Source organism: Pseudomonas sp. FH1 (assembly GCF_000510895.2).
Lineage (GTDB): Bacteria > Pseudomonadota > Gammaproteobacteria > Pseudomonadales > Pseudomonadaceae > Aquipseudomonas > Aquipseudomonas azotoformans_A.
Window position 1 is genome coordinate 1 of record NZ_AOHM01000142.1, and the last position, 57,671, is coordinate 57,671.

The 57,671-nt window shown below is 61.3% G+C and carries 50 protein-coding genes (1 of these 50 running past the window's edge); 19 read left to right on the top strand and 31 right to left on the bottom strand.

The features are described from left to right. The 5 genes from vgrG to H096_RS31215 form a co-directional block, all read left to right on the top strand. A partial coding sequence (gene vgrG, locus H096_RS31195) for a type VI secretion system Vgr family protein (RefSeq protein ID WP_033903061.1) occupies positions 1-1,357 on the top strand: 1,357 nt, incomplete at its 5' end. Next, positions 1,354-3,159: an alpha/beta hydrolase gene (locus H096_RS31200; RefSeq protein ID WP_033903062.1), complete on the top strand. Its 1,806-nt coding sequence runs from the start codon at positions 1,354-1,356 to the stop codon at positions 3,157-3,159. The genes vgrG and H096_RS31200, both read left to right, overlap by 4 nt. Continuing rightward, a complete protein-coding gene (locus H096_RS31205) occupies positions 3,147-4,382 on the top strand; it encodes a T6SS immunity protein Tli4 family protein (protein ID WP_033903063.1) in 1,236 nt (411 codons plus the stop codon). The genes H096_RS31200 and H096_RS31205 overlap by 13 nt, the downstream gene beginning before the upstream one ends. A gap of 85 nt (positions 4,383-4,467) precedes the next feature. Continuing rightward, the gene (gene tssM, locus H096_RS31210) at positions 4,468-8,079 is read left to right on the top strand and encodes a type VI secretion system membrane subunit TssM (protein ID WP_033903064.1); all 3,612 of its coding nucleotides are present in this window, start codon (positions 4,468-4,470) and stop codon (positions 8,077-8,079) included. 74 nt (positions 8,080-8,153) lie between these two features. Beyond that, entirely contained in the window at positions 8,154-9,491 is a 1,338-nt protein-coding gene (locus tag H096_RS31215) for a hypothetical protein (protein WP_033903065.1), read from the top strand. A gap of 46 nt (positions 9,492-9,537) precedes the next feature. On the opposite strand, the gene H096_RS31220 is transcribed toward H096_RS31215, so the two are convergent. Next, positions 9,538-10,449, bottom strand: coding sequence for a LysR family transcriptional regulator (locus tag H096_RS31220; protein ID WP_033903066.1), 912 nt, complete (start codon positions 10,447-10,449; stop codon positions 9,538-9,540). Positions 10,450-10,561: 112 nt separating this feature from the next. On the opposite strand from H096_RS31220, the gene H096_RS31225 reads away from it, so the two are divergent. From H096_RS31225 to dctA, 5 genes are read left to right on the top strand one after another with little or no spacing between them, the layout of a single operon-like run. Continuing rightward, positions 10,562-11,752, top strand: coding sequence for a CoA transferase (locus H096_RS31225; protein WP_033903067.1), 1,191 nt, complete (start codon positions 10,562-10,564; stop codon positions 11,750-11,752). Between the two features lie 16 nt (positions 11,753-11,768). Further along, positions 11,769-12,719 (top strand): hydroxymethylglutaryl-CoA lyase, encoded by a 951-nt coding sequence (locus H096_RS31230; protein WP_033903068.1) that lies wholly within the window; start codon positions 11,769-11,771, stop codon positions 12,717-12,719. Beyond that, positions 12,712-13,095, top strand: a complete 384-nt coding sequence (locus H096_RS31235; protein WP_033903069.1) for a VOC family protein — start codon at positions 12,712-12,714, stop codon at positions 13,093-13,095. Before H096_RS31230 ends, H096_RS31235 begins: the two co-directional genes overlap by 8 nt. Then, positions 13,092-14,033: a D-2-hydroxyacid dehydrogenase gene (locus tag H096_RS31240; RefSeq protein WP_033903070.1), complete on the top strand. Its 942-nt coding sequence runs from the start codon at positions 13,092-13,094 to the stop codon at positions 14,031-14,033. The genes H096_RS31235 and H096_RS31240 overlap by 4 nt, the downstream gene beginning before the upstream one ends. A 40-nt stretch (positions 14,034-14,073) precedes the next feature. Continuing rightward, positions 14,074-15,360 (top strand): C4-dicarboxylate transporter DctA, encoded by a 1,287-nt coding sequence (dctA, locus tag H096_RS31245; protein ID WP_033903071.1) that lies wholly within the window; start codon positions 14,074-14,076, stop codon positions 15,358-15,360. Positions 15,361-15,427: 67 nt separating this feature from the next. On the opposite strand, the gene H096_RS31250 is transcribed toward dctA, so the two are convergent. Continuing rightward, positions 15,428-16,204, bottom strand: a complete 777-nt coding sequence (locus tag H096_RS31250) for a hypothetical protein (protein ID WP_033903073.1) — start codon at positions 16,202-16,204, stop codon at positions 15,428-15,430. 140 nt (positions 16,205-16,344) lie between these two features. On the opposite strand from H096_RS31250, the gene H096_RS31255 reads away from it, so the two are divergent. Continuing rightward, positions 16,345-17,016, top strand: coding sequence for a TetR/AcrR family transcriptional regulator (locus tag H096_RS31255; RefSeq protein ID WP_033903074.1), 672 nt, complete (start codon positions 16,345-16,347; stop codon positions 17,014-17,016). Here the strand turns inward: H096_RS31255 and H096_RS31260 are convergent. Continuing rightward, complete coding sequence (locus tag H096_RS31260; protein ID WP_033903075.1) at positions 17,013-19,049, bottom strand: NADH:flavin oxidoreductase; 2,037 nt, start codon at positions 19,047-19,049, stop codon at positions 17,013-17,015. The genes H096_RS31255 and H096_RS31260 overlap by 4 nt on opposite strands. Positions 19,050-19,205: 156 nt before the next feature. Here H096_RS31260 and H096_RS31265 point away from each other — a divergent pair, with 156 nt between their 5' ends. Beyond that, on the top strand, positions 19,206-20,105 hold the full coding sequence (locus tag H096_RS31265; protein ID WP_033903077.1) for a glycine betaine ABC transporter substrate-binding protein: 900 nt from the start codon (positions 19,206-19,208) through the stop codon (positions 20,103-20,105). Here H096_RS31265 and H096_RS31270 read toward each other — a convergent pair. From H096_RS31270 to H096_RS31295, 6 genes are all read right to left on the bottom strand, one after another. Further along, complete coding sequence (locus tag H096_RS31270; protein WP_033903078.1) at positions 20,074-20,388, bottom strand: hypothetical protein; 315 nt, start codon at positions 20,386-20,388, stop codon at positions 20,074-20,076. The genes H096_RS31265 and H096_RS31270 overlap by 32 nt on opposite strands. Before the next feature lie 220 nt (positions 20,389-20,608). Beyond that, the gene (locus tag H096_RS31275; protein WP_033903079.1) at positions 20,609-21,670 is read right to left on the bottom strand and encodes an ATP-binding protein; all 1,062 of its coding nucleotides are present in this window, start codon (positions 21,668-21,670) and stop codon (positions 20,609-20,611) included. Continuing rightward, on the bottom strand, positions 21,667-22,416 hold the full coding sequence (locus H096_RS31280; protein ID WP_033903080.1) for a response regulator: 750 nt from the start codon (positions 22,414-22,416) through the stop codon (positions 21,667-21,669). Before H096_RS31280 ends, H096_RS31275 begins: the two co-directional genes overlap by 4 nt. A 196-nt stretch (positions 22,417-22,612) precedes the next feature. Further along, positions 22,613-23,065, bottom strand: a complete 453-nt coding sequence (locus H096_RS31285) for a GNAT family N-acetyltransferase (RefSeq protein ID WP_051422262.1) — start codon at positions 23,063-23,065, stop codon at positions 22,613-22,615. Between the two features lie 10 nt (positions 23,066-23,075). Beyond that, the gene (locus H096_RS31290) at positions 23,076-23,444 is read right to left on the bottom strand and encodes a BrnA antitoxin family protein (protein WP_033903082.1); all 369 of its coding nucleotides are present in this window, start codon (positions 23,442-23,444) and stop codon (positions 23,076-23,078) included. 3 nt (positions 23,445-23,447) lie between these two features. Then, positions 23,448-23,729, bottom strand: a complete 282-nt coding sequence (locus tag H096_RS31295) for a BrnT family toxin (protein ID WP_033903083.1) — start codon at positions 23,727-23,729, stop codon at positions 23,448-23,450. Between the two features lie 351 nt (positions 23,730-24,080). Between H096_RS31295 and gabP the strand changes: the two genes are divergently transcribed. Both gabP and H096_RS31305 read left to right on the top strand, forming a co-directional pair. Beyond that, positions 24,081-25,490, top strand: a complete 1,410-nt coding sequence (gene gabP / locus H096_RS31300; protein ID WP_033903086.1) for a GABA permease — start codon at positions 24,081-24,083, stop codon at positions 25,488-25,490. Continuing rightward, complete coding sequence (locus H096_RS31305; RefSeq protein WP_033903088.1) at positions 25,487-26,563, top strand: GlxA family transcriptional regulator; 1,077 nt, start codon at positions 25,487-25,489, stop codon at positions 26,561-26,563. Before gabP ends, H096_RS31305 begins: the two co-directional genes overlap by 4 nt. A gap of 2 nt (positions 26,564-26,565) precedes the next feature. Here the strand turns inward: H096_RS31305 and H096_RS31310 are convergent, their stop codons facing one another. The 11 genes from H096_RS31310 to H096_RS31360 all read right to left on the bottom strand — a co-directional run bounded on the left by H096_RS31310 (position 26,566) and on the right by H096_RS31360 (position 39,645). Continuing rightward, positions 26,566-27,909, bottom strand: coding sequence for a cytochrome c (locus H096_RS31310; RefSeq protein WP_033903089.1), 1,344 nt, complete (start codon positions 27,907-27,909; stop codon positions 26,566-26,568). A gap of 16 nt (positions 27,910-27,925) precedes the next feature. Then, positions 27,926-30,145, bottom strand: coding sequence for a xanthine dehydrogenase family protein molybdopterin-binding subunit (locus tag H096_RS31315; protein ID WP_033903090.1), 2,220 nt, complete (start codon positions 30,143-30,145; stop codon positions 27,926-27,928). Continuing rightward, the gene (locus H096_RS31320) at positions 30,145-30,600 is read right to left on the bottom strand and encodes a (2Fe-2S)-binding protein (RefSeq protein WP_033903091.1); all 456 of its coding nucleotides are present in this window, start codon (positions 30,598-30,600) and stop codon (positions 30,145-30,147) included. Before H096_RS31320 ends, H096_RS31315 begins: the two co-directional genes overlap by 1 nt. Positions 30,601-30,931: 331 nt before the next feature. Further along, positions 30,932-31,228, bottom strand: coding sequence for a hypothetical protein (locus H096_RS31325; protein ID WP_016978361.1), 297 nt, complete (start codon positions 31,226-31,228; stop codon positions 30,932-30,934). A gap of 338 nt (positions 31,229-31,566) precedes the next feature. After that, positions 31,567-32,322 (bottom strand): ABC transporter ATP-binding protein, encoded by a 756-nt coding sequence (locus H096_RS31330; RefSeq protein WP_033903092.1) that lies wholly within the window; start codon positions 32,320-32,322, stop codon positions 31,567-31,569. Next, positions 32,316-33,344 (bottom strand): iron ABC transporter permease, encoded by a 1,029-nt coding sequence (locus H096_RS31335; RefSeq protein ID WP_033903093.1) that lies wholly within the window; start codon positions 33,342-33,344, stop codon positions 32,316-32,318. Before H096_RS31335 ends, H096_RS31330 begins: the two co-directional genes overlap by 7 nt. Then, positions 33,341-34,474: an ABC transporter substrate-binding protein gene (locus tag H096_RS31340; protein ID WP_033903188.1), complete on the bottom strand. Its 1,134-nt coding sequence runs from the start codon at positions 34,472-34,474 to the stop codon at positions 33,341-33,343. The genes H096_RS31335 and H096_RS31340 overlap by 4 nt, the downstream gene beginning before the upstream one ends. A gap of 20 nt (positions 34,475-34,494) precedes the next feature. Next, a complete protein-coding gene (locus H096_RS31345) occupies positions 34,495-36,849 on the bottom strand; it encodes a TonB-dependent receptor (RefSeq protein ID WP_033903189.1) in 2,355 nt (784 codons plus the stop codon). Positions 36,850-36,951: 102 nt separating this feature from the next. Next, positions 36,952-37,920 carry a FecR domain-containing protein gene (locus tag H096_RS31350; protein ID WP_033903094.1) on the bottom strand — a complete coding sequence of 323 codons (969 nt, stop codon included), beginning with the start codon at positions 37,918-37,920 and terminating at the stop codon, positions 36,952-36,954. Then, positions 37,921-38,436 carry a sigma-70 family RNA polymerase sigma factor gene (locus tag H096_RS31355; RefSeq protein ID WP_033903095.1) on the bottom strand — a complete coding sequence of 172 codons (516 nt, stop codon included), beginning with the start codon at positions 38,434-38,436 and terminating at the stop codon, positions 37,921-37,923. A 36-nt stretch (positions 38,437-38,472) separates the two neighbouring features. Beyond that, positions 38,473-39,645: an MFS transporter gene (locus H096_RS31360; RefSeq protein ID WP_033903096.1), complete on the bottom strand. Its 1,173-nt coding sequence runs from the start codon at positions 39,643-39,645 to the stop codon at positions 38,473-38,475. Positions 39,646-39,749: 104 nt separating this feature from the next. On the opposite strand from H096_RS31360, the gene H096_RS31365 reads away from it, so the two are divergent. Next, positions 39,750-41,915 carry a TonB-dependent siderophore receptor gene (locus H096_RS31365; protein WP_033903097.1) on the top strand — a complete coding sequence of 722 codons (2,166 nt, stop codon included), beginning with the start codon at positions 39,750-39,752 and terminating at the stop codon, positions 41,913-41,915. 4 nt (positions 41,916-41,919) lie between these two features. On the opposite strand, the gene H096_RS31370 is transcribed toward H096_RS31365, so the two are convergent. Next, entirely contained in the window at positions 41,920-43,602 is a 1,683-nt protein-coding gene (locus H096_RS31370) for an AMP-binding protein (RefSeq protein WP_033903098.1), read from the bottom strand. 260 nt (positions 43,603-43,862) lie between these two features. On the opposite strand from H096_RS31370, the gene H096_RS31375 reads away from it, so the two are divergent. After that, positions 43,863-44,639, top strand: coding sequence for an ABC transporter substrate-binding protein (locus tag H096_RS31375; protein WP_033903099.1), 777 nt, complete (start codon positions 43,863-43,865; stop codon positions 44,637-44,639). A gap of 54 nt (positions 44,640-44,693) precedes the next feature. On the opposite strand, the gene H096_RS31380 is transcribed toward H096_RS31375, so the two are convergent. The 5 genes from H096_RS31380 to H096_RS31400 all read right to left on the bottom strand — a co-directional run bounded on the left by H096_RS31380 (position 44,694) and on the right by H096_RS31400 (position 48,817). Next, a complete protein-coding gene (locus tag H096_RS31380) occupies positions 44,694-45,320 on the bottom strand; it encodes a PAS domain-containing protein (RefSeq protein WP_033903100.1) in 627 nt (208 codons plus the stop codon). Further along, complete coding sequence (locus tag H096_RS31385) at positions 45,320-46,453, bottom strand: FAD-binding oxidoreductase (protein ID WP_033903101.1); 1,134 nt, start codon at positions 46,451-46,453, stop codon at positions 45,320-45,322. Before H096_RS31385 ends, H096_RS31380 begins: the two co-directional genes overlap by 1 nt. Then, the gene (locus tag H096_RS31390; RefSeq protein ID WP_033903102.1) at positions 46,450-47,394 is read right to left on the bottom strand and encodes an ornithine cyclodeaminase family protein; all 945 of its coding nucleotides are present in this window, start codon (positions 47,392-47,394) and stop codon (positions 46,450-46,452) included. Before H096_RS31390 ends, H096_RS31385 begins: the two co-directional genes overlap by 4 nt. Before the next feature lie 84 nt (positions 47,395-47,478). Beyond that, positions 47,479-47,742, bottom strand: coding sequence for a hypothetical protein (locus H096_RS31395; protein ID WP_218174485.1), 264 nt, complete (start codon positions 47,740-47,742; stop codon positions 47,479-47,481). Positions 47,743-47,875: 133 nt separating this feature from the next. Further along, positions 47,876-48,817 carry a LysR family transcriptional regulator gene (locus H096_RS31400; protein ID WP_033903104.1) on the bottom strand — a complete coding sequence of 314 codons (942 nt, stop codon included), beginning with the start codon at positions 48,815-48,817 and terminating at the stop codon, positions 47,876-47,878. 109 nt (positions 48,818-48,926) lie between these two features. On the opposite strand from H096_RS31400, the gene H096_RS31405 reads away from it, so the two are divergent. Then, positions 48,927-50,426 (top strand): CoA-acylating methylmalonate-semialdehyde dehydrogenase, encoded by a 1,500-nt coding sequence (locus H096_RS31405; protein ID WP_033903105.1) that lies wholly within the window; start codon positions 48,927-48,929, stop codon positions 50,424-50,426. A gap of 246 nt (positions 50,427-50,672) precedes the next feature. Further along, positions 50,673-50,993, top strand: a complete 321-nt coding sequence (locus H096_RS31410; RefSeq protein ID WP_051422265.1) for a hypothetical protein — start codon at positions 50,673-50,675, stop codon at positions 50,991-50,993. Between the two features lie 24 nt (positions 50,994-51,017). Here H096_RS31410 and H096_RS31415 read toward each other — a convergent pair whose 3' ends face one another. Continuing rightward, complete coding sequence (locus H096_RS31415; protein ID WP_033903106.1) at positions 51,018-52,433, bottom strand: MFS transporter; 1,416 nt, start codon at positions 52,431-52,433, stop codon at positions 51,018-51,020. 88 nt (positions 52,434-52,521) lie between these two features. Between H096_RS31415 and soxR the strand changes: the two genes are divergently transcribed. Beyond that, positions 52,522-52,974, top strand: a complete 453-nt coding sequence (gene soxR, locus H096_RS31420) for a redox-sensitive transcriptional activator SoxR (RefSeq protein WP_033903107.1) — start codon at positions 52,522-52,524, stop codon at positions 52,972-52,974. Between the two features lie 5 nt (positions 52,975-52,979). Here the strand turns inward: soxR and H096_RS31425 are convergent, their stop codons facing one another. The 4 genes in view from H096_RS31425 to xylA are tightly spaced (at most 47 nt apart) and all read right to left on the bottom strand, a layout consistent with a single transcriptional unit that may run on beyond the window. Further along, positions 52,980-54,116: a sugar ABC transporter permease gene (locus tag H096_RS31425; protein ID WP_033903108.1), complete on the bottom strand. Its 1,137-nt coding sequence runs from the start codon at positions 54,114-54,116 to the stop codon at positions 52,980-52,982. After that, positions 54,117-55,664, bottom strand: coding sequence for a D-xylose ABC transporter ATP-binding protein (xylG, locus tag H096_RS31430; RefSeq protein ID WP_191983033.1), 1,548 nt, complete (start codon positions 55,662-55,664; stop codon positions 54,117-54,119). Positions 55,665-55,669: 5 nt separating this feature from the next. Then, a complete protein-coding gene (gene xylF, locus H096_RS31435) occupies positions 55,670-56,662 on the bottom strand; it encodes a D-xylose ABC transporter substrate-binding protein (protein ID WP_033903110.1) in 993 nt (330 codons plus the stop codon). A 47-nt stretch (positions 56,663-56,709) separates the two neighbouring features. Further along, positions 56,710-57,671: the 3' portion of a xylose isomerase gene (gene xylA, locus H096_RS31440; protein ID WP_033903111.1), read on the bottom strand. It continues 355 nt past the right edge of the window; the window shows 962 of its 1,317 coding nt (coding positions 356-1,317); its start codon lies off the right edge, out of view; it ends in the stop codon at positions 56,710-56,712.

Consider the following 57,671-nt stretch of genomic DNA (forward strand, 5'->3'; position numbering starts at 1 on the left):
CGATGAATGGGGCCGGGTCAAGGTGCAGTTCCCGTGGGACCGCTCGGACAAAAACAACGATCACAGCTCGTGCTGGATTCGCGTCACCCAAGGCTGGGCCGGCGCGACTTGGGGCTCCATGGCCATCCCGCGTGTGGGTCAAGAGCTAGTGATCAGCTATCTGGACGGGGATCCTGACCAGCCAATTGCCATTGGACGAGCGTACCGGCAGACCAATTTGCCGCCCTACGAACTGCCCAAGCTGAAGGCGCTGGCAACCACCAAAAGCCGCGAGTTCGGGGGAACACGGGCCAACGAGTTGCGTATCGACGACACCACCGCGCAGATCAGCGCGGCGCTGATGAGTGACCACGAGCATAGCGCGCTGCACCTCGGTTACCTCACCCATCCACGCCACCATGGTGGCGGCAAACCCAGGGGCGAGGGGTTTGAGTTGCGCACCGATGGTCACGGTGCGTTGCGCGCAGCGAAAGGTTTATTGCTGACCGCTGAAGCTCAACTCAAGGCCGGGGCGGGCCAGTTGGAGCGCCAGCAGGTGATCGATGTGTTGCAAGCTGCCCTGACGTTGGCCAGGCAGTTGGGCGCTTCTGCCGAAAATGCCCAGGGAGTTGCCCAGGACTCACAACCGCAACAGGCGCTGACTCAGGCAGTGAATGCACTGGGCCATGGTGCCAATGATCAACCCCATGGCACCGGCAATGGCACGCACCCCATCATCGCGCTCAGTGGGCCAGCCGGCATCGCTGCCGCGACGTCCCGAAGTATCGCCCTGGGCGCAGGCGAGCATATTGACAGCGTCGCACAACACAACCAGCAACTCACCGCGGGTAAAAAAGTGGTGATCAATGCGGGCGACGAAATCGGCCTGTTCGCCCAGGGCGGTGACATGCGGCACATCGCACATAACGGTCAGCTTTTGCTGCAAGCCCAACACAACAGCATCCAGGTCCAAGCCGATCAAAGCGTCGAAATCAGCGCCAGCCAACAGCACGTGCTGGTAGCGGCGGACAAGCACATCACTCTGTTGTGCGGCGGAGCCTATATCAAGATGCAGGGCGGCAATATCGAGCTGGGCATGCCCGGTGATTTCACGGTGAAGGCCGCGAACAAATACTTCATTGATCCAAGCAATGCCGCAGCCGAGCTCAATAGTTGGCCTGCCACCTCCTTCAACGAACGCTTCCAAACGCGCTTCACCAACGGTGACCCCATCCGCGACCGCGCCTACGCCTTGATTCGCAAAGACGGCGCACGTTTCGAGGGCCGAACCGACGGGGAAGGCTACGTCACCTTGCAACAGGGCATGACGCTCGAAGGGCTGGTACTGGAATGGCTTGATAACGGAGAACCCGCATGACCGAAAGCCCATCGGCGCCGCGTATTGCGCCCATGACCTACAACGCCCGGGGCAACCCCGTGCATACCTGGACCCTGACACCCAGCCATATCACCGACCCGGTGCAGTGCATATTGCCGCCGGATGGGATTTTGCCGGTGATTTTTGTGCCGGGGATTATGGGGTCGAATTTGAAGAGTAAGGCTGAGGAACAGGAGGGCGGGGAGCCTGGTGAGGAGGCCGTTCCCGTCTGGCGCCTGGACGCGGGGTTCATGGGCAAGAATATGTGGCTTGCCTTGAATTGGATCAATAAAAAAGCCGGTATCCGGCAAAAGCTGTTGCACCCGGATAGGGTGGAAGTCGACAACCAAGGCGCGGTGCCTAAGCGTGCTGCCGGTACAGTATTGGCGCAGCCTGGGCTGGACAGGAAAAAGACCATCCTCGCGCTGAGCAAACGTTATGAAGAGCGCGGTTGGGGCGAGGTCAGTGAGACCAGCTATCACGCTTTCCTGCTTTGGTTGGAGGAGGCGCTCAATAGCGAATTCCTGCCCCATCGATGGCCTCAATTCGACATCCAGCCGGAGCATTTGCATACCGTCGCGGTCGAGCCTGGGCCGACGCACATCACCCGGTTGAAGCCCGAAACCCCCATCGCCATGCCAGGGTTGGGCGCCAACTTGGCCAGCCAGTTGCCGTCGATTCTGTCGGACGAGCTGGTGGCGCGAGGTGGCTATCGAATGCCGGTGCATGCGTGTGGGTATAACTGGTTGGATTCCAACGAGTACGCCGCGATAAGGCTGGCTGAGCGCATTGACGAACTGATGCACCAGTACGGTCGCAATTGTCAGCAGGTCATTCTGGTGACGCACTCCATGGGTGGGTTGGTGGCGCGCCGTTGTGCGCAGTTGCCCGGTATGGCCGCCAAAATTGCCGGTGTGGTACATGGGGTAATGCCTGCCACGGGTGCACCGGTTGCTTATCGCCGTTGCAAGGTCGGCATGAGCGACGAAGACCCCATTGCCGGCGCAGTGATTGGCCCAACCGGCCAGGAAGTGACCGCCGTTTTTGCACAGGCGCCTGGTGCCTTGCAATTGTTGCCCACACAAGATTACACCCCGGGCTGGCTGAGACTGATCGACAATCAAGGCGTATCGGCGATGCCGCGCCAGCCTGTAAAAGACCCTTATGAAGAGATTTATCTACGCCGTGATCGTTGGTGGGGATTGCTGCGCGAAGAATGGTTGGCGCCGAAGGATGGGGATCCGATCACATGGAAGGTGTTTGCAGATAACATCGGGAGCGCAAAAGAGTTTCACCAGGATATTGCTGGCTCCTACCACCTTCAAACCTACGTCTACTACGGCAGCGAAGACAAACACCCCAGCTTCGAGTCCATCACTTGGGAAATGAGCCGTGGGTCTCGCCTAAATGGCCCCCACGGTTCGCACCCCGATCGCTTCACGGTTTCAAATCTCGAGATGCATGAGGTAAGGGATGATGGCCGCAGTCCTGTGTATGTCGGAGGGCAAAATCAACCTATCCCTCCCATGCGTGGCGACCCCGACGCGCCAGTCAAAACCGTGCAAACCAGTTACTGGGAATTGCATTGCCGAATGCAGGACGGGTCTGGCGACGGCACTGTTCCCGTGAGCTCGGGCAGCGCGCCGATAAAGCATGCACGCAACGGCGAGGTTCGCCAGCAAATCAAGGCCCCCGGCTTTGATCATGAAGCCTCCTATGCCAACCCGTTGGCACAGCATTTCACCCTCTATTCCCTTATCAAAGTCGCGGCTAAAGCCAAGAGGCCCTTATGCGTCAGCTGACTCTCTTTTTTGCGTGTCTGGTGCTGGGTTTCTTCACCGGATGTGCCGTCTTCAAACAGCCCAGCGAACAGGAGAAAAACAACGTGAGCGAAATGACTACCCAAATGCGTACCTGGGCGCTGGGACGAGGCCTGATCGATCTACCCGTCAATTGGAGTGGCGGCGGTGATGTGAAGCTCTATTACGGTTTGGGCGCCGATCATTCGTCGGTTGAAGTGCGTGTGCTGGGGGAGGGCGTGACGCAGGAGCGGTTTGATGCGGCGTTGAGCGAGCGGGCGCATCGAATTGCGGCGGTCAAAAACTATAAGCAGTCGGATGTGCCCATGTTGGTTTCGGCGGTGCGGGTCTCACAGCAAAGTGTGACGCTGCAGTACTACAAGCAAGCATCACGCCGCCAAACCTTCGTCCATGAATTCCACCTGCTGGTTGGGGACGCGTACGTCATGCTGCGAGCCGAATCGTACGATGGTGAAACCGCCCCAGTTGAGGCGCGCCTTTTAAAACTGTCCAAAGAAATCTTCAAGGTGACTGCCCCACAGAACGCAGGCGCAGGCTTCGCTTTGGGCCCCATCGTCATCAGAAGCCATCACGATCAGGAAATCGCCAGCTTCTACTTTCGCCCCCCAGCTTCGGATGTGGCGCTAAATGTCTACATCAACGCCTTATCCCGGGATGATGAAGATCGGCTGCATGTTCGCACTAAAAAAGACGCGCAAATATTTCTAGCTGGCGACTATGAAAACTTGCGGGCTGGAGAAATCACCTTGGCCGACATGCAAGCCGAAGAGTCCCTGATCGGCTTCAGTGACGACACTCACCGTCAACTGCTCTTCGTGAGCGAAAACTATCGCGACAACCCCTCACTGAATCGCCCAGCCATGAGTTTTCGCCTGTCGGCAGGCGGAAAAAAACGCTCCGCCATTGATCCGAGCAAACCCAAAGACCTGGTGCGCTGGACGCTCCCCCAATTTGCCAGCAAAGGCTACCAACGCCCGCTCTGGCAACTTCCTGCGCCGAAAGAACCCGTCAACCCGTCTCTAACCGACTACGAAGCCATGGCCGTCTGGGACGCGATCCTCAAGTCCGTGCGCATCCGCTACGGCGCGGTCGCACCCAAGCCGGACCCTTGGTTCAACCCCCGCGGGCCTACGCCCGAAGATGCAGCCGAAAGCAAACGCATCCTGGATGAGTTCATCGCCAGCTTTGAGGCGCGCAAGCCATGACGATGGGTGGGGTTTTAGCGAGAGCGAGGGGCATATTCATCCTGTCCATGGGCAACGAACACAACAAATACGCTAGGAGCGATTCATGAAAACGGTCTGGAGTTACCTCAAACGCTGTGGCCTGCCGGTACTGCGTCAGCTCAACCAGGCGGTGCCCGTACTGGTGCTGCTGGGCGTGGTGTTTTTGTTGATCGCCATCTGGTGGTTGGGCCCGCAGTGGACCTGGCGTGAGCGTCAGCCGCTGAGTGAATTGTCGATGCGTATCTCGGCCAGTGTCGTGGTTTTGGTGGTGCCGTTGCTGATCTGGGCATGGCGGGTGCGTAATCGTTATCAGCGCCTGCAGCTTGAACGCCAACATGAGGCTGCGGTGCAGGCCGACCCGTGCCTGCCCTATGTCGAGGCGCAGGAACGGGCGCTGGACCGCAGCTTGGGCAATTTATTGAACAACATGGAGCGCCGCCGTTCGCTTTATCAACTGCCGTGGTATCTGGTGCTGGGCGAGGAAAATGCCGGCAAAACCAGCCTGATCACGCGCTCAAATCAGAGTTTTTCTTTGTCCCATGTGACCAAGGTCGGTGTCAGGGCGCACCAAGAGGAGCAGCTCGCCTATCCGGTGGATTGGTGGATCGGTGACGAGGCGGTATTGATCGACCCACCCGGTGAGTTCCTCAGCCAGCCAGATTCACCCGCTGAAAACGTCGAGCAGCAGGGCAAGGTCAAACCGGTATTGCCCGCTGGTACCCATCCACGCCTATGGCTGCACCTGCTCGATTGGCTGGCGCGCAACCGCAGTCGTCGGGCGCTGAATGGGGTGGTATTGGTGATCGATGTGCAGGCCTTGTTGGCGCAACGTCCCGAACAGCGCAAGGCCCACGCCAACCTGTTGCGCACCCGGTTGTTTGAGCTGACGCGGCAGTTGGGAACGCGCCTGCCGGTGTACGTGACGTTGAGCAAGTTTGATCTACTGGAAGGCTTCGAAGAGTTCTTCGCCGGGTTGTCGCGCAGTGGGCGTGAAGACCTGCTGGGTTTCACCTTCAGCCTGGAGGCAGTGGATGACTTTGATGCCTGGTTGTCGGAGTTGACGCGCCAGTACCAAGCCTTTGTCACCTGTCTGAGCGAACAGGTTTTCGACAGCACCCGGGATTCGCACACGTTGACAGAGCGCGATCGGTTACAGGCGCTGGTGCACCAGATGGCGGGCCTACGCCCGGCGCTGTTCGGCTTCTTGAGTGAAATGCTCGGCAGCGATCGTTTCACCACTCCGGCGCTGGTGCGTGGTCTGTATTTTTCCTCGGTCTTGCAGCAAGGCACCCTGAGCAATGCCTTCATCAAAGAAGCAGGGCAAGCCTATCAACTGCCGCCCCCGCCCCCCGAGGTCAAGCCTGCCGGTGGCACGGCGATCTACTTTGCCCAGCAACTGTTCCAACGCGTGATCTACCCGGAAGCGGGCTTGGCGGGCGACAACATCAAGGTAGCGCGCAATAAGCGGCGGCTGCTGATCGCTGGGTTCGGCGTCGCGTCCCTGGGTTGTTTCGTAGTCATCGCAACCTGGCAGTTTTACTTCAATATCAACCGCGACAAGGCTGCCAACGTCCTGGCCAAGAGCCAGGATTTCAGTGGCCGGGACATCGACGCCAGGGTCGACACCACCGGTCGCAACCTGCTGGTGCCTCTGGACCAGATTCGTGATGCGGTGCTGGTGTACGGCGACTACCGCGAGGCGTGGCCGTTGCTGTCGGATATGGGGCTGTACCAGGGGAGGGCGATTGGCCCGACAGTGGACGAGGCCTATCTGAATTTGCTGTCCAAACGTTTCCTGCCGGCGATTGCGGGTGGCGTGCTGGAGGCGATCAATACGGCACCTGCCGGTAGCAATCAGCAATTGGCGGCCTTGCGCGTCTACCGCATGCTCGAAGAGCGTCAAAACCGCCGCCCGGCCATCGTCGAAGAGTGGGTCGCCAAACAGTGGCAGCGCGCCTATCCGGGGCAGGGGCAATTGCAGGCCGATCTGATGGGGCACCTGGGCTACGCGCTGAAATACGCCGACGCCGATCTGCCGCACTACCGGGAGCGCATTGCCCAGGTGCAACAGCAATTGCGTCAGTTGCCCATGGCCGAGCGGGTCTACATGAGCCTTAAACAGGATGCCCTGGAACGGTTGCATCGTCCTCTCGACCTGCGCAACGAGGTCGGTCCGGCGTTCGATATCGTCTACCGTCCGCTTAACACCGATCAAGGAGGCAGCGGCCTGCTGTTGGCGCCACTGCTCACCGCCAAAGGCTTCAAGGACTACTTCGAGCCTGGCACCGAGGGCATTATCGAACTGGCCATGATCGACCAGTGGGTGCTCGGCGAACGCCAACGCCTGGACTACTCCGACGAAGACCGCAAGGTGTTGACCCAACGGATCCGCGCCCTGTACAGCGCCGATTACGTCGACAGCTGGCGCCGCGCACTGAATCAATTTGCGGTCACCGACTTCGATGATCTCAGCCACGGCGTGGCGGTACTGGAACAAGTCACCGGCCCGGCCGCGCCGCTGCGGCGCCTGCTGGAAACCCTGCGCGACAACAGCGTGATCTACCCGTCGGTGCCCCTGACCGAAGGACAGGCACCGCTCTCGCTGGACAAGGTCTCGGACGGCCAGCAACAAGCCGCCGGTATCCGGCGTGCGTTCTCCAGCCTGGCCGAGCTGATCACCGCGCGAGGCGAGCAGCCGTCCTATTACGAAGAAACCCTGCGTTCGGTCAGTGCCGTCTACGACTACGCCAAAGCCGTGCACGACAATCCAGATCCCGGCAAAGCGGCGCTGAAAACCGTACTCAACCGTTTCTCCCTCGGTGGTGCAGACCCTATCGCCAACCTGCAACGCGTCGCGGTGGGCCTGCCCGAGCCACTGAACCAGCAGGTCAAAAAACTTGCCGACCAGACCTCGCAGGTACTGGTTATTGCCGCCCTGCGTGAGCTGGAAAAACGCTGGGACAGTGAAATCTACAGCTTCTACCGCGACCGCCTGGCAGGCCGCTACCCGTTCAAGGCCAGTGGTGAGGACGCTTCGCTGGAAGACTTCGAAGCCTTCTTCGGCCCGCAGGGGCGCTTGCAGCAGTTTCACGATCAATACCTGAACGTGTTTCTCAAGGACAACCTCGATGCCCTGTACTCCGACAGCCTCGGTGGCTACCTGGTGCGTAGCGACGTGCTGGAGCAGTTGAAAAAGGTCGAGCGTATCCGCGACACTTTTTTCAACCATCGCGGTCACCTGGCCGTGCAACTCACCATCGAACCCCTGGCCCTCAGTGCCACCCGCCTGAGCAGCATGCTCAGCGTCGACGGCCAATTGATCCCTTACCAGCACGGCGCGCCGCAACGCACCGGGCTGGTGTGGCCCAACAGCCTGGGCAACACCAATGGCAGCCAACTGACGCTGGTACACAGCACGGGCAACACCGCCAGCCTGAGCTATCGCGGGCCGTGGTCACTGTTTCGGCTGCTCAGTCGCGGGCACCTTAATGGCCGCACCGACACCAGTGTGGACCTGACCTTTGCCATTGCCGATGGGCTGATGCGTTATCGCATTGGTGCAGAGAAGGCCAACAACCCGATTACCCAGCGAAGTTTCGACGGGTTTGTGTTGCCAAGGACGTTGCTGGAAGAGCGGCGGGGGAAAAAGATCACAGACAACGTTACGCAGCGGTGAGAACCCGATGGGTGACGAGTGAGAATTCAGCCAGTGCTGAGATGAGTTAACAACGTGCGCAATAGGACCCTTGCATGCCAATCAGGTTACAACTACTGACCGAAGACCCAAAAGAAGTCGAGTTGATCGAGCGTTACTGGGCGATGGATGAATCAGGGCAATTCCTTGAAAAAGTGAGTGCGCTGAGCGATGTCTTGGAAATGGGCCAGGGCGTTACCCTTGCTGGCTTCATACGCCAACGCTGTAGGGCGTTTGATGAAAACCAAGTCTGTCCTCAATGTGGCGAATTGATTGAAGTTCGAAGCCGATCTGAGGCCAGGAAGATGCCGCTGCGCTCCACCCGGCTCTGCACTCGCTGTCAGGATGAGCGAGATGCAATCACGCTGAAGGCTGAAAAAGACAAGGTGGCAAAGCTTGAAACTTTTCTTGCTGAGTATGTCCGTGGGCAGGCCTCTAGAGTTGTCGATTACGACTCGGTTTCGGACGCGCAGGTGCTACTGCTGCTGGCGCTGGATAGGGCGGTTTCGCCAAGGCTGACTCAGGGTGGTTTTACGCTCGGCGATTGTCGGGGATTGGCGCCTCTGTATATCAGCGGCTTTCTGAAAACGTTGAATGACGCTGGTTTGTTCCTTGAAGATCCCTCAAAGGCAAAGCCTGGTACGTATTACTGGAAGGGTGATGACGTTTGGCAGGTGAGTGCCCAAGTTGTATATCTTCTGATGCCAAACACTCCCTATGCGGAAGGCGAAGAAGTGATCCGTCGCCTATCGGAGAGGACATATACCGACGCTGAGGGGATTTTCAATCTATGGCTTGATTACTCCGTTGCCGATGTTATGTGCTACCTGCAGACTCAATGCGAGCTCTACAATCATGAGCTGACCGAGCAAGCGTGGGACGAAATAAAAAGCACGCTACGCTGCGCGTTAGAAACCTACAGCGTTTCTCAACTGTGGTCGGTGGCATGGAAAGTAGTCAGAGACGCTGCCAGTTTGGCCAATCGCGAGTACTACACCCGCCAAAAAGCGGCAGCAACTGTGGCCGGCAAGGTCCGACGGTATCTGGAGAGGGTTGAACGAGAGTCGCTTGAACTCAAGTCTTGGAGTCGCCCCGAGCAGCAACCGGTGGGAACCTTGGGGATGTTGCTTGGCGAGATGTTTGGCGTTGACGAACATACGAGCGGTATTGCCGCGATGTCCCGCATTCGCATGCTGACCGGAGAGGGCAACTCAAGTATGGAAGCCGAACTGGGCGCACCCATACGAGAGTTGATGACCAACGCGCTGGCGATGGATATCGCAGCCTCCGTTATGCTTCGCTTTGCGGAGTTGATCCGTGCCGGCCATGATGTGAGTTTCGCGGTCGAGGAGATTGTCGGTTCTCTGAGTGCGCGAATGACCAGGCCTTGTTGATAAACGCTTCACCATTCAACTCTGTAGTCACCGCCAATGAAGCTTTCTACTCAGGTGCAACCTCCAGATTGCTCAAATAGCGATACAGGTTAGCCGCCTCCGGCGACAGGCGCGTCGCATCGGCCACGCCGACATACAAGGTCCGCGACGCCCATTCTCCCTCAAGCGGTATCGCCCGCAGCTTGGACGCCAGCAACTCGGGATGCACCGATCCCAACGGCAGTATGCCGATCCCCAGTCCCGCTTCGATCATCCGGCAAATACCATCAAAACTGCTCACCTGGATACGCACCTTGAGGTGCTTGCCGGTGCCGGCAGCGGCATCGTTGATGCGGCGCAGCAGCGAGCTGCCTTGGTTCAAGGCGACATAATCGAAGTCCAGTGTGTCGGCCAGCGTCACGCTTGAACGCTGCGCCAACGCATGGGTTTGCGGTACCAGCACCACCAACCGGTCACGTCGATAGGGCTGCATGTGCAAGCCGGGAGCGGGCACGTTGTCGGCAAAGATGCCGATCTCGGCCTCGCCGTTTTCCACCGCGTGAATGGTGCGATCGCTGAGGGCTTCTTCCAACTCGATGCGCACATGCGGGTTGGCGGCCAGGAAACTCGCCAGGTCCGCCGGCAGGAACTGGATCACCGCCGAGGTATTGGCAAACAACCGCACGTGGCCGCGCACACCCTTGGCGTAGTCGTTGGCGTCATGGGCCATTTGCTGGGCCACGTCGAGCAGGGTGCGCGCATGCTCGGCCAGGCCGCGTCCGGCCGGGGTCAGTTGCAGGCCACGGGGCACGCGGGTGAACAGGGTGCAGTGGGTGACGCGTTCGAGTTCGGCCAGCCGTTTGCTTGCGGCGGAAACGGTCATATGGGCGCTGTTGGCGGCCTGGGTGAGATTTTCTGTTTTGGCGGCCAGCACCAGCAGGCGCAGGGAGGCCAGGTCCAGTTGCAGCAGGTTGATCATTTCCACCTCCGTGTTTCCAGTCAGGAAAGAGTAGTGGAAATCTTTGACATTCTCACGGCCTGTTTTTGAGGGGATTATCCGGCCATCACCTCCAACAAGAACGGACAACGTCATGAGCCTACCCCTGGAAGGCATCAAGGTGGTCGAAATGGGCCAGCTGATTGCCGGGCCTTTCGCCGCCAAGATCCTCGCCGAGTTCGGCGCCGAAGTGATCAAGATCGAACCACCGGTCACCGGCGATCCCCTGCGTAAATGGCGCTTGCTGCACGACGGGACGTCAGTGTGGTGGGCTGCACAGTCGCGTAACAAACAGTCTGTCACCCTCGACCTGCGCCAGGTCGAAGCCCGTGACGTGGTCAAGCGGCTGGTCAAGGGCGCCGATATCCTAATCGAGAATTTCCGCCCTGGAACCCTGGAAAAATGGGGCCTTGGCTGGGATGAGCTGTCATCGATCAACCCTGGGCTGGTGATGCTGCGGGTCTCCGGCTACGGCCAGACCGGTCCTTATCGCGACTTGCCAGGCTTTGGAGTGATCGGGGAGGCCATGGGCGGCCTGCGCCATCTCTCCGGCGAGCCGGGCCGTACGCCGGTGCGGGTAGGGGTGTCGATCGGCGACTCGCTTTCCGCGTTGCACGGCGTGATCGGTGTGCTGCTTGCCTTGCGCCATCGCGAGCAGAATCGCGGTGCTGGTCAGCAGGTGGATGTGGCTTTGTACGAGTCGGTTTTCAACATGATGGAAAGCCTGATTCCCGAGTATTCGGTGTTCGGCAGCGTGCGCGAACCGGCCGGCAGCAGCCTGCCAGGTATCGCGCCGACCAATGCCTACCGTTGCAAGGATGGAAAGTATGCCTTGATCGCGGGTAATGGCGACAGCATCTACCGGCGCCTGATGGAAAAGATCGAACGCCTGGACCTGGCCGACGACCCGGAACTGGCGCAGAACGACGGCCGCGTGCGCCATGTGGCGCGCATTGATGCGGCGATTTCCGCCTGGACGGCCGAGAGAAATCTCGATGCGGTGCTGGTCGCGCTCAAGGACGCCAACATCCCCTCCGGCAAGATCTACGACGCCGCCGACATCGCCGCCGACCCCCATTACCAGGCCCGCGACATGCTGCTCGCCAGCCAGTTGGACGACGGCACCGCCGTCACCTTGCCCGGCATCGTGCCCAAGTTGACGGCCACCCCCGGCCGCGTGCACTCGCGCGCACCCACGCTTGGGCAACACACCGATGCGGTACTCGACGGCATCGGTATCGATGCACCGACCCGCGAAGCCTGGCGCGCTCGCGGCCTGATCTGAATCAAGGAGTAGCTCCATGAAACGCCTGTACCTGCAGGAAGTCGCGACCCGTGACGGCTTCCAGAACGAAAAGATCTTTATCGACACCGAACAGAAAATCGCCTTGCTCGACGAACTGAGCCAGTGCGGCTACGCGAAGATCGAAGTGACCTCGTTTACCTCACCCAAGGCTATTCCCGCGTTGCGCGATGCGGAGGCCGTGATGGCCGGGATCCGTCGTCAAAAGGGCGTGGAGTACACGGTGCTCGTACCCAACGTGCGCGGTGCCGAACGGGCGCTGGGTTGTGGCATCGACGAGGCCAACCTGGTGATGTCGGTGAGCGAGCCGCATAACCGCTCCAACCTGCGCATGACCCGTGATCAATCATTTGCCCAGTTGAGGGATGTCGTGGGGGTGATTGGACATGGGCCGGTGGCCGTCAATGTGTCGTTGTCCACGGTGTTTGGCTGCCCGATGCAGGGCGATGTGCCGGCGGACGATGTGTTGGGATGGGTCGGGCGTTTTGTCGAGTTGGGCGTGCGCGGCGTCACGCTGTGCGACACCACCGGCATGGCCTATCCCACACAGGTGGAAGCCTTGTCGCGGCAAGTGCGCGAGCGCTTTCCCGAGCTGCAACTGACCCTGCATTTCCACAACACCCGTGGCATGGCCCTGGCCAATACCCTGGCGGCGTTGCAGGCCGGGATCGACCGTTTCGACGCTTCGCTGGGCGGCCTTGGCGGGTGCCCCTATGCACCCGGCGCCAGCGGCAACGTGTGCATGGAAGACCTGGTGCACATGCTCGATCTGATGGGCTATGACACCGGCCTGCAGCTGGACCGCGTACTGGCCGCATCTGCCCGCTTACCCGGTCTGATCGGCCACGCCACGCCCAGCCAGATCCTCAAGGCCGGCAAGCGCCTGGACCTGCATCCCATTCCCGAACACGTCCACACCCTGACCCAACAGGTAGCCCATCATGATTGATCATCTCGACCATCTGGTCCTCACGACTATTGACCTGACCGCCTGCAAAGACTTCTACACCCGCGTCATGGGCATGCGCCTTGAGACCTTTGGCAACGGCCGCGTCGCGTTCCGTTTTGGCAACCAGAAAATCAATGTGCATGAGCGTGGGCATGAATTCGAGCCCAAGGCCCATCTGCCGGTGCCTGGCGCGCTGGACCTGTGCTTTATCGCCAGTATTCCCCTGGAAGCAGTGATTGCCCATTTGAAGGCTGAAACCTGGCCGATCATCGAAGGTCCGGTGCTGCGTACCGGCGCAACCGGCCCGATTCGCTCGGTGTATGTGCGCGACCCCGACCTGAACCTCATCGAAATTTCCGAGCAGGTGCCCGCATGAATATCGTGTTTCTCGACGGTGCGAGCTTGCCGTCTCCGTTGACACGTCCCGTCCAAGCCAGCCACTGGACCGTGCGTGAGCACACCCGTCCCGATCATGTAGTCGAAGCCCTGGCCGACGCTGACGTGGCGATCACCAACAAGGTACGCCTGGACCGCGTCACTCTGGAGCAATTGCCGCGCCTGAAGCTGATCTGCGTGGCAGCGACCGGCTACGACTGCGTGGATCTCGCCGCCTGCCGTGATCAGGGCGTGACGGTGTGCAATGTGCCGGCCTACAGCGCGGTCAGCGTGGCCGAATCGGTGATCGCTTCGCTGTTTGCGTTGCGCCGTCACTTGCTGGCGTACCGCGCTGCCTCGGCGCACTTGTGGCCACAGTCATCGCATTTTTGCGTGCACGGCGCGCCGATCCAGGACCTGCAAGGCTCGACCCTGGGCATCGTCGGTCGCGGCGATATCGGCAGCCGTGTCGCGCGCCTGGCCAAGGCTTTGGACATCACCGTGCTGTTTGCCGAACACCGTGGCGCGCCGCAGGTGAGGGCGGGCTACGTGGCGTTCGACGAGGTGTTGGCCAAGGCTGATGCGCTGACTCTGCATTGCCCGCTGACGCCCCAGACCCGTTACCTGATCGGCACCGCCGAAATCGCGCGGATGAAACCCGGCGCCTTGCTGATCAATACCGCTCGCGGTGCATTGGTGGACGAAAACGCCGTCCTGGCCGCTCTCGCCAGTGGTCAATTGGGCGGCGCTGCACTGGATGTGCTGCACGTGGAGCCGCCGCAGGCTGACCACCCGTTGCTGCACTGTGAACACCCTAATTTGCTGATTACGCCTCACGTTGCCTGGGCCAGCCAAAGCAGTGTCGCGCGCCTCAAGGCGGTACTGCTGGCCAACATCGAGGCATTCGCCGCCAACAAACCGATCAACGTGGTGACCTGAAACCCCAGCGAAGTCCCTCATAAACCCTATAGGCAGAGCCATGACAAAAATAATCAGCTCGTCGATCCAAGCGCTGCCACAGCGCACACCGTTCTACCAGCACCTGTATGTGCAAGTGCTCGCAGCCATTGTGCTGGGGGTGATCCTCGGCCATTTCAGCCCAAGTTTGGGCGAACAGATGAAGCCCTTGGGCGACACCTTCATCAAGTTGATCAAGATGCTGATCGCGCCGATCATCTTCTGCACGGTGGTCAGCGGCATTGCCGGCATGCAGGACCTCAAGCGCATCGGCCGCATCGGCTTCAAATCCCTGATCTACTTTGAAGTACTGACCACCATCGCCCTGGTGATCGGCCTGATCGGTGTCAACCTGCTCAAACCGGGCGCGGGCATGCACATCGACCCGGCCAGCCTGGATGCATCGGCTATCGCCGGTTACACCAAGGCGGCCCACGATCAGAGCGTGGTCGGCTTCCTCACGCATATCGTGCCCAGTACGGTGTTTGGCGCGTTTACCGACGGCGACATCCTCCAGGTGCTGTTCATTTCGGTGTTGTTTGCGTTTGGCCTGCAGTTGTTGGGCGATACCGGCAAACCCTTGCTGAACACCATCGACCTGGTGGCCAAGGCATTTTTCCGCATGCTGAAGATCGTCATGTACCTGGCGCCGCTCGGGGCTTTTGGTGGCATGGCGTTCACCGTCGGCAAATACGGCGTGCAATCGCTGGGGGCCTACGTGAACCTGTTGGTGTGCTACTACCTTACCGGGTTGGTGTTTGTGTTCGTGGTGTTGAACCTGGTTGCACGATTGGCCGGTTTCAGCCTGTGGAAGTTCCTCAAGTACATTCGTGAAGAATTGGTGTTGGTGCTGGGCACCTCGTCCTCGGAATCCGCCTTGCCGCGCCTGATGGGCAAGCTGGAAAAGCTCGGCTGTGAGAAGTCCACCGTCGGCCTGGTGGTGCCATCCGGTTATTGTTTCAACCTCGACGGCAGCTGCATCAACATGACGGTGCTGGCGATCTTTATTGCCCAGGCGCTGGACATCGATGTGTCGCTGTATCACCAGGTGACCTTGTTGTTGATCCTGCTGCTGACCTCCAAAGGCGCGGCGAGCGTGACCGGCGGCGCATTCATTACTCTGGCCGCCACCCTCGGCTCCATCGATGTGATACCGGCTGCGGGGTTGGTGCTGGTGCTCGGCGTGTACCGATTTATCTCGGAAGGCGGTGCGCTGATCAACGTGATCGGCAACGGTGTGGCCACGTTGTTCATTGCCCGCTGGGATGGGGCGTTGGATCGCGAGCAACTCAAGCGTGAGTTAGGGTAGGGCGCGCGGTTCGAGAGCAAGTTTGCTGGCTCTCGAACCGCGTTGGAGTGCGACATGGCCTCTAACATCAAGCCGCAGGCCTGACCCGAAAAGCCAGGAACACCGGGCCCCCTGGAAAGGTGCTGACCTCCAGTTCATCCAGCGGGTTGAGCGTGCGTGTGCGGTTTCCCGCATTGCTGTACAGCGTGTGGCTGCTCGATGCGGCGATGTTGATCTTGCCAGCTGCCGCCTGGATCAACGTGGCCCTGAAGCCTTCAGTCACATCGTCGCCGATTGTCAGCGTGACGTCCGTATTGCTGATGACCAGGATCGACTTGCCGGAGTCCGCCATGCTCAGGGCTCTGCTGCCGGTGATCGAGATATTGGTGTGCACATGGCCCCCTGCGTGATAACTGACCATCCGAGGGTCGGCAAAGACGCGGGCGAACGCCCCGACATAGTTGACGCTGGCGCGCATGTCATCGAACTGTTCCACCACGTAGGTGCCAATGCTGCCGGTGTCCGCTGCGTCGGCATCCAGCGCCCATTTGCGGCCTACCATCAGTCCGATCTGGGTGTTGGCGCGTACGCCGGCGCGCACCTCTTCGAGAAACAGCGTGCCGACCTGGCCACCGCCGTTGCCTTGGGCATAGGTCAGCCGTGCGATGGAGTGGCTGTCACCGGTCGGGCTGCCTTGGGCGGTATTGACGCGATAGTCGACACAATCCGCCGAGACGATGGTGGTGGTCGTGTTGGCGTCAGGCGTCCAAGTGAAATCGAGGGCTCTGCCGGTTTTGGCCTGCTCGAATGTGGTGGTGGGTTGGGAGGTGGTGGTAGAACCTGACTGCTTCAAATTGTCGTTCATGATGCTCATCCTTAAGTTATTTAACTGTACATAAATACAGTAGTCCGGATTTTTTCTCCGTGCGGTTTTACCGACGAACTGCACTCATGGATGAGGGGGTGTAGAGTGACCGGCAATTCCCCGGCAAAGGTGACCCAAGGATGTCGCAACCCGCAAAACCGCGAGGCAAGAACCAGGACACAGGCTGGCGCGGCTCGGTCGATGTGTGGCTGGACGCCGCCTACGCGGCCCTCAAAGAATCCGGTATCGACACCGTGCGTGTGATGCCCCTGGCCAAGCAGCTGGGCCTGTCACGCACCAGTTTCTATTGGTTTTTCGAGGACCGTGAGCAACTGCTTTCCGCCTTGCTGACCCGTTGGCGCGACAAAAACACCGGTAACCTGGTGTACCAGTGCGAGCGCTATGCCGAAAGTATTTCCGAGGCCATTCTCAACGTCTTCGAATGCTGGTTGAACCCGGAGCTGTTCGACTCGCAATTCGAATTCGCCGTGCGCAGTTGGGCGATGCAGTCGGTGGAAGTCGCGGCAGAAATCGCGCAGGCCGATGACACCCGTATCAACGCCTTGACCGGCATGTTCCGGCGTTTTGGTTACGACGACGAGGCCGCCGATGTGCGTGCCCGGACCATCTACCTGACGCAGATCGGCTATATCTCGATGAACACCACCGAAGAGGTGGTGGTGCGGTTCCGGCGTATTCCCCAATATGTCAGCGTGTTTACTGGCAAGGCCCTGAAGCGGCGTGAACTGGACCGCTTCTATGGGGCGTTTGGCTATGCCGAAACCACACCGGGGGTGTTTGAGCGTTTTTAAAGGTCCTTGACCAACCGCAACGCATCGTAGATCGCCGCATGGGTATTGCGTGCGGCCACCGCATCGCCGATCCGGAACAGCTGGAAGCGACCTTCAGGGTTCGTCACGATGTTCTGCGCGTTCCCTGCGATCAAGTCCTGCTGCTCGACCGCGCCGCCATTGCTGGAGTGCGCGCGCAACTCGAAGTACAGGTCATCCAGGGGAAGCGTGCCATGGTTGACCACCACCTGGTCGACCACCCGCTGCTTGTGCACCGTGCCGTAGTCACTGCCAAAACGGGCGAGCAGCCGACCGTCGCGTTTCTCTACCGTCTCGACCCGATAGGTCACGGTAAAGGTCACGTCCAGGTCCTGCAGGCTGCGCATGTAGGGCACCAGGTTCATGGCCATGACTTCCGGGGCGAACGCGCGGTCCGGGGTGACGATTTCGACGCTGGCGCCACTCTGCGCAATCACCTCGGCGGCTTGCAGCGCGGCGTGGTCGCCGGCATCGTCGAAGATCAACACATGGCGCCCCGGTTTGACGTCGCCGGAAATGATGTCCCAGGTCGACACCACCAACTCATTGCCCGCGGCCAGCACGTCGGTGTGCGGCATGCCGCCGGTGGCGACGATCACCACGTCCGGCTCATGGGCCAACACCGTCTCGGTTTCGGCCCAGGTGTTGAAGTGGAATTTCACGCCCAGGCGTTCGCACTGGGCCATGCGCCAGTCGATGATGCCGATCATCTCGCGACGCCGCTCACTCAGGGCGGTCAGGCGGATTTGCCCGCCGGGCCGGTCTGCCGCTTCCAGTACGGTCACATCATGCCCGCGCTCACCGGCGACGCGTGCCGCTTCCAGCCCGGCTGGGCCCGTGCCGATGATCAGCACCTTGCGTTTCACCGCGGCCTTGGGAATCTCATGGGGCATGCTGGTTTCACGCCCAGTCGCCGCGTTGTGGATGCAGTAGGCGGCGCCGCCCTGGTAGATGCGGTCCAGGCAGTAGTTGGCGCCGACGCAGGGGCGGATGTCTTCTTCACGCCGCTCGATGATCTTGCGCACGATATGCGGGTCGGTCATATGGGCGCGGGTCATGCCGACCATGTCCACCTTGCCCGACGCAATGGCGTAGCGCGCGGTGGCCACGTCTGGGATTTTCGCCGCGTGGAAGGTGGGGAAGCCGGTGGACGCGCGGATCTCGCCGGCAAAATCCAGGTGCGGCGAGTTGCGCATGCCCTGGATCGGAATCACGTCGGTCAGCCCCGCGTCGGTATCGATATGCCCACGTACCACGTTGAGGAAGTCCACCAGCCCGCTGTCCTTGAGCATGTGCGACACCTGCAGGCCCTCGTTGGCGGTGAATCCGCCCGGCAGCGCCTCGTCACCGGTGTAGCGCACGCCCAGAAGAAAGTCCTCACCGACGCGCTGGCGAATGCCGCGCAGGACGTCGAAGGTAAAGCGCATGCGGTTTTCCAGGGAACCGCCGTAAGGGCCATCCAGTTCGTTGGTCAGCGGTGACCAGAACTGGTCCATCAAATGGCCGTAGGCTTGCAGCTCCAGGCCATCCAAGCCGGCGGCCTGCATGCGCTCGGCGGCATCGACGTAGTCCTTGATGATCCGCTCGATATCCCAATCTTCCATCTTCTTCGGGAAGGAGCGGTGTGACGCCTCGCGACGGTGCGATGGCGAGACCACCGGCAGCCAGTCGGCCTTGTCCCAGCGTGTGCGCCGGCCCAGGTGCGTCAGCTGGATCATCACCGCCGCGCCGTGTTCGTGGCACTCATCGGTCAGGTCCTTCAGCCAGCCGACCACTTCATCTTTGTAGGCCAGCACATTGTTGAACACCGGCGGGCTGTCCCGTGACACGGCAGCGGAGCCTGCGGTCATGGTCAAGGCCACGCCGGCCTTGGCGCGTTCGACGTGATAGGCGCGGTACAACGCCTGCGGCATGCCGTCCACCGGGTAGGCCGGTTCGTGGGCCGTGGTCATGATCCGATTGCGCAGGGTCAGGTGCTTGATTTTGTAGGGCTGCAGCAGGGGATCGCTGGACATTATTCTGTGCTCCGTAGTGGGCATCATCAGGCTCGGCGATCTGAAATTAGGATAAATGTACATAGGTGTCAATAATAATAGACATGGCTGTACATTTTTATTGCGGTGCACTGAAGTCGTCGCTAAGATCGGCCTCACCCCTTAGGAGGACGTCTGATGAATGCTCATGTGCACTATCGGAAAAAAGCCTGTGCCTACCTGCTCGGCCTTGCGCTGGGCGCCAGTGCGGCGATGACCCACGCCGAGGAAAAACCCCCGGTGCGCATCGGTTGGGTGAATTGGTCCGACACGGAAATCACCGTCAAGCTCGCTAGCACGGCGTTGCAGGAACATCTCAAGCAACCGGTCAAGTTGGTGATGGCCGACATCGGCATCCAGTTCCAGGCGCTGGCCAACGGCAACATCGACCTGATCCCGATGGTCTGGCTGCCCAGCACCCACAAGGCGTTCTACGACAAGTACAAAGACCGCCTCGAAGACCTCGGCGTGCTGTATGAAGGGCGAATCGGCATGGCTGTGCCCACGTCGGTGCCGGTCGCGGAAGTCTCCAGCGTGGAAGACCTGAACAAGCCCGGGATCCGCGAGAAGTTCGACGGCAAGATCTTTACCTCCGAAGTCGGCAACGGCCAGTACAAGCTCACCGTCAAGGCGATCGAGGACTACAAGCTGGCGGGCTACAAACTGGTGGGTTCTTCGGAAAGCGGCATGCTCAACGAGCTGGACCGCAACCTCAAGCGCGACAAGTGGTCGTTGGTCAACGCCTGGAGCCCGCACTGGATGTTCTCCAAATGGTCGCTGCGCTACCTGGATGATCCCAAGCAGATTTTCGGCGGCGCTGAGCAGATCCACGCCATGGCCCGCAAAGGCTTCAGCCAGGAGCATCCCGAAGTGGCGTACTTCTTTGCGCATTTCTCCATCCCCCAGGCCGACCTCGAAGCGTTGATGATGCAGGCGCGGGAGAGCACGGCAGACAAGGCGGTGGCGGCGTATTACGCGGCGAACAGGGCGCGCTTTGAGGGGATGTTCAATCCGGGATTGGTTTCCCGGTTGCCATAATCGCTCTCAACGAATCGCGAACGGCATCGGTGCGCAACTGAAGTGTCATCTGCGCCTCGTCGATCACGATTTCCGCGACGATCAACACGCAGATCAGCGGCGCGGTCACGAACCAATGGCACCAGCATTGCGTCGCCAGCGACACGAAGACGCCGATGATCCACAGCGCCAGTACCCACTTCGGTGCGCGCTGTTGCAGCGGCACCCAGAACCGTTGCAGGCGTTTCAGGCGAGCCGTGTGCTGTCGTAGCGACTCTTCAAGGAGTGATAGGGAAGGGCTCATGTTCACACTCGCTCAGTTAACCGGGCACGGCTGGGGAGGGGATTGCCCAGCCACGACAGGTTGATGTGTTCAACTTCTATCCAGTGCCCGTGTTGAGGCATTGCGGCGCAGCTTTTGAACGCAATGCAAACAAGCCCGGTGTCCAACAAGACAAAATAACGATAGCGCTGGGTGGTTCTAAACAGCCTGGAAAAGATGCGCATGGCGGGGCCTGGCTTACTCAAAGGTTCCAGCTGAGTTCGAACAGCGTTCCGCCGTTTTCCATTTTTCGACAGGTCACAGCGCCGCCATGGGCAATGGCAATCGCGCGCACCACCGCCAGGCCCAGGCCGCTGCCGCCCTGGGCGCGTGAGCGAGAGTTTTCGCCGCGCTGGAAAGGTTCGAACAGGTGCGTCGCAAAGTCCTCATCAATACCGGGACCATCGTCGCGCACCCTTAGGTAGTGCACGCCATCACGCGTGCTCAGGTGCACGTTGACGTTGCCGGGTGTCGCATGCCGACGCACGTTGTCCAGCAGGGCCAGCAACGCCTGGCGGATGCGTGCGGGGTCGCAGCGCAGGATGCGGCGTTGCAGGTCCAGTTGCAGGGTAAAACCAGCAGCGGCCAGGCTCGGTTCGAACAGTCGCACATCCTCCTCAACCCCTGCGGCCAGGTCGGCGTCTTGCACGTTGATTTCAAGGTAGCCGCTGTCACCCAGGCCGACCACGCGCAGGTCCTCGATCATCCGCGTCAGCCCTTCGACCTGCCCGAGCAGGCTGTAGAACTGCGCCGTGTCCGGCTCGAACACACCCTCGGCCAAACCTTGCAGGCGTCCGCGCAAGATGGTCAGCGGCGTGCGCAGTTCGTGGGCGATCGCCGCGTTCCAGAACGCCTGTTCCTGCGCCATGCGTTTCAAGCGTTGGGCCATGCTGTTGAAGTCATTCACCAAAATAGCCGCCTCACCGATGGACTGATCGCCAGCCACGGCCTGCACATCGAGGTCGCCGTCCGCCAGTTTGCGCAGGTTCTCGGCCACCGAATTCAATGGCATCAGGATGCGCCGCGACAACTTGGTCGCCACGAATGCACCGACCGCCAGGCTGACGCAGGTGGTCAAGCCCATCCACGCCCATTCGGCATTAGCGGGCATCCACTCATCGACCTGCTCGTCCGGAAGCGGCCAGTAGGTCCAAAGCAGGGCGTAGAACACATAGGAGCCGATCACCGCCAGGGCGATCACGCACAGCACCACGACCGACATGGACAGGATGATCTGGCGGCTCAAGCCATTGAATAGTTTCACGCGCCACTCCCGAAGCGGTAACCCACCCCGCGAATGCTTGCCGGCACACCTTGCAGCCCGAGGTCCTCGATCTTGCGGCGCAACTTGCTGATATGGCTGTCGACCGTGCGTTCCAGGCTGTCGCTTTCCGGCGAGCACAGCGCCAACAGTTCCGCGCGGCTGAACACACGTTTCGGCGCTCGGGCCAATTGGGCCAGCAATTTGAATTCGGTGACGGTCAGCAGCAGCGGCAGGGCGTTGCCTTCGATATTCACCGTCACCTGATGGCTTTCGATATCGATTTCAAACCCATCCACCCGCAGCACACTGGCGCTGACACCGGATTTGTAGTTGACGGAGCGCCGCAGCACCGCCTGGGTACGCGCCACCACCTCGGCTGGGTTGAACGGCTTGACGATATAGTCGTCGGCACCGATACGCAGGCCCATCAACTTGTCCATGTCCTGGTCCTGCGCGGTCAGCATGATCACTGGCGTGTTGCCGCGATGGCGCACTTCGGCCAGCACCTGCCAGCCATCGACGTGGGGCATCAGCACATCCAGCAGCATCAGATCCGGCTTGAGGCTCAGGTGCAGTTCCAGCGCCTGCCGGCCATCAAGGGCGTGGGCGGTGCGAAAGCCGCTGCGCTTGAGATAGGCGATCAGGATATCCGCAATCTCGGGCTCGTCTTCGGCGATCAGCACCAAGGCCTGGTTCTCCCGGATGCTGCTGGGCTGGGGAGTCGATGTGACGGGGTAATCGTTCATAGTCTGCTCGGTGAATAGGCCTTGTCGTGGTTGCCGCTCCATGGCCCACGCTGTCAGGTATTGATCATAGCGCTCAACATCGAACCCGATTATGCGCAACCAACGTGCGCATTCATGGGAGGTTTTGTGGAGGAATGATGGAGAGGGGAAATTTTCTACAAGGGTTTGCCCCGAGTACATGCCGTGCCTGGGCAGGTTAGCGCACGGTTGGAGTGATGAATTTCACATAGATCCACTCAGGATCGTGATCGTCCAGGTTGTCGATCTGCCCGCTCGGCACGAATCCGGCCTTTGCAAACAGCGCCTGGGAGGCGGTGTTTGACGCATTGGTTGACGTAAACAGCTTGGGCGTCTTGCACGCCGCCTCTGCCGCCGCCAGCAACCGCTGCGCAATGCCCTGACGCTGATGAGCGGGTGAGACGACCACCAGCGCCACAAAACCATACTCGAAAAAGTCATGGGTCAGAACGAGGTAACCGGCGCAACGGCCAGCAGTGTCGACGGCCACCAGGCATTCTTGACGAACCACGGCATCATGGATGAACACACGGCGATGGGTATGGGCCGTTGCGTAGGTGTCCAGTTCGATCAGGGCGTGCACGTCGTCGGATGTGGCCCGGCGGATAATGTTTAGAGGGTGTGTAGACAAAGTAATACCTTCATAAAGTGGACTTGGCCTTTGACTTGGTGAGTCTGGGAGAAGCCAACACTCGATTTAACTCGCCAGCGAGTGCGATCAGCTGTTGTTCCAGCGCTTCGACCTCGCAGACGCTAATGCCATCTTTGATAACGTGCAGGGTTTTGGTTTTTTTCACCGACGGAGGTGCCAGGTTATGTGTTTCTTGGGAAAGCAGCGCCTGACGTAGCAGGTTATTGATCACGGTCTGATAGCCTGTACCAGCATTTTCCGCGCGTGCACGTGCCGCCTCGATCACCGAGTCGTCCAGCATGATAGTGATGCGGGTCTTGCCCTTGTTACTGGCGACTGCACCGCGTTTACCGGAGCTGAAGTCGTATTCGTCTTTCATGTCTCAAGCCTCTAGGTATTGGCGCCTTTCATTCTTCGATGCGAGTCGCGCACTGATGACTCGCACAAAATTTGGATCGCGGTAGGTGTAAGCCACGACTAACACGCGTCCCCTCGCGTCCGAGCCAACGATCACCCAGCGTTCTTCATCATGACGATGATCTTGGATTGTCAGAGCTGCCTCGTCGTAGAACACCGGTTCCGCCTCGACAAGGCTAATGCCATTGTGCTTCTGCTGATTTGCGGTGTTTTTCGTCTCGTCATATTGAATCCTGAATGTTCTCATTATGCATACTTTATATGTATATAAAAGCGATTCAAGAAAGTGACAGTCAGGAGGCTGGTTTACTTCCGCGCATTACATTCTGGATACGCCTTATCCCTGCTTATCAATGAGGGTTTGATTGTGCTGAGGCCACCTAGGTATGTCCGTGGGCACCCGGTGCTTTTTTAAGTAGTCGGATTCTGATTCATCTGACAGATGCGAACCCATGTCGATATCAGACCAATCCCCGCCGCTCCCAGGCTATTTTTTATGAACTCAGGCCGCGTAAGGTGACCCATCATTAAGAAATGATGATCGCCTGACTCTTCAGTCAGTACACCTTGACGTCGATCACCGAGAACAACAAAAACAATGAATAGCCTGAATTCCAACGATTCCAACGGCCAGTTGGCGCAAGGCTTCAAGCCGCGTCATGTGACCATGCTTTCCATTGCGGGCATTATCGGGGCGGGGTTGTTTGTCGGTTCCGGGCATGCGATTGCGGCGGCGGGGCCGGCGGTGCTGCTGGCTTATCTGTTCTCCGGCACGCTGGTGGTGCTGGTGATGCGCATGCTCGGGGAGATGGCGGTGGCCAACCCCGATACCGGGTCTTTCTCCACTTATGCCGACCAGGCCATTGGCCGCTGGGCCGGGTTTACCATCGGTTGGTTGTACTGGTGGTTCTGGGTGCTAGTGATCCCCATCGAGGCCCTGGCCGCCGGGCATATCCTCAACCAATGGTTCCCACAGATCGACGCTTGGCTGTTTGCCTTGTTGTCGATCTTTTTGTTGGTGGTCACCAATCTGTTCAGCGTGTCCAAGTACGGCGAGTTCGAGTTCTGGTTCGCCATGGCCAAGGTCGTCGCGATCATCGGTTTTATCGGCCTGGGCTTTGCGGTGCTGATGGGCTGGATTCCCGAGCGCGAGGTCAGTGGGTTGAGCCGGTTGATGGAGGAACACGGCGGTTTCGCGCCCAACGGGCTGTCGGCGGTGGTGGGGGCCTTCATCACCATCATGTTCAGTTTTATCGGCACCGAGGCGGTCACCATCGCGGCGGCCGAGTCCAGTAACCCGGCGCAGAACATCGCCCGGGCCACGCGCTCGGTGATGTGGCGCATTGGCGTGTTCTACCTGTTGTCGATCTTCGTGGTGATTTCCGTGGTGCCGTGGAACGACCCGTTGCTGGCCTCGGTAGGCTCTTATCAGCGCGCCCTGGAGCTGATGAATATTCCCAACGCCAAGCTGCTGGTTGATGTTGTGGTGTTGATCGCCGTGGCCAGTTGCATGAATTCCTCCATCTACATTGCCTCGCGCATGCTGTTTTCCCTGGGCAAGCGTGGGGATGCTCCCACGTTGATGAAGAAAACCTCGGCGGCCAGCGTGCCGAGGGCAGCGGTGATTGCCAGCACCATCCTGGGCGCGGGTGTGACCCTGTTCAGTTACTTCGCGCCGGCCGGGTTGTTCCAGTTCCTGCTGGCCAGTTCGGGCGCCATCGCCTTGCTGGTGTACCTGGTGATCGCGGTGTCGCAGTTGCGCATGCGCAAGATCCTGCGACAGCGCAACGTCACGTTGACCTTCCAGATGTGGCTGTTTCCCTGGCTGACTTGGCTGGTCATCGCATTCATCTGTGCCGCTTTGACGGTGATGCTGGTCACGCCGGAACACCGTTTTGAGGTGTCATCCACCATCGGCCTGGCCCTGATGATTTCCCTGGTCGGCTTGCTCACCGCGCGGCAGCCCGAACGCACGCAAAAAACCGTGGCCGCAGCCTCACCGCCATGAGTGGCCGCCCCGTAAGCAGCATCGTGTTCGTGCTGCTGGACCAGTTCACCCTGATGTCACTGGCGTCGGCGGTCGAACCCCTGCGCATGGCCAACCAACTGTCGGGCCAGGAACTCTACAAGTGGCACACCGCGAGCCCGGACGGTAACCCCGTGTGGGCCAGTGACGGCGTGCCCATCACGCCGGACGGGTCGATTCTCAGCGTGCCGTCCGCCGATATTGTGATTGTCTGCGGCGGCATCGGCATCCAGGGCACCGTGACCGGCGAGTTGGTCAAGTGGCTGCGCAGCCAGGCGCGTTACGCCAAGCGATTGGGCGGTATCTGTACCGGTAGCTTTGTGTTGGCGCGGGCCGGTTTGCTGGATGGCTATGAATGCAGCGTGCATTGGGAATGGTTGGCGGCCATGCAGGAGGCGTTTCCACGGGTGACGGTCAGTTCCAGCCTGTTTACCCTCGACCGCGACCGTCTCACCAGCTCGGGCGGCACGGCGCCCCTGGACATGATGCTGCACCTGATTGGCCGTGATCACGGGCATGAGCTGTCGGCGGCCATCTCCGACATGTTTGTGTACGAGCGCATCCGCAACGAGCAGGACCATCAGCGCGTGCCCCTCAAGCACATGCTCGGCACCCAGCAGCCCAAGCTGCAGGAAATCGTCGCGTTGATGGAGGCCAACCTGGAGGAACCGATCAACCTGGATGAGCTGGCGGCCTATGTCGCGTTGTCCCGCCGTCAGCTGGAGCGCATGTTCCAGAAATACCTGCACTGTTCGCCGTCGCGCTACTACCTGCGGCTGCGGCTGATCCGGGCACGGCAGTTACTCAAGCAGACGCCCATTTCCATCGTCGAGCTGGCGGTGCTCTGCGGCTTTGTGTCCACGCCGCATTTCTCCAAGTGCTACCGCGAATACTTCGGCGTGCCGCCCAGCGACGAGCGCTCGGTAACCGACAGCGAGCGCTCCATCGTGCTCAAGCCGGTGATGCATGCGTTGCCTACGCCCGCGCCCATGAACGTGTTGGAGCAGGCGCGGGGCGAGGCAACGTTTGCCAGCGTGAAAAACCTGAAGCCCTGACCTCAGCGCATGTGCAGGATAATCGGGCTGCTGCTCGCCGGGTCAGTGTGCCCGCGCAACTTGCCCACTGCTTTGGCATCCACCGCACCGCCATTGTTGCCCCAGGTGCCGCGCACGTAGCTGAGTACCTCGGCGATTTGCGCGTCGGACAATTGCTCACGAAACGCTGGCATGCGGTAGGCGTCCGGCACGCCGGCCGCGACCACGCGTTGCGAGCCGTTGAGGGTGATGTTGATCGCTGACGCGCTTTCCTTCGCCAGTGCCGACGTGGCGCCGGCCAGGGGCGGCATCCACTCGGGCTGGCCCTTGCCGTCGAGACCATGGCAAGAGGCGCAGCGGGTGGCATAGGTGTGGGCGCCGGGGGCGTCTTGAACCGCCGCCACCGCCTGATACTGCCAGGGTGCGCCGTCGCGCTGCGGGTCGCCGGGCAATGACTTGAGATAGCGAGCGATGGCCGCCAGGTCGTCGTCCTGCATGAACTGCGTGGAGTTGTTGAAGGCCTCGGTCATCGAACCGTAGACCACCGCATGGGCGTTGCGCCCGGTCTTGAGGAACTGCACGATCTGCGGCTCCGTCCAGCGGCCCAGCCCGGTGTTGGGGTCCTGGCGCAGGCTCGGCGCATACCAGCCGTCGAGCAAGGCACCGGCGAGGAACGGCGCGCCGGATTCATCCAGGGCTTTTTCGTTAAAGGCCAGGCCGCGTGGCGTGTGGCAACTGCCGCAGTGGCCGGGGCCTTGGACGATATAAGCGCCACGGTTCCACAGTGCGTCCTGGTTGGGCTTGACCGCGTAAGTCGCAGTGGGCGAGAACACGCCGTTCCACAGGGCGATGGGCCAGCGCATATTCAGCGGCCAGGGAATATCACTGGGGATATTCGGTTGGTTGGCCGGTTGTATGCCCTGCATGAAAAACGCGTACAGCGCTTTGATGTCGTCATCGCTGAGTTTTACGTAGGACGGGTAGGGCATGGCCGGGTACAGCCGACGGCCACCCGGCGCTACGCCATGGCGCACCGCACGGTCGAAATCGGCCAGGCTGTAAGTGCCGATGCCGGTTTGCTTGTCTGGCGTGATGTTGGTGGCGTGGATCGCCCCCAACGGCGTGGCCATTTCCAGGCCACCGGCAAACGGCGCCTTGCCCGCCAGGCTGTGGCAGGCCACGCAATCGCTGAGGCGGGCGACATACTCGCCACGGCTGATCAAGGCGGGATCGAAGGTGGCTTTCGCCTGTTCCTGTTCGAACGGCGTAGCCGGTTCACGGGTGACGTACCAAGCCAGCAGGCCTGCGGCGACCAGGCAGGGCAGCGCCAGCCAGCCTGCGGTTCTTGCGAATCGACGGTTGTTCATGGGCGTTTCCTGAAGGTCAGCTGAAAGTGTGTCGGCTCAAGGGCAGGCTGCGCACGCGCTGGCCGGTCAACTGCGCCACCGCATTGGCCACGGCCGGAGCCACGGCAGGCAACGGCGGCTCGCCGATACCGCCCATCTTTTCGCCACTCTCGACTATCCGTACATGCACCCGTGCCATCTGCGCGGGCGCCAGGATCGGGTACAAGTCGTAGTTGCGCGCCCGTGGCTTGCCGTCCACATACACTGCTTCTTCCAGCAAGGTCTGGGACAAGCCCAACGCCACCGCGCCATTGACCTGGGCCTCGACAATCGCCGGGTTGACGATGCTGCCGGGGTCGATGGCTTGCCAGATATCGTGCACCCTGACCTTGCCGTTCTCGATGGACACCTCAGCGATCGCTGCCGTATGCGAGCCAAACGGCGAGGCCATGGCCACGCCGCGAGCGCGTCGAGTGCCGTCCTCGGCGGTGAAGGGGCCGCGCTTCCAGCCACCGGACAGTTCACCCGCCGCTTGCAGCAACGTGGTCAGCCGTGGGTTGTCGCGCAGCAGGTGCAGGCGCAGCTCATAGGGATCCTGCCCGCCCTTGTCCGCGAGTTCGTCGAGGAACGACTCGTAGAAAAAGTCGTTGAGCGAATTGCCCACCGAACGCCAGTAACCGAGCATGGGCGCGCCTTTGACGTAGATCTGCGCGATGCGTTTGTTGGGGATAGCGTAGGACTTGCCCGATAACCCTTCAACCGCCGTGGGGTCGATTTTATCGCCCTGTTTGCCGGCGAGGGCTTCGGTCGGGCCTTCGGTCGCACTGACGGCTTCGATGGCGACCGGCAAGCCTTTGTCATCCAGCGCGGCGCGGAACTTGACCACTGCCACTGGGCGCAGCACATCGCGCAAGAACTCTTCTTCGCGACTCCAGATCAGCTTGACCGGACGGCCCACTGCCTTGGCCAACGCAATGGCCTGCGGATAAGGGTTGGCCGAGTCATACAGGAAGTGTCGGCCGAAGAAGCCACCGAGCAACGGCGAGTGCAGGTTGATTTGCGCAGGGTCGAGGCCGGTGCGCTTGGCGATGTCGGCGCGGAACATGTCCGGCGCCTGGTTGGGCAGCCAGATGTCCAGCGTGCCATCCGGGTTGAAGCGCGCCAGGGCTGACGGCGGCTCCAGCTGGCCGTGGTTGAGGTATTGGTTGTGATACGTCGCCTCGAGCTGGGTCTTGCCACCTTTCAACGCGGCGGCGACGTCACCTTCGTTCTCGTCATCACGGGCCGGGCCTTGCTGGGCCGCGAGGAACTCGAAGTGCTTGTCGCTGGAGAAGTCCGCCGGCATGACGCGCAACGTCGAGTCGGCGGCGGCTTCCTGCCAGTCGACCTGGATCGCTTCTACCGCACGCTTGGCGTGCCACCAACGTTCAGCCACCACCGCCACCGCGCCGGGCAGCACGTGCACCGAATGCACGCCTTTCATGCCTTCGACCTGAGGCTGGTTGCGCAGGGTGCCGACGGTCATGCCCAGGCGTGGCGCATGTTGTACCGCCGCGTGGAGCATGTTATCGACTTTCAGGTCGATGCTGTAGAGCGCCTTGCCGGTGGATTTGTCGTAAGCATCCAGGCGCTTGACCGGCTTGCCGATCCAGCGGAATTGGCTCGGGTCGCGCAGGGTGATGCTGGATGGATCGGGCACAGGCATGTCGAGGGCGCTGCTGGCCAGCTCGCCATACCCCAATGAACGACCGGACGCCGCATGCACCACGCGGCCGGGCTGGGTGGTCAGTTCGCCAACCGGCACGCCCAATTGTTTAGCGCCAGCTTGCAGCAACATCGCGCGGGCCAGGGCGCCGAGGCGGCGCATGGTCGGGTAGCTCATGCGCACCGACATGCTGCCGCCGGTGATGCGCAGACCGTTTTCCATCACCACATAGGCTTCGCCGGGCGGGGCGGCTTCGACGATAAAGGTGGCGGGGTCGGCATCCAGTTCTTCGCCGACGATCTGCGCCATGGCGGTGTGGGTGCCTTGTCCGCCTTCCATGAACGGGCTGAGCAGGCGCACTGTGCCGTCCGGGCGAATCTCCAGGAACGCCGGCACCTGGGTGCCGCGTTCAGCAGGGGTGGCGGCTTGCACCCGGCCCGAGCCCAGTGGCAGGCCAAAACCAATCACCAGTGCGCCCACCGCCGTACTCGCCAGAAAGCGGCGACGCGACAGGTTGACCGGTGCATCAAGCAGTTCGTCGAGGATACTCATCAAGCGCCCTCCTGCTTGGCCAGGGCGTCGACCGCCGCATGGATGGCGTTATAGGTGCCGCAGCGGCACAGGTTGATCATCGCCGCGTCGATCTGCGCCTTGCTTGGCGCGGGGGTGTGCTTGAGCAGCGCAGTGGCGGCCATCACCTGCCCGGACTGGCAATACCCGCATTGCGCCACCTGATGCTCGACCCAGGTCGCGACCACACGCTTGCCCACTTCATCGGTCTCAATCGCCTCGATGGTGGTGATTTCACGCCCGACCAAGGCGGCCACCGGCGTGACGCAGGAGCGCACCACATTGCCGTCCACCAGCACCGAACAGGCGCCGCACTGGGCCAGGCCACAGCCGTACTTGGTGCCGGTCAGGCCCAGGTCATCGCGGATCACCCACAACAAGGGCGTGTCCGCGTCGGCATCGACCTGATAGGCCTTTTGGTTGATTCGTAATTCCATGGCTCACCTGCTGATCAACGGTAGGTGCGGCCTTTTTAGTGATGAACGCAGTGGCCGCTTATTGTCGAACTCTAGACCAGAGTGCAAGGGCGCAGATACCCGGTGGTCGACAAATCGGAGGATCGGGCAAGGATTCAACAGGATCGGGTGAAAGCGCTGTAGACAAGGCTATACGGCGGTTTTGCATCAGGCGGAGCTTGCTCCCGTTGGACTGCGCAGCAGTCCCATTTTTGGGGCCGCTTCGCGACCCAACGGGAGCAAGCTCCCTCGCCACAGATAAAGTGTTCGCCTTTAACTGACTGGCATTAGGGCTGGCCCGCTCCCATCTGTTTTAGTTGTGTTTCAGGCATTCGATAGAGCGGTCCACCGTGGTCTTGGCGATTTCCAGCAAATGCCACACCGCCAGGATCTTCGCCCGTTCGGGGCTTGCCAATTGCTCACCACAATCGAGTGCGGTGGCCGACGCGCTGTCGAGCAGGCTGGCGGTGTAGAGCAGGGCGTCTTCGAAGCTGAGGTCTTCGTTGACCGAGTGGAAACCTTGGGTAGGCAGGTAATGGTCGATGGCGCGGTTGAAAGCGGCGCGGTCTTTTGCGGGGTCGATGGGTGGATCGGGTAGGACTTTATTCATGGTGTAGTTCCTCGTGTAAATAGGAGCCAACACCTGTCGCGACTAAACGAAGGGTGGCGGCTGTACGCAGGTTAGTCGACCGGCCACAAGGAAATCCGGCGCACCCGAAGGTGCCCTGCGCACAGCCACCATAAAACTACATGTGACCGTGCGCCTTGTGTCATTCCGGGCGACTAAACCCGATCACTGAATAGGCAGTGACGGGCTGCAGACTAGCCACCGATTCCAGCAGGCACAAGGCGGCAGGGATTGTCTAGGAAACGTCCTGCAATTAAAAGCGATGCGCCTTGCTGGCCCTTTACAAACCATGACGAAACGCCACCCTACGGACTCAAGCCTTACACAATATCGTCGATCAAAATATGCGGCTGCCCCCGACTGCACCGCTCGATCCGCGCCTGGACCTTGTACACCGCGCGCAGCATCGCCTCATTGATCACCTCATGGCTCGGCCCGCTGCCCTGGGCGGTGCCGTCGGCGATCACCAGCACCTGGTCGGCAAAACGCAGCGCCTGGTTCAGGTCGTGCAGGGCGATGAACACAATCACCTCCCGTTTGCGCGCCAGGGCCTGCATGAAGTTCAGCACCTGCACCTGGCGATGCATGTCGAGGGCGCTGGTGGGTTCGTCCATCAGCAACACGTCGGGTTCGCGCACCAAGGTCTGGGCGATGGACACCAGTTGTTGCTGGCCTCCGCTGAGTTCACCGAGGTTGCGAAAGGACAGCTCGGTGATGCCCAGGGCGGTGAGGATTTCATCGACCAACTTCAGCTCGTCATCATGCACCGTCCAGCCGGGTGCTAGTTGCTTGCGTGCCAGCAAGACGGATTCATACACCGTCAAGCGGGCGCTGGCGTTCAGGCCTTGGGGCATGTAGCTGATGCCTTGGAGGCCTTTTGCCGAGTCCTGCAGGATCACCTGGCCCGGTCCGTCGATCAGCCCGGCCATGCGCTTGAACAAGGTGGACTTGCCGGCCGCATTGGGACCGACCACCGCCACCACTTGGCCGCCGACAAAACGGGCGGTGGTCACGCCGCGGATGATGCTGCGTTGCCCATAAGTGGCGCCGAGGTCTTGCAACTGAATGCTTACCATGGGGTTTTCTTCCCGCTCAGGATCAGGGAGATAAAAAACGGTACGCCGATCAGTGAGGTGACCACGCCAATCGGGAAAATCGCACCGGGGATCAGGGTTTTGCTGACCACCGAACTGGCCGACAGAATCAACGCGCCGGTGAGCAGCGAGGCGGGCAGGAAGAAGCGTTGGTCTTCGCCAATCAGCATGCGGGCGATGTGCGGGCCGACCAAGCCGATAAAGCCGATGGTGCCGACAAAGGCCACCGGGAACGAGGCGAGCAGGCTGACCATGATTAGCGTCTGGAAGCGCAGGCTGCGCACGTTGATGCCGAAACTGGCGGCCTTGTCGTCGCCCAGGCGCAGGGCGGTCAGGGCCCAGGCGCGTTTGGCGAAGATCGGCAGGGTGATCAGGATCACCAGGCAGATCACGCCCAACTTGGGCCAGGTGGCCTTGGTCAGGCTGCCCATGGTCCAGAACACCACGGCTGCCACGGCTTGCTCGGTGGCGAAAAACTGCACCAGCGCCAACAGCGCATTGAAGGTAAAAACCAGGGCAATGCCGAGCAGCACGATGGTTTCGGCGGTGACGCCACGACGCAGGCTCAGGAAGTGGATCAGCAGTGCGCACAGCATCGCCATGATGAACGCGTTGACCGGCACCATGTACTGCGCCGCCAACGGAAACAGCGCCACGCCGAAGGCCAGTCCCATGGCCGCGCCAAAGCTGGCGGCAGCGGAAAGCCCGAGGGTGAACGGGCTGGCCAACGGGTTGTTGAGGATCGTCTGCATCTGTGCCCCGGCCAGGGATAACGCCGCGCCGACCGCCACCGCCATCAGCGCGACCGGCAGGCGGATATCCCACATCACCACGCGTACCTGGGACGCTGCGCTGTCTGGCGACAGCAGCGCGCCGAGCACTTCACTGAGGCTGTAGCGCGCCGGGCCGAGGGCCAAATCCAGCAACACACTGCACAGCAACAGCAGGGTCAGGATGACCAGGATCAGGCGTTTGCGCAGCACCAATTGACGGTAGGCAGTCATGGCTTGAGGCTCACGAAGTAGCCAGGCGCGTAGGGCACCGGCAGGAATCGTTCATGCAACTCGCGAAATGCGGCTTCCGGGTCGAGGTCGGCAAACAGCGTCGGATGAAACCATTTGGCCAATTGCTGGATCGCCACGAACTGATACGGGCTGTTGTAGAACTGATGCCAGATAGCGTGGAAGGCCTGGGTCTGCTGGGCCTTGATCCCGGCGTAGGCAGGACGTTGGGTGTACCACGCCAGCTTGTGCCGGGCTTGGTCCCTGTCTGCGCCAGGGCCGACGCCGACCCAATGGCCACCCGGCGCGAAAGCCTCCCAGTTGGCGCTGGTGACGACCACCTGGTCCGGGTTGGCCACGATCACCTGCTCGGGATTCAGTTGCCCGAAAGTGCTGGGGATGATGCCTTTGGCGACGTTATTGCCGCCGGCCATTTCGACAAAAAGCCCGAAGTTTTCATCGCCGAAACTCAGGCAGCAATCGTCGGTGTAGCCGCCGATGCGCTCGATGAACACGGCGGGGCGCTTGGGCTGCTGCGCGGCAATCACCTCGGTCACACGGCGGATCTGCTGGTTGCGGAACGTGATAAACGCCTCGGCCCGCTCTTCTTTGCCGAACAACTGGCCGAACAGGCGCATGGTCGGTTCGGTGTTAGTCATGGGCTGGTTGCGAAAGTCCACATACACCACCGGAATGCCCAGGGCGTCGAGCTTCTCGATGTAGCGCGCGTCCTCGGTGGCGTGTTGCGCCTCGATATTGAGGATGATCACGTCGGGCCGCTGGGAAATCGCTTGTTCGATGTCGAAGGTGCCGTCTTCAAAACCGCCGAAGGTGGGGATGTTGGCGATCTCGGGGAATTGACGCCGATAGGCGTTGTAGGTGTCCGGGTCGGACTGGATCAGGTCCTTGCGCCAGCCGACGATGCGCTCGATGGGGTTTTGCGTATCCAGCGCCGCCACCAGGTACAGCTGGCGGCCTTCACCCAGAATCACCCGCTGCACCGGCAGGTTGACCTTGACCTGGCGCCCGAGCAGATCGGTAACGGTGGTGGGCGCCGCCAGCGCAGGCATGCCCAGCAACCCGGTGAACAACAGTGCCGCCAAAACGTGGCCGCATCGAACAATCGAACGCATCATGTGAGCCCTTGCAGGTATCAGAAGTCGACCGTGGCCGACAGGAGGAGGGTGCGTGGCGAACCCTGGGAAAACGCGCCGTAGGAGGCCACGCCGGACCAGTATTCGCGGTCGAACAGGTTCTGCACGGTGGCGCGGAAGGTGGTCGGACGCTCGGCGATGCGCGTGCTGTAGCGCGCGCCGACATCGAAGCGGGTCCAGGCGTCCAGCTGTTGGGTGTTGGCCTGGTTGACGTACTGGCTGGCGGTATAGATCGCGCCGCTGGTCAACGTCAGCCCTTCGACCCACGGGGTGTCCCATTCGGCCCAGAGGTTGGCTTGCACTTCGGGCACGCCCACCGGGGTGTTGCCCTGATTGGCGGCGATGCTGGTTTTGGTGAGCTGTGCATCCAGCAGGGTCACGCCGCCGAGCAGGCGCGTGCCTGGAGCGACTTCGCCAAACAGGCTCAGCTCCAGGCCGCGATTGCGTTGTTCGCCTTGTACCGAGAAGCGCCCCTGGGCCAGTTCGCCGGTGGGTTTCTGGATCTGGAACAGCGCCAGCGTCGACATGAAGGTGCCGTAATCGAACTTCACCCCGACTTCATGCTGCCTGGAAACATAGGGCGCAAAAATTTCCCCGGCGTTGGCCGCATTGGACGGCGCCACATCGCCCTTGCTCAGGCCTTCGAGGTAGTTGTAATAAAACGACACATGCTCCCAGGGCTTGACCACCGCGCCGAACAGCGGCGTGGTCTTGCCGGCGTCGTAGGCCGTGGTCACCGCGCCGGCGGCGTTGTAGTTGTGGGACTGGATGTTCTGTTTGCGCAAGCCCACGGTGACCTGCACGCGTTGGTCGAGTATCGACAAAGTGTCGGCAATGGCCACGCCGGATAACTCGGTGGCGGAGACTTTCGGCGCGTCCGGCTTGGCGATGGAGGGTTTGGGGCGCTCGACCGGGTGGTAGATATTCGACAGCACCGGCGCGCCGGAGATAATCCCTCGCGACAGCTCATCGCGATAGCGGGTGACTTGCAGGGTACTGCTGTGGCTGATCGGCCCCGTGTCGAAGCGCAGGCGCGCACCGGCATCCACCGTGTAGCGCTGCACTTCGAAGCGGTAGTAACCGGGGATCGACGAGGTGTCGCCGGCTGTGTTGACAATGCTTGGGGTCTGGTCGGACAGGCGCGCCACTGCCGATTTGCCGCCGCCGGCATGGGCGAACACCGTCAGGTTGTCAGTGAGGTCGTACTCGCCGCTGAGCAGGGCGGATTTGTCCCGGGTGCGCGACCAGCCCCAGTCCTGGCTGACGTTGGTACGGCCATTGGCGGCATCGGGAATCTTTACGCCGGAGGCGATCAGGAACGGTCGGGACGCGGCGTCGAAGGTTTCTTCCTGGGAAGTCAGGTCCAGGCTGGTGCGCAGGCGCTCGCCTTGATAGTCCAGGGACAGCGCACCGATGCCGACTTCACGGGATTGCTTGTCGATCACCGTGTCGCCTTGTTGCACACCGCCGTTTAGCCGCATACCGAAGCGGCGCTCTTCGCCAAAACGCCGGCTGATATCGATCCGGTTACCGACGTGGGCATCCTGGGCATAGCTGGCGGTGTAGCGGGTCAGGTCTTCCTCCAGCGAGCGCTTGGGCACCACGTTGATCACTCCGCCTACCGCGCTGTTGGGTGACATGCCGTAGAGCAGCGCGCCGGGGCCTTTCACCACTTCGATACGTTCTGCGTATTCGGTGAACACCCGGTAGTTGGAGGCCACGCCGTACACGCCGTCGAACGCCAATTCGCCGAGGTTGCCTTCGCCCACCGGAAACCCACGGATGAAAAACGAGTCGACAATGCCGCCGGTCTGCCCGGTGGAGCGCACCGAGGAATCGCGCTCCAGCAGGTCTCCGACGGTGGTGGCTTGCTGGTCCTTGATCAACGAGGCGGTGTAGGTGCTGACGCTGAACGGTGCGTCCATCACATCCGCATTACCGAGCATGCCCAGTCGCCCACCGACGGCCACCTGGCCGCCCGAATACACCGGTGGCAGGCTGTCGGCGCGTTGCTCGACGCCACTGACCGTGGTGTCCGAGAGGGTGACTTGGCGCTGCACCAGCGTGTAGGTGCCGTCGCTGCGCAACACCATGTCCAGGCCACTGCCGGCCAACAGGCGGGTGACGGCTTCCTGGGTTGAGTAAGTACCGGACAGCCCAGGGCTGGTCAGGCCTTCGGTGAGGGCCGGGACAAACGACAGGGCGATGCCCGCGTCCACGGCAAAGCTCGACAGCGTGGCGCCGAGCGGGCCTGGCGCGATCTTGTAGGCACGGACCGCGACCGCATCCAACTGCGCGGCCATGGCGGCGCTGACCAGGGCCAGGCTGAGCAGCGCGCTGCGAATCACAAGCATCAAAGGGAGCCCTGTGGACGAGAGGAAAAGGGGGGTTCCTGTGTGTGCCAGTCGAGATAGGAAAAAGTATCACCCGAGCGGTGTTTTATTTTTCGCGCCCGCTCAGGCGGGCGACAGGGTGACCCAATAGCCGCTCAAGTGGCCGCTGACGAGCACCGGGTAGGTCTGCACCAGCATGTTCAAGGTGCGCTGGGTATCGCTGATGGGGAAGGCGCCGGAAATGCGCAGGTCGGCAATCGCCGGGTCATAGCGCACGAAGCCTCGGCGATAGCGGGTCAGCTCGGCGACGAAATCCGCCAGGCGCATCTTGTCGGCCATCAGCATGCCTTGGGCCCAGGCGCCGACATTGCGGTCGGTGGGGGTGAGCGAGCCAAAGGTCTGCGCGGAAAAATCCGTGCGTTGCCCGGCGTTGACCACCAGCGGCGCGACCTGGCGGTTGTCGGCCAGCATCACTTTGACGGCGCCTTCGAGCACGGCCAGGTGGGTGCGCGCGTTCCATTCGCGCACGGTAAAACGCGTGCCCAGGGCTTGCATGCGGCCCTGGCCGGTACTGACCAGGAACGGGCGGGACGCATCCTGGACGGTCTGTACCAGTATTTCACCTGCGCGCAGGTGCACGAGGCGTTGCTGGCTGTCGAACAGCACGTCGATGGCGGAATCGGTATTGAGGGTGATGCGCGAGCCGTCGGCCAGGACCCATTCGCGCCGCTCGCCCACACGGGTACGGTAGTCGGCGGTCCACTGTTGGGTCTGCGCCAGTTTCCAACTGCCCCAGCCGACCGGAATCACCGCCAGCAGCAGGGCCAGCTTGCCCAGGGCTGCACGGCGTTCCGGGTGGCTTGGCCGATCCAGTGCCGACATGGCCAGGGCCGGCGGCAGGCCGCCCAACTTGCTTTGCAGCAACTGCGCACGGGCCCAGGCGCGATCACGCTCGGGGCTGCTGACTTTCCAGCGCTCCCATTCGGCGCGTTCGTGGTCGCTGAGGCCGCCTTCGCTCAAGCGCATCAGCCACTCGGCAGCTTCTTCGAGGACTTCGGGGGCTAACGGGGGTTGCTTGCGCAGGCTGAGCACTTATTCCACCAGCATCAGGCACTGCACAAAGGCCTGTTTCATGTAGCGTTTGACGGTGATCAGCGACACGCCCAGTTGCTCGGCGATGTCCTGATATTTGAGGCCGTTGAGCTGCGACAGCAGGAAGGCACGCTTGACCAGTGGCGGCAGGGCGTCGAGCATTGCGTCGATCTCATGCAGGGTCTCCAGCACCACGAAATGCGCTTCCGGCGAAGGCACTTCATGGGTCGGCACGCTGGCGAGCGCCTCCAGGTAAGCGCGTTCCAACGCCTTGCGCTGATACCAGTTGACCAGGATGCCCTTGGCCACACAGCTCAGGTACGCCCGCGGCTGGTCAATCACCGTGACCTGGGACGCGAGGATGCGCGTGAAGGTGTCCTGGGCCAGGTCGGCCGCATCCATGGCGTTGCCGAGTTTGCGCTTGAGCGTGGCGTACAGCCAACCGTGATGGCCGCTGTACAGGGCCTCAATCACGCGCAGGTGCTGCTGGCTATCGGCGGTAAGGATTTCGCTCATGGCGCGGATCCGTGCAATTGAGAAGTATTCCCAATGCTAAGGGACAACCCTGCGGTAACGCAACGCGAGAATCGCAACCCAGGCCACCGCGTACGCCAGGCACACGAACAGGTAGGTGTACGCCAGGCCATACACCTGGCTGAGCAACCCGCCGAGGCAGATGCCGGCAATCGAGGCGAACTGCGCGGTGCCCTGGGCGATCCCCAGCACATGGCCCTGACGCGCGCTGTCGGCGGTTTTGGAGATCAGCGCGGTCAGCACCGGCGTGGTCGCGCCCAACAGCACGCCCCAGATGAAGTAGGTGCACACAAACACCACAGGTTCGCGGGTGACGCCGGCTAGGCCGGTGAGGACGATACAGCCGAGCACCACGTAACCGATGCGCCGCAGCGTGTCGGCTTGCGTACGCCCCTCGAAATGCCGCGACCAGGCCGTGGCCGACAGGATAAACCCCAGTGCCAGCAAGCCGTAGCACAGGCCGACCACCGCGTTGCTCACGTTGAAGGTGGTGTTCACATACAGCGAGAACGAGGTTTGCGGCAGCATCCGCGCGAGCAGCAGAATGCCCATCACACTCAGCAGCGGTAACAGTGCGGACCCTTGCCACACACCGTTCTTGGCAGCAGGCGCGGTTTTTTTGACCGGCGCGACATCCGGCAGGGTCACCGCCGCCACCAGCGTACACACCGCGCAGAGTGCGGCGGCGCTGAGGTTGATCCAGAAGAACGTGGCATGGTCGAGGATCAAGCCGCCCACCACCGCGCCCAGCAATGAGCCAACATTGGTGGAAATCTGCAGTAGCGCAAACAAACGCGCGCGCCGCGAAGGGGCCTCGATGCTCACCCCATACGCCTGCGCCGGGGCGATATACCCGGCGCAGGCGCCCTGCAGGAAGCGCAGGACCAGGATCGTCCAAAGGTCGCTGAACAGTGCCAGCCCCAATTGGGTCAGGGTCAGCCCGACCAGCGCACGGATCATCATCCACTTGTGGCCGTAGCGATCGCCGATACGGCCCCAGAACGCACTGGTCAGCAAAATGCCAAGCATCGGCCCCACGTACACCGCGATGCTGGCGAAGCTGAACAGCGTGTCGGAGTCGGTCAGCTCGCGCAGGTGCAAGGGCCAGAATGGGCCGCTCATTTCCATGGCACCCATCGACCCAAGTTGGATCGTGAACAGCAGGTAAATCAGGACACGGGTGGTTGGCATGAATCGGTCTCGGTAAAAAAACGCGCGGGACGCTGATACTTTTTCCCGCGTCGGCTGGCATCAGGAGTAATGCTCATTTCTCACGATGAAAGGACCCTGATGCCATGCCCGTTGCCAGCCGGTTAACCCTCGCTGTCCGTACTGCCCTGATGCTTGCCGCCGCCAGCACCAACACCTGGGCTGCCACCCAGGCTTCGACCGACGACAGCGCGCAAAGCCTGACCCTTGACGCGACGAACGTCAACGCTGTTTACCACGGCCCTACCGACTTGCCGGAGGTGCTCGCCGGTGGCCAGGTCGCCCGTGGCGCGCGTTTGGGCATGCTGGGCAACAAGGACGTGATGGACACGCCGTTCAGCGTCACCAGCTACACCGCCAAGACCCTGGCCGACCTGCAAACGGTGACCGTGGCCGATGCGTTGGAGCGGGATCCTTCGGTGCGCTCAACCGGCCAGACTGGCGGTATTGTCGATTCGTTTTTCATCCGGGGCTTTGCCATCGGCGAGGGCAACCTGGGCGAGTTGGCCTACGACGGTGTGTACGGCGTGGCGCCCAACTACCGGGCGTTTACCGAGTACGCTGAGCGCGTTGAAGTGCTCAAGGGGCCGGGCGCGTTGATGTACGGGATTTCACCGAACAGCGGCGTCGGCGGGGTGATCAACATCGTGCCCAAGCGCCCGCTGGACCAGGATCTGACGCGCTTCACCGGCAGCTACGCTTCGGACACACAAGTGGGCGGTCACCTGGATATCAGCCGTCGCTTCGGTGACGAGAACCAGTTTGGCGTGCGCTTCAACGGCAGCCTGCAAGGCGGCGATACCGCCGTGGACAACCAGAACCGCGACGTCGGCATCGGCGCCATTGCCCTGGATTATCGCGGCGAACGCCTGCGCCTGAACCTCGACTACATCAGCCAGAAGGAAAGTTGGGAGGGCGCCTCGCGGCCCTTCACCCTTGCGCCAGGAGTGGAAGTGCCGTCCGCGCCGAATGGCCGCACCAGCCTGCCGCAGAAATGGGGCTGGTCCGACACCAAGGAGCAATCGGCCTTGCTCGGCGGCGAATACGACCTCAACGACAACCTGACCGTGTTCGCCCATGCCGGTGGCGGCAAGTCGGATGTGAAGCGCATGTCCGACCAGGTGCCGCGCATCCTCAACGAGGCCGGCGATACCAGCAATATTCCGGGGTACTACAAATTCAACGTCGACCGCTCGACCGCTGACGTGGGCTTGCGCGGGCTGTTCGCCACGGGGCCGGTGACCCATACCACCACATTGATGGCGACCCGTTACCAGGATGAACTCTCACGGGGCATCACCAACGGCACGGAGATCCGCTCCAATATCTACCACCCGGTGGACACGCCCAAACAGTCGATCAACACGCCGAAGGTGCTGCGCATCTCCGAATCGGAACTGTCCGGCGTGGCGCTGACCGACACCTTGGGGATTCTGGATGACCGTATCCAACTGACGTTGGGCGTACGCCGCCAAGACATCGAGTCGCGTAACTACAGCGCCACCGGCGTGGTCAGCTCGCGCTACAAAGACAACGCCACCACGCCGTTGGTGGGGGTGGTGGTCAAGCCTTGGGAGGATGTGTCGCTCTACTACAACTATGTCGAAGGCTTGAGCAAAGGTGATATCGCCCCCGGCACGGCGGCGAATGCCGGCGAGACGTTTGCACCCTATGAATCCAAGCAACACGAAGTGGGCGTGAAGTACGAACACGGCACCTTCATGACCACTGTGGCGCTGTTCCAGATTGAAAAGCCCAGCGGCGAATTGGGTGCCAACGGTGTGTATTCAGTGCAGGCCGAACAGCGTAACCGTGGCCTCGAACTGAGCATGTTCGGCGAAGTGGCGCCCGGCACCCGCTTGATGGGCGGCGTGACCTTCCTCGACGGTGAGCTGACCCAGTCCGCGACCGCCGCCAACCGTGGCAACAAACCGGTCGGCGTGCCGGATATCCAGGCCAACCTCTGGGCCGAGTGGGACACACCGTGGCTGGAAGGCTTCACCCTCACCGGCGGTGCGATCTACACCGACAGCCAGTACGTCAACCAGGCCAACACCCAGGAACTCGATTCGTGGACGCGCATCGATGCCGGCGCGCGCTACGCGACCAAGATCGAAGGCCGGCCAACCACCTTCCGCGCGACCGTGCAGAACGTGTTTGACCGTGAGTACTGGTCGGGCGTGGCGTCGTATGGCGCGTTTTCGCCAGGCTATCCGCGCACTTTGCAGCTGTCGGCCACGGTGGACTTCTGACCGGTCAGGCAAAATCCTCTTCGAAATACTCCTGTTCACCCCGCGTGTCGCTTTGGCGTCGCACCACCTCCATCTGCCGCAGCTCCACGCGGCGGATTTTCCCGGAGATGGTCTTGGGCAGTTCGGTGACGAATTCGATACGTCGCACCCGTTTGTAGGGGGCGAGGTTTTCGCGGGCGAAGGCAAGGATATGCCGGGCCAGTTCATGGCTGCCCGGTTCGTCGTGGGCCAGGATCAGAAACGCCTTGGGCACCGCCAAGCGTAACGGGTCGGGACTCGGCACCACGGCCACTTCCATGACCGCCGGGTGTTCGATCAAGGCACTTTCCAGCTCGAACGGGCTGATGCGGTAGTCGGAGGCCTTGAACACATCGTCGGCGCGACCGACGAAGGTGATGTAGCCGTCGGCGTCGATCTGCGCGGTGTCGCCGGTGCGGTAGTAGCCGTCACGCATGACCTCGGCGGTTTTCTCCGGGCTGTCTTCATAGCAGAGCATCAGGCCGAGCGGGCGCACGTCGAGGGGCAGGGCGACTTCGCCTTCGTTGCCGGGATTGCCGTCCGGGTCGAGCAGCGCAACCTGATAACCCGGCAACGGGCGACCCATGGAACCAGGCTTGAGCAACTGTCCGGGCGTGTTGCCCACCAGCGCAGTGGTTTCCGATTGGCCGAAGCCATCACGCAACGGCAGGCCCCAGGCATGCTGGATCTGTTCGATGATTTCCGGGTTCAGCGGCTCGCCGGCGCCGACCAATTCGCGCAGGCTCAAGCGTGATTTGTAGCTGGCGAGGTCCTCCTGGATCAGCATGCGCCATACCGTGGGCGGCGCGCACAGGCTGGTCACGCCGTAGCGTTCCAAGGCACTGAGCAGGGCCGGCGCGCTGAACCGTGCGACGTTATGGATAAAGATGCACGCGCCGGCATTCCACGGGGCGAACAGGCAACTCCAGGCATGTTTGGCCCAGCCCGGTGACGAGATATTCAGGTGCAGGTCGCCCGGTTGCAGGCCGATCCAGTACATGGTCGACAGGTGCCCGACGGGGTAGCTCTGGTGGCTGTGCAGCACCATCTTTGGCTTGGACGTGGTGCCGGAGGTGAAGTACAGCAACATCGGGTCGGTGGCCAGGGTGCGGCCTTCGGCCTCGAACTGCTCGGAGTGCTCAAAGGCCGCGTTGTGCGCGACCCAACCGGTAGGTGCAGCTCCCACGCAGACGCGGCTGCAACCGTCCGCCAGCCCGGCGAACTTGTGCACATGCGCTTCACCCACCACCAGGTGACGTACCTGCCCGCGCTCAATGCGATCACGCAGGTCATCGGGGTTCAGCAACGCTGTGGCGGGGATGACCACCGCGCCAAGCTTGAACGCGGCGAGCATGGTGTCCCACAACGCCACGTCATTGCCGAGCATCAGCAGCACGCGATCACCCCGGCACACGCCGAGGGCGCGCAGGTGGCTGGCCACCTGGTTGGAGCGCGTCGCCAGTTGCTGGAAGCTGTAGCGTTGCTCGCTGCCGTCTTCCTCGACGATCCACAGCGCATCCGCCGCATTGCCCTCGGCCATCGCGTCGAAATAGTCCAGGGCCCAGTTGAATTCGCCCAGTTGCGGCCAGCGGAAATCCCGTACGGCGGTGGCGTAGTCGGTGCGGTGAGCGAGCAGAAAATCCCGAGCGGCCAGGAAGGGCTGGGTCATGGTGGCTGTCCTTAATTATTGTTGTGGGACTTTCCCTCGGCTGAACCGAGAGGCTGGACCGAGTATAGGCACGCAGAAATCAGAGCAGAACGCTCAAAAACACCGGTGCGTTGTGCAAAAAAGTCATGGGTGTTGCACCGTCATGCAGCGTGATTGACGATCAAGACGTAAAAGTCCAATATGGAATTATAAGTACAAAAAATAGCTTCATCTCTTTCTTCAGGCTTGCCAAACCAACAACAACTTGCGAGAACACCCCCATGAAGAAGCGTTCCCTCATCACCGCCCTGACCTTGGGCCTGCTTGCCTCCAGCCATGTGATGGCTGCCGAGAAAACCCTGCGCATTGGCATCGAGGCCGCTTACCCACCATTTGCGTCCAAGACGCAGGAAGGCAAGATCGTCGGCTTCGACTACGACATCGGCAATGCGCTGTGCGCGCAGATGAAGGTCAAGTGTGTGTGGGTAGAAGGTGAGTTCGACGGTCTGATTCCTTCCCTCAAGGTGAAGAAAATCGACATGGCCCTGTCGTCCATGACCATCAACGAAGACCGCAAGAAGTCAGTGGATTTCACCCACAAGTACTACTTCACGTCATCGCGTTTGGTGATGAAGGACGGCGCCGTGGTGGATGACCAATACGCCAGCCTCAAGGGCAAGACCATCGGCGTGCAGCGCGCCACCACCACCGACCGGTATGCCACCGAGGTGTTCGAACCCAAGGGCATCAACGTCAAGCGCTACAGCAACAACGAAGAGATCTACATGGACCTGGCGGCCGGCCGCCTGGATGCGATCTTTGCCGACACCATTCCCCTGAACGACTTCCTGCAGATGCCACGCGGCAAGGGTTACGCGTTTGTCGGCCCGGAACTCAAGGACCCGAAATACGTGGGTGAGGGCGCCGGGATTGCGGTGCGCAAGGGCAATACGGCGTTGGTGGGCGAGTTGAATGCGGCCATCGATGGTATTCGTGCCAGTGGTGAATACCAGAAGATTTCGCAGCAGTACTTCAAGTCTGATATCTACGGCGACTAGCGCTGTCGCACAGCCTATTCGCACCCTTGTGGTGAGCGGGCTTGCCCGCTCACGTTATCCCTTCAATTCTTTCAAATGCTTGTAGACCGTCGCCCGCCCCATGCCCAGCACATTGGCCACATAGTTCGACACGCTCTTGCCCTTGAACGCCCCCTCGGCATGCAGCGCCAGCACCAGCTCGCGCTTGTGGTCACGGGTCAGCAGGTTCAGGCTCAACTGGCGCTCGCGCATCCACGCATGCAGGAAGGTATTGATGCGCTCCTGCCAGTCATCGCGAAACAGCGAGTCCGGTTGCGGGATCAGTTTGCTCGGAGACAGGAACAGGTCCAGCGCCGCCTTGGCGTTTTCGAACAATGAAATATTCAGGTTGATGCACAGCACCGCCAGGCGACGACCTTTGTGGTCGTGCAGCACGGTGCTCAGGCTGCGGATTTTCTGACCGTCCCAGTTGAGCTTTTCGTACGGGCCGATGTTCACTTCGCTGACGTCAGCGTCGAGCATGTCCTCCAGCGCCGAGTCATCACCGATGCTGCGCTTGGACAGGTTGTTGGCGATGTAATCGACTTTTTGCGAGCGCAGGTCGTGCAGCACCGCTTCGGCGTGGGGGAAGAACAGCGTGGCGATGGCGTCGGCCATTGCACGGAAGTTCTGCATGACCTTGTCTTGTTCAGCGGTGTTCATCAATGGGGCTCCAGGCGGGCAGGGGAGAGCATACCAGCGTCGAGGCCGAACCGCGTCAGTGCCTCCGGCAGCGGCGCGCCGCGTACCAAGGCCGCACTGGCCTGGCCCATGGCCGGTGAGGTCTGGATGCCATAGCCGCCTTGTGCCGCGACCCAAAACAGGCCCGGTATCATCGGGTCAAACCCCGAGAGCAAATCACCGTCGTGTACAAAACTGCGCAGGCCGGCCCAGGTGCGGGTCGGGCGGCGGATGGTCAGGGTGGTGGCTTCTTCGATCTGGTAGATGCCCATGGCGATGTCCAGTTCTTCGGGCTGGATATCCTGGGGTTCGACCGGGTCGGCGTTGGCCGGTGAGCCGAGGAACATGCCGGCGTCGGGTTTCATGTAGAAGGATTCGTCCAGCGCCACCAGCATTGGCCAGTGGTGGCTGTCGACGCCTTCGGGGCCGGCGAAGATGAACGCCGAGCGCCGCTTGGGCTGCAAGCCGATGGACGCGGCGCCGGCGAGCCCGCCGATGTGGTCGGCCCAGGCGCCAGCGGCGTTGATGATGACGGGGGCGGTGCAGGTTGAATCCTGGGTTTGCACGTGCCAGATGCCGTCGGCGTCGCGGCTCAAGCCGAGCACATGACTGTCGGTGCGAACCTCACCGCCGTTGCGGCGGATGCCACGCAGGTAGCCTTGGTGCAGGGCGTCGGTGTCGATGTCGCTGGCGGTGGGGTCATACAGCGCACCGTGGACTTTTTCGCGGCGCAAGATCGGCAGCTTCCCACAGGCTTCGTCGGCGCTGAGCAATTGCACCTGCGCCACAGTGGCCTTGGCGCTCAGGTACTGGGCGTTCAGCTCGGCCGCATCGCCGATGAAATCCACCGTCAACTCGCCGCGTGGCGTCAGCAGTGGGTGTTCGCAGAAACCGCTGGGCGGGTGGTCGAAAAACTCACGACTGGCCAGGGTCAGCGCACGCACCTGCGGGGTGCCATACGCGGCGGTATACAGCGCCGCTGAACGCCCGGTGGAGTGATAGGCCGGGTGGCTTTCGCGCTCCAGCACCAACACCTTGCCGTGCTGCGACAACCAGAAACCCGTGGACGCGCCGGCAATGCCGCCGCCGATGATGATGAAGTCTGCAGGGTTCATAGCTGTCTCCAGAGGGCATTGGCCAGGGCGATGTCTTCCAGGCCCAGGCCGATGGAGCGGAAGAACACGTGGCGGTCGTAGGTCGGGCGCTGTACCTGTTCGCTGAGCAATTCGGGTAGGTCACCGGCCACGGTGCGCGGGTCCCAACCGTACTGTTCGGCGGCGATCAGCATTTCACCGGCCGCGCCAGGGGTGGTGCGGCGATAGTCGCAGAATACCTGCATCGTGTTGAGACTGTGTGGCGGCACTTCATGGGCGCGAGGGGCGTTGGTGCTGATCGAGGTGATCAGCGCCGGTTTGCTCAAATGCGTCGGATCGAGCACCGGCCCGGCTGACGACGTGCACAGCAGGATCACATCGGCGCCTTCCACTGCCGCCGCGCAACTGTTGGCGATGACCACACGTGGGTCCAGGCCCTTGAGCTGCGCGATGGCCTCGGCGGATGCATTGGCCAGGCTGGGCGAATACACGTTGATGCTCTGCCAATCCCTGAAACCTTTCACATACTGCAGGTGCGCCTGGGCCACCTTGCCACTGCCGATGATCGCCAGGCGTCGCGCGGATAACGGCGCCAATGCGTCCACTGCCAGCGCCGTGGTCGCGGCCGTGCGTGCCGTGGTCAGTTCGGCTGCATCGCATAGCAACAGGGGCTGGCCGGTCTGCATCGACATCAGCAAGGTCCATGCCGTCACCAGAGGGCCTTGCTCACGCACGATATAGGGCGAGGTCTTGACCCCGTACACCCCATCTTCGGCCAATACACCCAGGTAGTTGATGAAGTCGCCTGCGGCTTGCGGGAACTCCACCCGTTGCTGCGCTGGCTGCACCGCTTGCTCGTTCGCCAGGTCGCGGAACAGCTTGCGCAGGATCTGCGGTACATCGATCTGGCTGAGCAGCTCGCGGGCCTGGGCGTGATGGATCACATGAGGTGTGCTGGACATCGGTGTCTCCGCAGATAAACTAATTTGTCCATTATGGACTTTTAATTCTGCTGAGCAATATCCTTCGAGAAAAAAGCTGGCGTCTTACTTGCCCAGGTTCTGATTCATCAGATTACCCAGTACCGGCCCTTGGCTTGCTGTTTGCCACGCATGAAAATTCTCGCAGCCTTCCACATTTGCCTCGGCAATGTTGCTGCGCGGGTCGCAGATCATCGACCAGCGTTGCTGTAATGACGGGTACTTGATGAAGTCAGCCCGTGTGGGCGGTTGGCAGCCAAGCAGGGCAATGGCGGACATCACCGCAGCGGTGGTTTGAAAGGCGGTGGAGGGGACGATGTTCCAGTTCATGATGATCAACACTCCCCACGAGGGAGCCCTTGAGATGACGCTGCCACGGCCTGGAGTGTTGTGGCCGCAAGAGAATGCTACGGCCCAATTGGTTCCTCAAAAAGATCCACTTGGTGCTAATTTGGTCGGGCCATTAATGGGCCGTGTATCGAAACCCACCGGACAGTTTGCCCTTCAAATAACTGACCAACACACTCACCGCCTTCGGCACATGTGGCGAATATGGTCGGATCAGGTAGATCTCATCGGCAAACGCGCCTTTGAGCGTCCAGCCCTTAAGCACCTGCACCAACGTGCCATTGGATAGCGCGGCGTGGGCGCTGAAGTCCGGAAGCAGAGCGATGCCCAGATGATTGAGCGCCGAATCGCGCAGGGCTTCGCTGTTGTTGGTGGCGAAGCTGCCGGCAATGGGCACGGTGAGGCGTTCGACGTTTTTAGTGCCGCGCTCGAAGGTCCAGGCGGGCTGGTCGGTGCCGCGTGGGTAGAACAGGCAGTTATGTGTAGAAAGATCGCCAGGTTCGCGCGGCTCGCCGTGGCGTTGCAAGTAATCCTGGGTGGCGACCAGTACCGAGCCGGTGTCACACAGCTTCCAGGCCACATGGGTTTCCGGCACTTGGAAACCGTGGCGCACGGCCAGGTCGTAGCCTTCGGCGGCCAGTGAACTCAGGGCGTCCGATACGTCCAGTTGGATACGCACTTGTGGGTACTGCTGCAAGAACTCAGACAGATGCGGCACCAGTTGCTGACGGGCAAACGCGACAGGTGCTGTCAGCCGCACCAGCCCGCGAATCTCCCCGACCGAGTCGCGCACCGACGAAAAGCTGCGGGCTATCTGTTCATAAGCGCTGCGCACTTCGCGCGTCAACGACAGCCCCGCATCGGTCAGCCGCACACTGCGCGTGGTGCGCGTCACCAGCCGCGTGCCGGTGGCCTTTTCCAGGTCGGAAATACGCTGGCTCACGGCGGACTTGCTCACGCCCAGGCGTGCGGCGGCGGCGGTGTAGGTGCCTTGTTCTTCCAGTACTGACAGCCAGTGGATGTGAGTCCAAAGCCCTTCGATTTCAGCCTTTTCCATGTGCAGATTGTTCGCGTATGTGGACAATAAGTTCTGGATTCTGCTCTGGTTTGGAACAAAGCGAAAGCCTATCGTGATCCCCAACGCTACCCACCCGGGATCTACTGCCATGACAACGACAATCGAGCATTACATCAACGACCAACGCGTGTCCCGCGATGATCGTTATCAGGACGTCTTCAATCCCGCCACCGGCGAAAAGACCGGCCGCGTCGCCCTGGCCAGCCGCCAGACCGTGTCCGAAGCCGTTGCCGCCGCCCAAGCCGCGTTTGCCGGTTGGGCCGATACGCCGCCAATCCGCCGCGCCCGCGTGCTGTTCGAATACCTGCACCTGCTGCGCGAACGCAAGGACGCCCTGGCACGCATCATTGTCGCTGAGCACGGCAAGGTCTTCACCGACGCCCAGGGCGAAGTCGACCGGGGCATCGACATTCTCGAGTTCGCCTGTGGCATTCCCAACCTGCTCAAGGGTGAGCATTCCGACCAGGTTTCCCGTGGCATGGACAACTGGACGATGCGCCAGCCCCTGGGCGTTGTGGCCGGTGTCACGCCGTTCAACTTCCCGGTGATGGTGCCGATGTGGATGTACCCGATCGCCATCGCGGCGGGCAACACCTTCATCCTCAAGCCAAGCCCGACCGACCCAAGCGCCTCGCTGTTCATGGCCGAACTGCTGCGTGAAGCCGGCCTGCCCAAAGGCGTGTTCAACGTGGTTCAGGGCGACAAGGAGTCGGTGGATGCGCTGATCGAACACCCGGACGTCAAGGCCGTGAGCTTTGTCGGCTCCACGCCGATTGCCCAATACATCTACGAAACCGGCGCCCGCAACGGCAAACGCGTGCAAGGTTTGGGCGGCGCAAAAAACCACATGGTGGTGATGCCCGACGCCGATATCGAAAAAACCGTCGACGCCCTGATGGGCGCCGCCTACGGCAGTGCTGGCGAGCGCTGCATGGCGATTTCCGTCGCCGTGCTGGTAGGCGATGTGGGCGATAAAGTCATCGCCGCCCTGACCGAACGCGCCAAGCAACTGCGCATCACCGACGGCCGTGATTTGAAAGCCGAGATGGGCCCGATTGTGTCCCGCGCAGCGTTGGAGCGTATCAGCGGCTACATCGAGCAAGGCGTACAGGCCGGTGCCCAATTACTGCTGGATGGGCGTGACTACGTGCCCACCGAAGCGGGCCTGGAAAACGGCTTCTGGCTGGGCGCGACGCTGTTCGACCATGTGACCCAAGAAATGAGCATCTACCGCGAAGAAATCTTTGGTCCGGTGCTGGCCTGTGTGCGTGTGAATGACTTTGCCGAGGCGATCAAGCTGGTCAACGATCACGAGTTCGGCAACGGCGTCAGCTGCTTCACCCGTGACGGCAACATCGCCCGTGAATTTGCGCGGCGGATTGAGGTGGGCATGGTGGGCATCAACGTGCCAATCCCGGTGCCGATGGCCTGGCATGGCTTCGGTGGCTGGAAGAAGAGCCTGTTTGGCGACATGCACGCGTATGGCACCGAAGGCGTGCGCTTCTACACCAAGCAGAAGTCGATCATGCAGCGCTGGTCGGAGAGCATCGAGCAAGGCGCCGAATTTGCCATGCCCGTCTCCAAATAACTCAATCCAGTACGCGGTCAACTGTGGGAGCGGGCTTGCCCGCGATAGCGGAGTGTCAGTCAACCTTTTTGGTTCTGATACACCGCAATCGCAGGCAAGCCAGCTCCCACATTTGCGTCAGGAACGGGCACAAGTCTTGACTTCGCTTGCTCTACTCAGAGGAACTTGGCACGCTCACCCAGCGAGCGAACACAGTCAAGTCAATCAATAGGGAAATGCTCGGTTGAGAACGCTTTGAAAACAATCATGGGTATCGCCTTGTTGGCCACGTTACTGGCGGGCTGTGCGCCGTCTCACTCGGCATGGACGGGCGTCAGGAACGCGTTTGTCGGCACACGCTTCGATGCCCACCTCTATGACGATTGCAGCCGTGGCTGTGGCGATTCCTATTGGTCCCCGGTCAACAAGAAAAAGGTCTATGACCAGGTAGTGAAGGAGGGCGACAGCCAGCGCTACTTCGTGACCTGGATCCGCGACTGTCGATACTCCGTGCTCGTCTCGGGTGAAGGCATTATCCAGTCGTGGCGCTATGAGAATGAAGACCGAAGCAGCTGTTACATTTTTTAGTCGGCTGTCAAGCATCAACGGCCGCTAACCGATCGGTTGAACGACCCGCCTGGCAATCAGAATACCCATCACCGGCGCCAGCGCAAACACCCCGAACAACCACACCGCAGCGCTTGCTGTGCCTTCAATGCCGCCGGGTTCAGTCAGGCCCGCGATATTCGCTACCATGCCCGCCAGTGCTGCGCCAAACGCGGTGGCGAACAGTTGCACCGTGGTAATCGACGCAGAAGCCAGGTCCTGTTCGCCGTCGGGTGCCACCTGGAATACCCGGGTCAGCAAGTGCGGCCAGGCCAGGCCCACTCCCAGGCCGATCAGGGTAAGGGCCAGGCAAATCGGCGTAAGCGTCTGCGCACCGCCATTGCTTTCGCGAGGCATTAAAAGAGCCAGCGCCAGCATGCCGACAACACCCAGGATCGGCCCGGCCAGGATCGCGCGACGAACATTCGCGCCTGTCATTCCCGCGCTGGCGATTGACCCCAGCGTCCAGCCGGCCGCCATCAGTGCTGCCAGATAACCGGCCACCAGCGGTGACTGGTGGTGCAGGACTTGAAGAAACAGCGGTACAAAGATTTCGCCACTGGTCACAGCGACCGCCAACAACGACATCGTGGCGTACAGCGCGCCAAGCGCGGTGGTGAGCCGAAAGGCTCCAGCGGGCAGCAGTCGATGGCGGGATTGGCTTTCTGTGAAGATCAGCAGCGCCGTGAACATTGCTGCCGCTGCGAGCCCCAACAGGTTCAGGGGCAGGGTGGAAGAGACACTGCCGGCCGACACCGCCAGTACCGCTGCCGTCAGCAGCCACAATTGAGTGAGCGGCAACGGTGTGGGTTTAACGCTCTCTGTGCTGCGCTTAGGCAGTACGGTTGCGGCCAGCACGGCGAACAACCCGGCCACCGGAATCAACGACCAGAATGCCGCCCGCCAGATGCCCAGTTCGGCAAACACGCCGCCCACCGCTGGCCCGACCAGCGTCGCAACGCCCCACATCCCCGAGACCAACGCCATTGCGCGTGGCCACAAGGGTTCGTCGAATACCAGGCGAATCATCGCGTAGGACAGCGCAAACAGGAACCCTCCGCCCAGGCCCTGTACCAGCCGTCCGACCAGCATCACCGGCATGGAAGGCGCAAACGCGCACGCTAAGGCTCCGCCGGCGAACACCAGGCTGGCAACCAGATAAGCACCACGCGGCCCCAGGCGACCAAGCAAACGCGCGGACAACGCTGAACCGAGGATCGAGGCGGCGACAAACAGCGTGGTATTCCACGCGTAGTAGTCGATGCCGCCGATATCCTTGACCACTGACGGCAGAATCGTGGTGGCGATGTAGACGTTGATCGCATGCAGCACCACGCCGCCTGCCAGGGCCAGTGACCGTACGCCATTTGCACCGGACAGCAAGGCGGCCCAGTTGGAGGGAGAGGTTTGCGTTGTGTTCATGGAGACTCCATGTCAAAGGAATGAAGGCTTGCCAGGGCAGGCCGACACTCTTTATAAGACCTCATGTATAGATGAGGTCAAGCCGCCGATGGAACCGAAAATCGATGTGCACATCCCCCTCGGGGTAGGCGAGTTGGCGCGGCGTAGCGGGGTGACCGTGGCGACTGTGCATTTTTACGAAGCCAAGGGTTTGATTCAGGGTCAACGCAGCCCAGGTAATCAGCGGCGCTACCACCGTGATGTGCTGCGCCGCATTGCGGTGATCAAGGTGGCACAGCGCGCGGGGATTCCATTGGCAACCATCAAGGCTGCACTGGAGGAACTGCCGTCGGGGCGACCGCTGACGGCCAAGGACTGGACGCGGCTTTCCACGCGTTGGCGAGACATGTTGAATGAGCGAATCAACAGCCTCACGCAACTGCGCGACCAACTCGACGGGTGCATTGGCTGCGGGTGCCTGTCCCTGGATGACTGCCCGCTGCGCAATCCGGGAGATCGGTTGGGGCAGGTCGGGGACGGGGCGGTGTTGCTGGGCAAGTGAGGCGGTCAGCGTCTGCCCGTGCGCGTGCTCACATCCACCCACACCGCCAGCACCAGGATGCTGCCCTTCACAATCATCTGCCAATAACTGTCCACATCCAGCATCGACATCCCATTGTCCAGACTGGTGATCACCAACGCCCCGAGCAACGCGCCATACACCGTGCCCGAGCCGCCACGCATTGATGTGCCGCCAATAAAACACGCGGCGATGGCGTCCAGCTCACCCATGCTCCCCGCCGACGGCGAGCCGGCCGCCAGACGAGCCGTGTTGACCAAACCGGCGAGTGCACACATCACGCCCATGATGCCGAAGATCCACAACTTCACCGCCTGTACGTTGATGCCGGATAGACGCGTGGCTTCCATATTGCTGCCCACCGCATACACGCGACGGCCAAATACGGTCTGGCTGGTGACGTAGCTGAACACGCCCAATAACACCAACAGCAGCAAGACGGGGACGGGAATCCCATCATAGCTGTTGAGGGTCGTGACGAACCCGGCCAGTACGGCGCCGATCACCGCCACGCGCACCAGGTCACGCACCAGGGAATGCGTCGCCAAGCCATGCAGCGCGCGGTTGCGCCGCTGTTTCCAGGTCAAAAAAACCGTCAGCGCAAACAACAGCACGCCCAGCCCGATACCCACCGAATGCGGCAAATACCCCTGGCCCACATACACCAACGATGGCGACACCGGCGCAATGGTGGTGCCGCCGGTAATCCCCAGCAGAATCCCGCGAAACGCCAGCATCCCACCCAGGCCGACAATGAATGACGGGATGCGCAGATAGGCCGTCATGTAGCCGTTGGCCAGCCCGATCATCAACCCGCACAGCGCCACCAGACTCAAGTTGGCCAGCAATGGTATGTGATAAATCACATCCAGGGTCGCCGCCAACCCGCCGAGCAAACCGAGCAATGACCCCACCGACAAATCGATCTCACCGCTGATGATCACCAGCACCATGCCGCACGCCAATATCCCGGTGATCGACATTTGCCGCAGCAGGTTGGACAGGTTGCGCGGTGTAAGGAACCCCCCCTCGGTCTGCCAGCTGAAAAACACCCAGATCACCGCCACGGCGATGACTAGGGCGAGCATTTTGTAGCGGGTGAAAAGGTGTTTGACCTGATTCATCTACGCGGTCTTCCGATCATTATTGTTGTGTTGGCTGAGCGCGGCGGCGAGCACCTGTTCCTGCGTAAGTCCCTCGTTGATAAAGTCACCACGCAACTGGCCGTCGCCGATCACCAGCACGCGGTCGGACACGCCGAGCACTTCGGCCAGCTCCGAGGAGACCATGATGATCGCCACGCCTTCGGCCGCCAGTGCGCCCATCAGCTTGTAGATCTCATACTTGGCGCCCACGTCGACGCCGCGTGTGGGTTCGTCGAGGATCAGCACCTTGGGCTTGGCCATCAGCATTTTCGCCAGCACGGCTTTTTGCTGATTGCCGCCGGAGAGGCTGGTGATCGGCAAAAACGGGCTGGCAGTCTTGAGGTGCATGCGCGCGATCTGCTGGTCGATGCTGCCCAGTTCGGCTTCGGCGTCGATACGGGTCATGTGGGCGTAAGTGTCGAGCACCGCCAGGGTGATGTTCTGGCCCACGCCCAGATCGGGGATGATGCCCTGGCGCTTGCGATCCTCGGGCACCATGCACAGCCCGGCGCGGATCGACTTGAGCGGCGTGCGCGTGTCGATCACCTGGCCGTCCAGCCACACTTCGCAGCTGTAGCGGCCAGGGTAGGCACCGAACAGTGCCGACACCAGTTCCGTCCGCCCGGCGCCGACCAGCCCGGCAATGCCGAGGATCTCCCCGCGCTTGAGCACAAAGGACACATCGTCCACGCGCTTGCGCTTGGGGTTGTCGACGTCATAACAGGTGACGTTGCGCGCTTCGAACATCACCTCGCCGACCGCATGGGGCTCGGTGGGGTAGAGGTTGCTCATCTCGCGGCCGACCATCTGGGTGATGATCTTCGCAATGTCCATGTCGGCCATGGCTGTGGTCGCGATGTGCTTGCCGTCGCGAATCACCGCGATGGTGTCGCAGACTGCCGCCACTTCATCGAGCTTGTGGGAGATGTACACGCAGGCCACGCCCTTGGCCTTGAGGCCACGGATAATGTCCAGCAGCACCTCGATTTCCGAGCGGGTCAGGGCCGAGGAGGGCTCGTCGAGAATCAACAGCCGTGCCTGCTTGTTCAGGGCCTTGGCGATTTCCACCAGTTGCTGGTAGCCGCCGCCGTATTGCGACACCGGCAGTGCCACGTTCATGTCCGGCACCTTGAGCTCGCGCATCAGCGCTTCGGCGCGGTGGAACATGGCCGGGTAGTTCATGCGCCCACCCGGCAGAGTCAGTTCGTGGCCCATAAAGATGTTTTCAGCCACCGACAGGTCGGGCACCAGGGTCAGTTCCTGGTGGATGATCACGATGCCCGCGGCCTCGGTTTCACTGATGGAATGGGCCTTGAGCGGCTGCCCGTCCCAGAGGACTTCGCCCTCCCAGGTGCCGTGGGGATAGACCGCCGACAGCACCTTCATCAAGGTGGATTTGCCCGCACCGTTCTCGCCGCACAGGCCGACGCATTCCCCCGGCCGTACCTGGATATCGATGCCGTTTAGCGCGTTGACACCGCCAAAGCGTTTGACGATGCCGTTCATTTGCAACAGGTAGTCGGCCATGGCGGTCACTGCCCGGCAATCTGCTCTTTGGTATAGAACCCGTCCTTCTCCAACAGGTCGATGTTCGCCTTGGTCAATGGCGTCGGGGTCAGCAGGATGGTGTCGACCTTTTTACTGCCGTTGTCGTACTGCGAGCTGTAGGTGGGCTTCTCATTGCGCGCCAGTTGCACCGAGAGCTTGGCGGCTTCGGTGGCGATCAGTTTGAGCGGCTTGTACACGGTCATGGTCTGCGTGCCGTCGATCACGCGCTTGATTGCGGCGAGGTCGGCGTCTTGCCCGGAAATCGGCACCTTGCCCGCCAGCTTCTGCGCGGCCAGGGCCTGGATCGCGCCGCCGGCAGTGGCGTCGTTGGAGGCGACGATGGCGTCGATCTTGTTGTTGTTCCGGGTCAGGGCGTTTTCGACGATGCTCAGGGCTTCAATGGGGTTCCATTCCTTGACCCACTGCTGGCCGACGATCTTGATGTCGCCCGTGTCGATGGCTGGTTGCAACACCTTCATCTGGCCTTCGCGCAACACCTTGGCGTTGTTGTCGGTGGGCGCGCCGCCGAGCAGGAAATAGTTGCCCTTGGGCGCCGCTTGCAACACGCCGCTGGCCTGCATCTCGCCGACTTTTTCGTTATCGAAGGAGATGTAGGCGTCGATGTCCGCGTTGAGAATCAGCCGGTCATAGGACACCACCTTGATTCCGGCTTTCTTGGCTTCGGCGACGGCATTGGTGAGCACTGTGGCATTGAACGGCACGATGACGATCACGTCGACGCCACGGGAGATCAGGTTTTCGATCTGCGAGATCTGCTTCTGCTCGTTGGCATCGGCTGATTGCACGAAGACCTTTGCGTCGAGTTTTTCTGCGGCGGCAACGAAGTAGTCGCGGTCGCGGGACCAGCGTTCCAGGCGCAGGTCGTCGATGGAGAAGCCGATTTTCGGGTGCGCTGAGTCGGCCATGACGGGCAAGGCGAGCAGGGCCAGGGCAGTGGCGATGAGTGTACGTTTCATGGTTGTGCGTCCTTTTATTGTTGTTGGAAGACTCTAGACAAACACGGTCACCGGTAGATAAAGCGATTCACAACACCCTCAAGCATCTCCTGCCGACCACTCACCGCCTGCGGGTTCAGCTCATGGGAAAACGCGTGCTCGGCCAGTGATTCCAGGCTGAACTCACCCGCCAGCACGGCCTGCCCCAACGGCTGCTGCCAGCCGGCATAACGCTGGTCCTTGAATTGCTGCAGCCGGTCGTTGTCGACCATCGCCGCCGCGCGTTCCAGTGCCAGGGCCAGTACATCCATGGCGGCCACATGCCCGTGGAACAAGTCCACATCGTCCAGGCTCTGGCGACGCACCTTGGAGTCGAAGTTATAGCCGCCATTTTTGAACCCGCCAGCTTTAAGGATTTCATAGGTGGCGAGCGTCATTTCCTCGACGCTATTGGGGAACTGGTCGGTGTCCCAGCCGTTCTGCGGGTCGCCGCGGTTGGCGTCGATACTGCCGAAGATCCCCAGGGACACGGCGGTGGCAATCTCATGATGAAAGCTGTGCCCGGCCAGGGTCGCGTGGTTGGCCTCGATGTTCACCTTGATTTCCTGTTCCAGGCCGTACTCATGCAGGAAGCCGAACACCGTGGCGCTGTCGTAATCGTATTGGTGCTTGGTCGGTTCCTGGGGCTTGGGCTCGATCAGCAGGTCGCCCTTGAAGCCGATCTTGTGCTTGTGCTCCACCACCATGCGCATGAAACGCCCGAGCTGTTCGCGCTCGCGCTTGAGGTCGGTGTTGAGCAGGGTTTCATAGCCCTCGCGGCCGCCCCACAGCACATAGTTGGAACCCTTGAGCCGCAGGGTGGCGTTCATCGCGCTGAACACCTGGGCGGCGGCGTAGGCAAACACTTCCGGGTCCGGATTGCTGGCGGCGCCGGCGGCAAAGCGTGGGTTGCTGAAGCAGTTGGCGGTGCCCCACAGCAGCTTGATCCCGGTCTGTTCCTGATGCCGCTCCAGATGATCGACCATCTGCG

Excerpts from the sequence above, each read along its gene's own strand:
- H096_RS31325 (WP_016978361.1), bottom strand. The coding sequence starts at position 31,228 with ATGAATAAAGTCCTACCCGATCCACCCATCGACCCCGCAAAAGACCGC.
- H096_RS31220 (WP_033903066.1), bottom strand. The coding sequence starts at position 10,449 with ATGATCAACCTGCTGCAACTGGACCTGGCCTCCCTGCGCCTGCTGGTG.
- H096_RS31345 (WP_033903189.1), bottom strand. The coding sequence starts at position 36,849 with ATGCTTGTGATTCGCAGCGCGCTGCTCAGCCTGGCCCTGGTCAGCGCC.
- H096_RS31365 (WP_033903097.1), top strand. The coding sequence starts at position 39,750 with ATGCCCGTTGCCAGCCGGTTAACCCTCGCTGTCCGTACTGCCCTGATG.
- H096_RS31215 (WP_033903065.1), top strand. The coding sequence starts at position 8,154 with ATGCCAATCAGGTTACAACTACTGACCGAAGACCCAAAAGAAGTCGAG.
- H096_RS31355 (WP_033903095.1), bottom strand. The coding sequence starts at position 38,436 with ATGAGCGAAATCCTTACCGCCGATAGCCAGCAGCACCTGCGCGTGATT.
- H096_RS31360 (WP_033903096.1), bottom strand. The coding sequence starts at position 39,645 with ATGCCAACCACCCGTGTCCTGATTTACCTGCTGTTCACGATCCAACTT.
- H096_RS31425 (WP_033903108.1), bottom strand. The coding sequence starts at position 54,116 with ATGAATCAGGTCAAACACCTTTTCACCCGCTACAAAATGCTCGCCCTA.
- H096_RS31235 (WP_033903069.1), top strand. The coding sequence starts at position 12,712 with ATGATTGATCATCTCGACCATCTGGTCCTCACGACTATTGACCTGACC.
- H096_RS31255 (WP_033903074.1), top strand. The coding sequence starts at position 16,345 with ATGTCGCAACCCGCAAAACCGCGAGGCAAGAACCAGGACACAGGCTGG.
- H096_RS31320 (WP_033903091.1), bottom strand. The coding sequence starts at position 30,600 with ATGGAATTACGAATCAACCAAAAGGCCTATCAGGTCGATGCCGACGCG.
- H096_RS31265 (WP_033903077.1), top strand. The coding sequence starts at position 19,206 with ATGAATGCTCATGTGCACTATCGGAAAAAAGCCTGTGCCTACCTGCTC.
- gabP (WP_033903086.1), top strand. The coding sequence starts at position 24,081 with ATGAATAGCCTGAATTCCAACGATTCCAACGGCCAGTTGGCGCAAGGC.
- H096_RS31330 (WP_033903092.1), bottom strand. The coding sequence starts at position 32,322 with ATGGTAAGCATTCAGTTGCAAGACCTCGGCGCCACTTATGGGCAACGC.
- H096_RS31225 (WP_033903067.1), top strand. The coding sequence starts at position 10,562 with ATGAGCCTACCCCTGGAAGGCATCAAGGTGGTCGAAATGGGCCAGCTG.
- H096_RS31250 (WP_033903073.1), bottom strand. The coding sequence starts at position 16,204 with ATGAACGACAATTTGAAGCAGTCAGGTTCTACCACCACCTCCCAACCC.
- dctA (WP_033903071.1), top strand. The coding sequence starts at position 14,074 with ATGACAAAAATAATCAGCTCGTCGATCCAAGCGCTGCCACAGCGCACA.
- H096_RS31200 (WP_033903062.1), top strand. The coding sequence starts at position 1,354 with ATGACCGAAAGCCCATCGGCGCCGCGTATTGCGCCCATGACCTACAAC.
- H096_RS31295 (WP_033903083.1), bottom strand. The coding sequence starts at position 23,729 with ATGAGAACATTCAGGATTCAATATGACGAGACGAAAAACACCGCAAAT.
- H096_RS31370 (WP_033903098.1), bottom strand. The coding sequence starts at position 43,602 with ATGACCCAGCCCTTCCTGGCCGCTCGGGATTTTCTGCTCGCTCACCGC.
- H096_RS31260 (WP_033903075.1), bottom strand. The coding sequence starts at position 19,049 with ATGTCCAGCGATCCCCTGCTGCAGCCCTACAAAATCAAGCACCTGACC.
- H096_RS31385 (WP_033903101.1), bottom strand. The coding sequence starts at position 46,453 with ATGAACCCTGCAGACTTCATCATCATCGGCGGCGGCATTGCCGGCGCG.
- H096_RS31280 (WP_033903080.1), bottom strand. The coding sequence starts at position 22,416 with ATGAACGATTACCCCGTCACATCGACTCCCCAGCCCAGCAGCATCCGG.
- H096_RS31395 (WP_218174485.1), bottom strand. The coding sequence starts at position 47,742 with ATGAACTGGAACATCGTCCCCTCCACCGCCTTTCAAACCACCGCTGCG.
- H096_RS31205 (WP_033903063.1), top strand. The coding sequence starts at position 3,147 with ATGCGTCAGCTGACTCTCTTTTTTGCGTGTCTGGTGCTGGGTTTCTTC.
- H096_RS31380 (WP_033903100.1), bottom strand. The coding sequence starts at position 45,320 with ATGAACACCGCTGAACAAGACAAGGTCATGCAGAACTTCCGTGCAATG.
- H096_RS31305 (WP_033903088.1), top strand. The coding sequence starts at position 25,487 with ATGAGTGGCCGCCCCGTAAGCAGCATCGTGTTCGTGCTGCTGGACCAG.
- H096_RS31335 (WP_033903093.1), bottom strand. The coding sequence starts at position 33,344 with ATGACTGCCTACCGTCAATTGGTGCTGCGCAAACGCCTGATCCTGGTC.
- tssM (WP_033903064.1), top strand. The coding sequence starts at position 4,468 with ATGAAAACGGTCTGGAGTTACCTCAAACGCTGTGGCCTGCCGGTACTG.
- xylF (WP_033903110.1), bottom strand. The coding sequence starts at position 56,662 with ATGAAACGTACACTCATCGCCACTGCCCTGGCCCTGCTCGCCTTGCCC.
- H096_RS31270 (WP_033903078.1), bottom strand. The coding sequence starts at position 20,388 with ATGAGCCCTTCCCTATCACTCCTTGAAGAGTCGCTACGACAGCACACG.
- H096_RS31410 (WP_051422265.1), top strand. The coding sequence starts at position 50,673 with ATGGGTATCGCCTTGTTGGCCACGTTACTGGCGGGCTGTGCGCCGTCT.
- H096_RS31405 (WP_033903105.1), top strand. The coding sequence starts at position 48,927 with ATGACAACGACAATCGAGCATTACATCAACGACCAACGCGTGTCCCGC.
- H096_RS31290 (WP_033903082.1), bottom strand. The coding sequence starts at position 23,444 with ATGAAAGACGAATACGACTTCAGCTCCGGTAAACGCGGTGCAGTCGCC.
- H096_RS31415 (WP_033903106.1), bottom strand. The coding sequence starts at position 52,433 with ATGAACACAACGCAAACCTCTCCCTCCAACTGGGCCGCCTTGCTGTCC.
- H096_RS31315 (WP_033903090.1), bottom strand. The coding sequence starts at position 30,145 with ATGAGTATCCTCGACGAACTGCTTGATGCACCGGTCAACCTGTCGCGT.
- H096_RS31240 (WP_033903070.1), top strand. The coding sequence starts at position 13,092 with ATGAATATCGTGTTTCTCGACGGTGCGAGCTTGCCGTCTCCGTTGACA.
- H096_RS31375 (WP_033903099.1), top strand. The coding sequence starts at position 43,863 with ATGAAGAAGCGTTCCCTCATCACCGCCCTGACCTTGGGCCTGCTTGCC.
- H096_RS31390 (WP_033903102.1), bottom strand. The coding sequence starts at position 47,394 with ATGTCCAGCACACCTCATGTGATCCATCACGCCCAGGCCCGCGAGCTG.
- H096_RS31400 (WP_033903104.1), bottom strand. The coding sequence starts at position 48,817 with ATGGAAAAGGCTGAAATCGAAGGGCTTTGGACTCACATCCACTGGCTG.
- H096_RS31230 (WP_033903068.1), top strand. The coding sequence starts at position 11,769 with ATGAAACGCCTGTACCTGCAGGAAGTCGCGACCCGTGACGGCTTCCAG.
- soxR (WP_033903107.1), top strand. The coding sequence starts at position 52,522 with ATGGAACCGAAAATCGATGTGCACATCCCCCTCGGGGTAGGCGAGTTG.
- H096_RS31340 (WP_033903188.1), bottom strand. The coding sequence starts at position 34,474 with ATGCGTTCGATTGTTCGATGCGGCCACGTTTTGGCGGCACTGTTGTTC.
- xylG (WP_191983033.1), bottom strand. The coding sequence starts at position 55,664 with ATGGCCGACTACCTGTTGCAAATGAACGGCATCGTCAAACGCTTTGGC.
- H096_RS31310 (WP_033903089.1), bottom strand. The coding sequence starts at position 27,909 with ATGAACAACCGTCGATTCGCAAGAACCGCAGGCTGGCTGGCGCTGCCC.